The following is a 56,988-nucleotide window of genomic DNA, read 5'->3' as shown; positions in this document are numbered from 1 at the left end:
TTCGATTTTAATGCGTATGACAACTGGCTGGATATGGAAAATATGATTTATGCCGGGGTGCGCTATAGTGTGAGTACCTTTAGCCAGCAGTTAAATTCCTACGACATTTACAATACCAATCCTTATTTTGGAGAAAACACACTGGAACCCAATCAGAAATTCGACGGTTTGACCGCTCATTGGATCGAGTTTGTGGCCGGTGTAAAAGCCGAGATTTTCAGTAATCTGTTTCTTGGTTTTAGTGTTCGCCTGAATTATCTGGTATCGAATCAGAAACCCGAAGGTTTTGACAATTTATATATTCCGGGCTTTAACCGAACCTACGACGGAAGCTTTGGTGCCGGATTTAATTATTCGGTTTCCTATTTTATTCCGTTGTATAAAACGGCTAAAAAAACCGAAACCTCTAAAAAGAAATAATCGAAAAGCAACGGATCTCCGTTGCTTTTTTGTTTATGATCGTTTTTACACTACTTGTATTTTTTATATCTTTCCTTTTCAAAATAATTCAAGTGCGCTATCATGAAACGATATTGTTTGCTACTACTCCTGTTTACGTATTCCTTTTCCGGTTATTCCCAAACCATAACCGCAGAAAACTTTGAAGCCAATTTCGATACCTTACTAGCCAATTTGGATAAAGAAAATTGGGAGGTCACCGAAAAGTTAAGTTCCGATTTGTTACGATATGCTGATCCCAAACCGGATCTCGATCTGGAGGCAAAAGGTCTTCGCTATATGTATATCTATTCTATAGCCGGGTTATTAAATGAGAAAAAGCTATCAAAAGAAAAGGCGCTTGAAAAAATAAAACCTTTAAAAGGGAAAGAGATGATCCTGCGCGTACTTCCTTTTAACAGTAATTGTTATATCAATTGTGTTCATTTGGATAAAGACAGAAAAGACACTTTTTTCTCCGGAGTAAACAACACTGCCGGAACTCAGATTTTTTCTTTTGAATATGTGACGATCAAAAACGGTATTTCCGAAACGGAAGCGGAACTGGAAGGCAAATACATTAGTCTTAGAGGAAAGCTAAACGAAATTTTTGTCGAAGGCATCACATTACCTCGCTTTAAATTATTTTTTACCGAGGGCACCTATGAATTCATGCCCCAATAAGACTTTACCAATATATAAATATTTTTAAAATGAAAAATAGCATTCTACTCCTTCTAATGATCAGTCTGTTCTCCTGTCAACCCAAAAAAGATACAGACACCACCGAAAACAACATTCCCGAAGCCTCAAAAACTACTATTGATTATAAGGTGGCTATACAATTTATATCGGATTATGCCCATTTTCTCGATACGTCCACCGATCCGAAAACCACGCTTTCCTGGATACAACAGAGCAAACTCCTAACATCCGGTTTTAAAGAAAACTATACCCGTATCATGGAAGAAGGATGGAAAGAAGATCCTGAATTAGGTCTTGGGTTTGATCCTGTTTTTGACGGACAGGATTATCCGGACAATAACTATACGATAACGGCAATCGATTCCCTTTCCGGTTTTGTCACCGTATCTTCCGATAGCTGGAAAGATTTTGAAGTGGTTATGCGGGTTATACAAAATGGAAAACAATCTCTGGTCGATGGTTCGGGAATTATTAACATCCCGGAAAACAAAAGAGCACAACGGTAAAACAGCTTCGTATATGGCTCTTCCTACTACATCCTAACGATTCAGGACGGAATTGGATATAAAAAATCCCGGAGAACCGGGATTTTTTACTTTATTTCTTTAATACCTTTTACAAAAATCCATTTCATAAAAAGTCGTTCACCATCGTTGGTTTTTACAGCCTGAAATTTCGGTGCCAGTAACGTCGCTACTACAAAAGCGGTAACCGGAATCCAGAATCCCTGTAAATTAGTATATGTTCCAATCAGGTAGCGGAACAAAATAAACAAGATTGCAAATGCCGTTAACTGATATACAAATGCTTTGGTTTTAGGTGCCATGGCCATATTAGTATCGTTTAATGATTATCGTTATTTTGAAATTTGGTACGTTTACTACCTTCATACATTTCGTACTTTACAAATCGGGTTTCCAGCTTACCGTTAAACAGTTTGATTTTACGCGATGGTTTTAAACCGACAAACTTCAGTGCTTCGATATTCGCCGTAATAAACCAGGCATTCGTACCCGGATAATGTTGTTTTAACGTATCTCCGATTTCGCGGTAAAAACGCTCCATCTCGATATCAAGTCGCTCTCCATACGGCGGATTAAACACCATATGTAACGGTCCGCGGGTTTCTTTTTCGGTTTCAAAAAAGTTAGCCTGCGAAATACTCACATATTCGTCAAGGTTCGCATTGCGGATATTGTCTTTGGCTTTCATTACGGCCGACGGCGCTTTATCGTATCCTTTTATCGTATAATGAAATTCACGGGTCTTTTTCATCAGCGAATTCATGATCTGATCAAACAACTCATTGTCCCAATCGTTCCAACGTTCGAAAGCAAATTCTTTTCGGTTGATGTTCGCCGGAATATTACAGGCTATCATCGCGGCTTCGGCCAGAAGCGTACCACTTCCGCACATCGGATCCAGGAAATCACCCTGACCATCCCATCCGGACAATAACAACATTCCCGCTGCCAATACTTCGTTGATCGGTGCAATATTCGTAGCGGTTTTATAACCACGGTGGTGTAACGAATCTCCGGAACTGTCTAACGATACCGTACACTGATCATTCTGAATATGAACATTGATCCGTAGATCCGGGAAATCTTTATTGATGTTCGGACGTTTTCCGAATCGGTCGCGATACTGATCTACAATCGCATCTTTAGTCTTTAAAGCCGCAAACTGCGAATGACTGAAATAATCGGAGTGTAAGGTTACATCCACAACAAACGACTGATGTACCGATAAGTACTGCGACCAGTCGATAGACTGGATTCCTTTATAAAGACTTAGTTCGTTGACTGCTCTAAAATGGTGGATTGGTTTTAAAATTTTCAGTGCTGTACGAAGGGACAAATTGGCTTTATACATAAATCCTGTGTCTCCTACAAAACTAACCATACGGGTACCCTGCTCTACTTTTTGAGCGCCTAATACCTGCAATTCTTTTGCTAATATTTCTTCGAAGCCAAAAAAAGTTTTGGCTACCATTTTAAAGTCTTTCATTTGATACTAAAATTCCTATAAATATATCATAATTTCCAATCCTTGCAGTGCAATTTTGGAATTACATCCGCAAAAATACATTAAATTTGTTGGCTTAAGTAAAAGTTAACTTACTTTCGTTTATCCGACCCGAATAAATAGTACTTTTAGTCGGGTTTAAATTAATTATTTTGAAATTAAAAGAAATGCAAAAAGATACTACCACCTGGTATGCTTCCTGGTTCGATACGCCTTATTATCATATTTTATATAAAGATCGTGATTATACAGAAGCCCAGTTGTTTATGGATAATTTAACCCAATACCTAAACCTGCCGGACAATGCCAAAATCCTGGATCTGGCCTGCGGAAAAGGGCGCCATTCGGTTTATTTAAACCAGTTGGGCTATGATGTGACCGGTGCCGATTTATCGGAAAACAGTATAAAAACCGCTTCCGAACACGCGAATGACACACTTCACTTTGAAGTTCACGATATGCGAGTTCCGTTTGATCAAAAATTTGACGCCATTTTTAACCTTTTTACCAGCTTTGGTTATTTTGAAAGTGACGAGGATAATCTAACGACCTTAAACGCAATTAAGGAGAGCTTAACAGACTATGGTTTTGCCGTGATTGACTTTATGAACGTAAGCCAGGTAATCGACAATCTGGTTCCGGAAGAAGTGAAAAGTGTAGACGGTATTGATTTCCACATTAAACGTTATGTAAAAGACAATCATATTTTTAAAGAAATTGATTTTGACGATAACGGTGAGCATTTCCACTTTACGGAAAAAGTAAAAGCATTAACCCTACAGGATTTTGAAGCCATGATGGAAGAAGCCGGTATCTTTTTACTGGATGTTTTTGGCGATTATAAACTCCGTAAATTCTTAAAAAACGATTCTGAACGACTGATAATGATCTTTAAATAATATGATGCCTTATCTTATCCCCCTGCTTTCGGTAATCCTCGGTTATGGAGCGGCTACGTTCTTTAGCCCGAAAAACAAAAAGAACCTGAAGCTGCTTCTGGCTTTCAGCGGATCGTTTCTGTTGGCATTAACCGTATCGCATTTATTGCCGGAGGTTTATTTGGCCGATGCGGGTCATAATCACGACGGACACGATCATGCGCATAGCCCGGTTGGCTTGTTTATCATGGTCGGAATTGTGTTTCAGATTATTCTGGAATATTTTTCCAAAGGAGCCGAACACGGTCATGTACACGGTCACGAAACCATGCACCATATTCCCTGGTCGTTGTTTATCAGTTTGTGTTTACATGCCTTACTCGAAGGACTACCGGTGAGTCATCACAACGATATGGCCTGGGGAATTGCCATCCACCACTTCCCGATTGCCATTATTCTGACGACCTTTTTTATCAATTCGCATTTAAATCGTAAGGCCATTTTTGTCTTTATGATGGTATTTGCCTGTATGACGCCACTAGGAACCTTTTTGTCCGAATACCTACCATTTGTCAATCAATATTATACCGAGATCTCAGCCATTGTGATCGGTATCCTATTTCATATTTCCTCTACTATCATTTTTGAAAGTAGCGAAGGCCATAAATTTAACCTGGCGAAGCTTACCGCTATCGTTTTGGGTATCATTCTGGCTTATTTTATGTAACTTTACTCGAATTCATAGTATCTAAAAATCAGGTTACCGATGTCATTTACACGTACCACCGAGCAAGCTTCAAAATACGAACATCTGGAAAAGATGTCGGTTTCGGAACTGTTGACAAATATCAATAACGAAGACAAAACCGTACCGTTGGCGGTCGAAAAGGCACTGCCGCAAATTGAAGCCCTGGTTTCGGAAATCGTTTCCAAAATGAAAATGGGTGGCCGATTGTTTTATATTGGCGCCGGTACTTCCGGAAGACTTGGTATTGTAGACGCCTCGGAATGTCCACCTACTTTTGGTGTTCCATTTGATTTGGTAATCGGTTTGATTGCCGGTGGCGATACAGCCATTCGCAAAGCCGTTGAATTTGCCGAAGACGACCGCGAACAGGCCTGGAAAGACCTTTCGGAATGGGATATCAATTTGAATGATGTGGTCGTGGGCATTGCCGCATCGGGTACGACTCCTTATGTAATTGGCGGCCTCGAAAAATGTAATGCCAACGGTATTGCTACCGGATGTATCACCTGTAATCAGGGAAGTCCGCTGGCCGAAACCGCCCGTTTCCCGATAGAAGTGGTCGTAGGACCGGAATTTGTAACGGGTAGTTCCCGTATGAAAGCCGGAACCGCGCAAAAACTGGTTTTAAATATGCTTTCTACCGCTACCATGATACAATTAGGTAAAGTAAAAGGCAATAAAATGGTCGACATGCAACTGAGTAATCACAAGCTGGTAGACCGCGGTATCCGTATGATCATGAGTGAAATCGATGTTCCGTATGACGTGGCACAACAATTACTCGAAACACATCAAAACGTACGGAAAGCCATCGAAAGCTATCACAATACTAATACAAAATAATCATGGCCAACAAAAAAGTATTAAACAGAGGAATTCGCTATCTGGCAATGGCACTTCCTTTGTTATTTATAGGTCCAGTCATCATCCACAGTTCGTTTAAAAACCAAAACAATCCGATGTTTTATCCGGTTTTAGGTTTTGGAATCGTAGTATGCCTTACCGCAATGTGGTTTATGTTTTTAGGATTACGAACGGTTACCAACAGTATTTTCGACAAATAGCACACTATGGAAGTCAATAATCAATACCTCGAAAGCGTACAGAAGCAATTTCTGTATTACAAAACCATTGCCGATAAAGCGATGGCACAACTCGAACCGGAACAATTGTCCGTTGCACTAAACGACAATACCAATTCGATTGCTACGATTGTAAAACACCTTTCCGGGAATATGCTTTCAAGGTGGACCGATTTCCTGACTACCGACGGTGAAAAAGAAGGGCGTAACCGCGATTCCGAATTCGAAGAAACCATAATAGACAAAGAAACGCTGCTTGAAATTTGGGAAAAAGGATGGAATTGTCTTTTTGAAGCTTTAAAAAGTCTTACGCTCGATCAGCTTTCGAATGTTATTTATATCCGAAATGAAGGTCATACGGTTGTGGAAGCCATCAACCGCCAACTGGCACATTATCCGTATCATGTCGGTCAAATTGTGTTCTACGCAAAACTACTCAAAAAAGGAGAATGGAACAGTTTATCCATTCCTAAAAACAAATCCAACGACTATAACGCCGATAAATTTTCAAAAGATAAAAGCATCCGGAATTTTACCGATGATGAATTAAAACGATTACAATGAAAAAAATTGCTTTAGCCCTATTACCATTCGTGTTGACTTCCTGTTATAATCAGGAACGCAACTGTAACGATTATAAAACCGGGAAATTCGAATTCACACAGGAAATCAATGGAAAACCAATGAAGTCCGTTTTTGAGCGTACCGAAACGATGCAAATCGAGACTTTTAACGGTAAAACCGATACGGCTTCGATCCGCTGGATTAACAATTGTGAATTTGTATTGCAAAAAATACATCCGAAAAATATGCAGGACAAAAAAGCGATCAGCATGAAGATCCTGACAACCAATGCAAAAGGCTATTCCTTCGAATATTCTTTTGTGGGCGACACAAAAAAACAGAAAGGATCTGTAACAAAAATCGATTAGTTTACGTTTAATAGCTGAATTTAAACCAAAAACAATAAATCAAAACTACAAATGGAAGTATTCTTAAACCCTGATGCATGGGTAGCCCTGTTAACCCTAACGTTTCTTGAAATCGTACTGGGGATCGACAACATTATCTTTATCTCTATCGTTACCGGTAAGCTACCGGAAGAAAAACGCAAAAAAGCAACCCGAATCGGTTTGTTTCTGGCCATGTTTATGCGAATCGGATTATTATTCGGTATCACTTTACTAATTGCCATGAAAGAACCTTTGTTTAGTGTGGATTGGGGATGGTTCCAGGGGCATTTTACCGGACAGGCATTAATTTTATTCCTGGGAGGTATGTTCCTGATTTATAAGAGTACGAAAGAAATCCATGAAAAAGTGGACCATAAAGGCGAAGAAGAGCACAATGTAAAAAGTGCTGCTGCCAAATCGTTTGGAAGTGTTATCGTTCAGATCCTGTTAATTGACCTGATTTTCTCAGTAGACAGTATTCTAACGGCTGTCGGAATGACCAATGGTATTACCGGAGCTTTAACGATTATGATCGCTGCTGTAGTAATATCAGTTGGTGTAATGATGTTATTTGCGGTTCCGGTAGGTAACTTTGTAAATGCCAATCCGTCGATACAGATTTTAGGTCTGGCGTTCTTAATCCTGATCGGGTTTATGCTAATGACCGAAAGTATGCACTTGTCTGAAGCGACATTAGCCGGACAACATATCGGTGCCGTTCCAAAAGGCTACCTCTACTTTGCCATTGCGTTCTCACTGGCCGTGGAGTTTATCAATATGAAAATCCGAAAAAGAAAATAATAAAAAAGTCCTCGATCGAGGACTTTTTTATTGTTGTATTTTATCACACCTAATCACACACCTGACAGGTTTTGAAAACCTGTCAGGTGTTGCTAAGTATTTATATTAATCCAGACTTAGCGTAATCTGTCCGTCGTCGTCCAGCTGTACGCTTCCTTCTTCAAGCGAAACATTCTCTTCTTCTTTCACTTCGATTTCCTCCGGAATTTCTTCAACCGGTGGCTCATACGGTAAGGATTCCAATAGGTTCACCTGTTTTAGCTTGTCGGTCGTTAGTTGATTCCCTAAGGCTTTGATTCCTTTTACGGCGATAAATTGTTCCAGATCGATGGTCTGATTCTCTTTTTGTACTCCTTTTACTTTCGCAAACACGATTTCAGCTACCGGTCGGTAGTCGGTCGAAACAATTTCCAATTGCGAATTCGGATGTTCGGAAATAAAAATCTCCTCTTTATTCTCGTTTTCTATCAGGAAACGCTTAATATAATAGCGTTCTTTTTCACCGTCGAAATAAATCGCGGAAATCGGTTTTTTAGGAATCCATTTTTCCAACACAACCATATCTTCTTCAAAATGGGTTGTCAATTCCGGTATAATGGTTTTTAGTTTTCCGGACTGGTTAATGATCAACAATCTGTCGTTTGGTCGGAATTCACCCAGTAATTCCCCTCTTCCATCTACATTTAAACGTTGTACCGTATCATCAAACCAAATACGGCGCGGCTTTAAGGTGGAAATCCCCTTTTCTTTTAACTCGATCTTTTTAATCGGATATTTGGTAACAGTATTTCCTTTACTCGCCCGTCCTTTAATGGCTAACGTAGCAAAATCAAGGTCGAATTTGAGTTTCTTAACACTTCCAACCTGACGCAATAATACGGTTACCACTTCGGCTTCTCCGTTCGGATTGTGCGAAAAATAGAGCACCTGCGAACCTTTGGCTCCATTGGTCAGATCGTATAATTTGTCGCGGGTTACGCCCGAAACATTAAAGCGTTTTATATAAGACGGCCCTGATTTTCCGTCACGGTAAATCATATTGTATATCGTCCGTTTGTCGTTTTTATCAAAAACGGAAATATGGATAATATCTTTCCCTACGAATTTTTTATCGTCGACTTTGGTAATCATCATATTTCCATCGCGAAGGAAAACAATCACATCATCAATATCGGAACAATCGCCAACGTATTCGTCTTTTTTAAGACTGGTACCAATAAATCCTTCTTCGCGGTTTACATATAATTTGGTGTTTCGCAAGACCACTTTAGTGGCTTCGATGGTATCAAAACTACGCAGTTCCGTCTGACGCTCTCTTCCTTTTCCGTATTTTTCTTTTAAACGGGTAAAATAAGCAATCGCAAAATCGATCAGGTGTGCCAAATCGTGTTTTACCTGTTCAATTTCACCTTCCAGTGCGTCAATTTTTTCCTGTGCTTTTTCAATGTCGAATTTTGAAATACGCTTGATTCGAATCTCCGTCAGCCGAACGATATCTTCTTCGGTCACCGCTCGTTTCAGATGGGTTACGTGTGGTGCCAATCCTTTATCGATCGCCTTGATCACTCCTTCCCAGGTTTCTTCTTCCTCGATAAGGCGGTAAATTCTGTTTTCGATAAAGATTCGTTCCAACGACGCAAAATGCCATTGTTCTTCAAGTTCTTCCAACTGAATTTCCAATTCTCTTTTCAGCAAATCGACCGTCCGTGCCGTTGAAACACGCAACATATCGGAAACTCCTGTAAACAACGGTTTATTATCCTGAATCACACATCCTAACGGCGCCAGTGAGGTTTCACAACCGGTAAACGCATATAAGGCATCAATCATTTTATCCGGAGAAACGCCCGGCGGAAGATGAATCAAAATTTCCACTTCGGCAGCGGTATTGTCCTCGATTTTCTTGATTTTGATTTTTCCTTTATCGTTGGCTTTTAGTATACTATCAATCAACGATGTAGTATTCGTCGAAAACGGAATCTGTGTAATCACAAGCGTTTGCTTGTCCAGTTGTGCTATTTTCGCGCGAACACGTACGCGTCCACCGCGCATACCGTCGTTATAGCCCGAAATATCGGCAATACCGGCGGTCGGAAAATCCGGATACAGGGTAAACGGTTTTCCTTTTAATATTTTAACCGATGCATCGATCAGTTCGTTAAAGTTGTGTGGTAATACTTTGGTCGAAAGTCCTACAGCAATTCCTTCTCCTCCCTGCGCCAAAAGCAACGGGAATTTAACCGGAAGGTTGATCGGTTCGTTCCGTCTTCCATCATACGAGGATTGCCAATGGGTAATTTTAGGCGAATAGAGTACTTCCAACGCAAATTTACTCAATCGTGCCTCGATATAACGGGAAGCCGCTGCTCCGTCGCCGGTCAGGATATTACCCCAGTTTCCCTGCGTATCGATTAGCAACTCTTTCTGACCAATCTGTACCATTGCATCGCCGATACTGGCGTCACCATGCGGATGGTACTGCATCGTATGTCCAACTACATTGGCTACTTTGTTATAGCGTCCGTCGTCCAGCTCTTTCATCGAGTGCATGATACGGCGCTGTACGGGTTTGAATCCGTCTTCAATAGCCGGAACCGCACGTTCCAGGATTACATAGGATGCATAATCCAGAAACCAGTCTTTATACATTCCGGTTACCTTGGTAATCGTATCATTACTGTCTGCCGACTCCTGATTTTCGTAAAAATGTTCGCCCTGAAACTGACCTTCTTCTATAGGATCTAAATTTTCTTCGTCCATTTATTTTTTTTCAGCAATTGAAATTTGAAATTCACTTTATTTATCTGCTACCACATCCAATTCCACTTTCAGGTTTTTGATGATAAACTCCTGACGGTCGGGTGTGTTTTTTCCCATATAGAATTCGAGTAAACGCTCGATCGAGGTTGCTTTGTCTAACATTACCGGATCCAAACGGATGTCTTCTCCGATAAAATATTTAAACTCGTCCGGCGAAATCTCCCCTAATCCTTTGAATCGGGTTATTTCGGGTTTTGGTTTTAGTTTTTCTATGGCTGCTACCCGCTCCTCCTCGCTATAACAATAGATCGTCTCTTTTTTGTTTCGCACCCGGAATAACGGTGTTTGCAGTATGTATAAATGTCCTTCTTTGATCAGTTCGGGGAAAAATTGTAAAAAGAATGTGATCAATAACAGGCGGATGTGCATTCCGTCGACATCGGCATCAGTTGCGATTACAATGTTGTTGTAACGCAAATCGCCCATATCTTCTTCAATGTTTAAAGCAGCCTGCAACAGGTTAAACTCTTCGTTTTCGTATACGATCTTTTTCGTCATCCCGTAGGAGTTTAACGGTTTCCCTCGTAAACTGAATACGGCCTGCGTGTTGACATCTCTGGATTTGGTAATCGATCCGGAAGCCGAGTCCCCCTCGGTGATAAACAGCGTACTTTCAAGATAGCGCGCGTTTTTGATATCGGTTAAATGCACCCGGCAATCGCGTAGTTTACGGTTGTGCAAACTGGCTTTTTTAGCTCTTTCTTTGGCCAGTTTTCGGATACCGGACAGTTCTTTCCGCTCGCGTTCGGCCTGTAAAATTTTGCGCAGTAACGCATCGGCAATTTCCGGGTTTTTATGTAGGAAATTATCGAGTTTGTTTTTTACAAAATCGTTTACATAAGTTCGAACCGTTGGCATATCCGGTCCCATATCGGTTGATCCCAGTTTGGTTTTGGTCTGCGATTCGAAAACCGGCTCCTCTACTTTTACGGAAATGGCCGAAACAATGGATTTCCGAACATCGGACGCTTCAAAGTTTTTATTGTAAAATTCTTTTATCGTACGGACAATTGCTTCCCGGAAAGCCCCTAAATGGGTTCCTCCCTGCGTGGTATTTTGTCCGTTGACAAACGAATAGTATTCTTCGGAATATTGTGTTTTGCTATGGGTTATGGCGACTTCGATATCCTCTCCTTTCAGGTGGATGATCGGATAGATCATGTCTTCTTCGGAAATATTTTCCTCCAACAAATCTTTTAATCCATTATCGGAATAAAATTTTTCGCCATTGTATACGATCGTAAGTCCGGTATTCAGATAGCAATAGTTTTTAAGCATTTTTACGATATACTCGTTACGGTATTTGTAATGCTTAAAAATGGTTTCGTCGGCTACAAAGCTAACCTTGGTTCCTTTGCGTTTTGTTGTTTCTACAACATCTTCTTCCAACGTCAGATTACCACCGGAAAATTCGGCGGCTTTTTGTTGGTTGTCCCGAACGGATTCCACACGAAAATAGGTCGACAAAGCATTAACCGCCTTGGTTCCCACCCCGTTTAATCCGACCGATTTTTTAAATGCTTTGGAGTCGTACTTTCCTCCTGTGTTCATTTTGGAAACCACATCGATCACTTTTCCCAACGGGATTCCACGTCCGTAATCGCGAACGGTCACCATTTTGTCTTTTACCGTGACTTCAATGGTTTTTCCGGCGCCCATTACAAACTCGTCGATACAGTTATCCAGGACTTCTTTCAGAAGGATATAAATACCGTCGTCCGGCGAAGATCCGTCTCCAAGTTTCCCGATATACATTCCGGGACGCATACGGATATGTTCTTTCCAATCGAGTGAACGTATGTTGTCTTCGGTGTACTGATTTTGCTCTAGCATAAAGAAATTTCGGATTTTCTGCTAATATAACATTTCTACCGAAAAAATGAAAGTACGCCCGGATAAAGTTATCAAACGATTTCGGTAACTTTTTGATTATCTGATCATCAAAATAGCTGAAGTTTATATACCGTTAGTGACAGTATAAAAATGGCGATACAAAATAAAATCGGTAGTAATGCCAGAATAATCCATAATGCTTTTGGTTTTAATTCTGTTGTCGAAATCATTTCCCGTGTGGTTGACACCGAGGCAAAAACCGACACAAACAACAAGGCCGCCGCCAGGTATTTCATCACGGTATAAATCACTTTTAACTGCGGATCGAACTGAAAGTCCTTTCCGATAAAATAGGCCAGAAAGCTGGCAAAAAAGAGCAAAAGCAGGTAGAGTGTATTTTTCTTTAGTTTCATTATTTTTCTTTTTCGTAATGGTAAAAAATTCCTTTGTCGTAAACCGTCCATAAACAGGCTTTTTGCTGTCCGGCTTTTAAAGCGTTATTCGCCCAGGTATTACAGGTATAAAACAGATTATAAGCGCCTTGTGCTTCGTAAAAAGCATCGTTTTTACCATAACTATGTCCTGTTATCCATTGTAATTTTCCGTTGGAATTTCGCTTAAAACTTCCGACTATATAGGCGGTTAACTGTTGGTATTCCGCTTTCGAAAGCAGCAGTTTCCGACAGTCGTTTCCTTCCTTGACTTTTCTGTAAAAAGTGGTGTGCATCGCCGACGACCCGAGTCCGGAAACAGCCTTAAAAGCCGTGCTTGCTTTTAAATCCGACCATTCGGGCGTATCGAGATAAAATCCTTTATCGCCCCATCCAAAGGCAATATAATTCGCAATACTGTCTTGCGTTTGGGTATGCTCGAAACGAATCTCCCGCGTCCAGTCGACAATGACGTTTTTAACCGGAACAACGATATCCGTATGGACACCATTCGTCATAATATAAATCGGAATTTCGGCTTGATCATGTGTTCTATCCGAATTGACGGAAATCCGCGATAACAGCAGTACCGCCACAACATACACGATTACAAAAGCGAGGATTCCAAGCAGGAATCGGAATACAATCCGAAGGCTTTTTTGAACGATTTTCATACGGTTCGCTATTACGTTTTAAAAACCACTTCAAATTACAGGCCGCTTTTATCAGAATGCGAATTCCTTTACAACATCCTTTACCTGATTGTCATATAACGGATTGGATATCTGATCTTTATCTACATCAAAATTCTCATAAAAACTCGGTAATGAAAAAGTGGCTATGATGTTGGCACCGTATCGCGGCAGGTTGTTTTTTGCAATTTCCAAAACACTGGCACCACCTCGTCCGCCGGGCGATGTCGCCATCAATAATAATGGTTTATCCTGAAAAACATCTTTGTGTTTGCGTGAACACCAGTCGAAAATATTTTTAAACGCAACCGAATAATTCCCGTTGTTTTCGGCCAACGAAACGACCAGAATCTGAGCACTTCCTATTTTTTCCAAAAAATCGACAGCCTGCTTCGGATGTCCGATTTCCTTTTCCAGGTCGACACTGAAAACCGGTAAAGCATAATCGTTTAAATCCAGAACCTCGATATCGGCGTTTTCGAATAAATGCGCGACATAGGTTGCTAATTTCTTATTAATGGAGCTATGGCTGTTACTCCCGCCGAAAGCAATTATTTTCATAGGTTGTCGTTTTTTTGATATAGAAGTTAAAAGTAACAATAATGCCAGAAGTCCACAAAAAAAGGTGCTATAAAAACAGCACCTTATATATTATATCGGAATAAAAACTTATACGTTAAAACGGAAGTGCATTACATCACCGTCTTTTACAATATATTCTTTTCCTTCAACGCGTAATTTTCCGGCTTCTTTTACTTTGGCTTCCGATCCGAAATTTACATAATCGTCATACGCGATTACTTCGGCACGGATAAACCCTTTTTCGAAATCCGTATGGATCACACCAGCTGCTTTTGGCGCCGTATCTCCGATATTGATCGTCCACGCACGTACTTCTTTTACACCCGCCGTAAAATACGTCTGTTGGTTTAATAATTTATAAGCCGCACGGATTAGTACAGACGATCCCGGTTCTTTTAATCCTAAATCTTCCAAAAACATTTTACGCTCTTCATACGTCTCCAACTCGGTAATATCGGCTTCGGTTCCAACCGCCAAAACGATTACCTCAGCGTTTTCGTCTTTTACCAATTCGCGAACCTGATCCACATAGGCATTTCCGGTTGCTGCAGCACCTTCGTCAACATTACAAACATACAATACCGGTTTGGCCGTGATCAATTGAAAACCTTCCATCAAAACCTCTTCGTCGTTTGTTTGCGGTACTACGGTACGCGCTGATTTCGCCGCCAATAAAGCTTCGCGGATGCGGTTTAGCAATCCTTCTTCCACCTGTGCTTCTTTATTTCCTGTTTTAGCCGCTTTTTTTACTTTTTCAAGTCTTTTTTCAACGGTTTCAAGATCTTTTAACTGTAATTCGATATCGATCGTCTCTTTATCGCGGATCGGGTTTACACTTCCGTCTACGTGAACAATGTTATCATTATCAAAACAACGCAATACGTGAATAATCGCATTACACTCGCGGATATTTCCTAAGAACTGGTTCCCCAATCCTTCTCCTTTACTCGCTCCTTTTACCAGACCAGCGATGTCTACGATATCTACAGTGGCCGGCTGTACGCGCTCCGGTTGTACCAGTTCTTCCAGTTTTTCCAATCGCGGATCCGGTACGTTTACCACTCCGATATTAGGTTCGATTGTACAAAACGGAAAGTTAGCACTTTGCGCTTTGGCATTTGACAAACAATTGAACAAGGTTGATTTTCCTACATTTGGTAATCCTACAATTCCGGCTTTCATAATGTGCGTTTTAAAAAGTCTGCAAATATATTGATTATTACCTAAAAGTCAACCTATTTCCTTTTGAACATTTGATCATCTAATTTTTAGATTTTTATAAAAATTTTAATACAATTTGTTTAATTTTTATGTCGCAATAGCTTATATTTGTTAAATAGTAACCTTAAAATAAAAAATAATATGAAAAAATCGATTTTAAGTTTGATATTACTAGCATTCTCTGCGTGCCTATACGCTCAGAATACCAATGTACAATCGGAAGTAAAAACAACGGTTCGTACTGTTAAAGATTCCGACGGAGAGCGCAAAATTGTAAAAACGGAAGAGCTGGATAAAGTTCAGGACGTTGAATTAAAAGATGCCAATTCCAAATCGTTAAACAAAGAAATGAAACTGGGACCAACTCAGGTGATGTCTAAAGTTCAGGTTACTGTAGACGGGGTAACCCGTTATGTAGATGTAGACCGTTCGGCATATTATAACTATAACGGTCAGCGTTATCAGGTTATGCTGGATAAAGTAGGCTATGTTATCATGAATCCCGATACTAAAAAACAATTGGGTATTTTACGCGAAACCTCTTTGACCAACCACTATATCATGAAAGCTAAAAATAAAATTTCATCCGGATATTTTGATGGGAACGGAAACCTGATCATGGAAACCTACGATCCGAAAACAGACACTATGATTATTGAAAAAGCCGAAATCATTCGGAATTAATACTCTCAAAAAAAGCAAAACCCTCTGAATATTCAGAGGGTTTTGTATTTTTATTCGTTATGTAAAAACGACTGTCGCTGTAAAAGCAACTCTTCGCTTTCCACATGATTATCGTCCGGAACACAACAGTCAACCGGGCAAACGGCCGCACATTGTGGTTCTTCGTGAAACCCTTTACATTCGGTACATTTCCCGGGAACGATATAATAAATATCATCTGAAATCGGTGTCTGAGCTGCTTCCGCATCCATTTCCGTTCCGTCCGGAAGTACAATCTTTCCGGTTAGTTTTGTACCGTCTTTATAGCGCCAATCGTCGGCTCCTTCATAGATTGCAGTATTGGGGCATTCCGGTTCGCAAGCCCCGCAATTGATACATTCGTCTGTTATAATGATTGCCATAGCTAATTTTATTATTTTTGCACAAAATTACAATCAAAACCATTCATAAACAAATCAGACATGACACAAAGCGATAAAAAAGCAAGTTTTATTGAATTAGGCACCTTTTTAAGCCAATTCACCGCAAACGGCAACACGCCCAACCCGGCGGTAAAACACAACGATCGTTTTTATGACGCTTTTATCGACTTGATCAATCTGTCGCAATCCCATAACGGATGGTTTACACCTGAACAGGTTTATTTTGCGGTACAATCCTGGGCCGAAGCACTAACCGAAACCAATATGGATCAGTGGTTGTCCCGATATAACTTTCCGGATAACCAACCCAAAACCGTAGGATTAATTCTGGCCGGAAATATTCCGTTGGTTGGCTTTCACGATTTTTTATCGGTAGTACTATCCGGTCATAAAGTATTGGTAAAAATGTCATCCAACGATCAGAAATTATTACCGTTTCTGGCGCAATACCTGATTGCCGTTAATCCGAAACTGGAAGCCTATATCACCTTTACCGAAGGCAAACTGGAGCATTTCGACGCTGTAATCGCTACCGGAAGCAATAATACCGCACGCTATTTCGAATATTATTTTAAAGACAAACCGAATATCATCCGTAAAAACAGAAATTCCGTAGCCGTACTAAACGGAAACGAAACCAAAGAAGACCTGATCAACCTTGGTGAAGATATTTTCCGTTATTTTGGTTTGGGATGTCGTAACGTCTCAAAACTATTTCTGCCAAAAGAATATGATTTTAAATTGTTTTTTGAAGCCATGTTCGAATACGGCGACATCATCCACTACGAAAAATACGCCAATAACTACGATTATAACAAAGCGGTATTCCTGATGAGTCGGTTTGAACTGCTCGACAACGAGTTTCTGACACTGAAGGAAGATAGCAGCTACGCCTCGCCTATTTCATCTGTTTTTTATGAATATTACGATTCGGCCGAAAACCTGAAATCCCGACTGGAAGCGGATAAAGACCAGTTGCAATGTATCGTTTCAAACGGTATCATTTCCGACAGTATTTCTTTCGGTCAGACCCAGAAACCAAAGCTTTGGGACTATGCCGATAACGTAGACACTATCGATTTTCTGATAAAGATCTAACTTTTAGCAATGTTTTTGTGATTAAGAGCATTTTTTTTAGGAAATTTACGCTCCTAAACACACTTCAATGCAACTAGAACACAAAGACAATGTTAGTCCTGTTTTAAAAGACGGGATTAAAAACTACCTCATTGATATCGACGGTACGATTACCGACGATATTCCAAACGAGGAACCGGAACGAATGGCCACTTGCCTTCCTTTTCCCGATGCGCTGGAAACCATCAACAAATGGTATGACGAAGGTCATATAATTTGCTTTTTTACCTCGCGAACCGAAGCACACCGTGAGGTTACCGAACAATGGCTCCAGCAACACGGCTTCCGGTATCACAGTATCCTGATGGGTAAACCGCGTGGCGGCAACTACCACTGGATCGACAATCATTTAGTTAAAGCAACCCGCTACAACGGTAAGTTTACCGATCTTGTGGAAAAAGAGGTTGTAATTCAGGTTTTCAAAGATTAATACTACAAATGAAAAAACACAATTTCAGTGCAGGTCCCTGCATTTTACCACAAGAAGTATTTCAAAAAGCCTCCGAAGCCGTTTTAGATTTTAACGGTACCGGTTTATCCATATTAGAAATTTCACATCGCAGCAAAGAATTTGTCGCCGTAATGGAAGAAGCCCGTGCGTTGGCACTCGATCTTTTAGGACTTAGCGGAAAAGGCTATCACGCCGTATTTTTACAAGGTGGCGCCAGTATGGAATTCCTACGCATTCCGTATAATCTGATGAGAGTAAACGGCAAAGCGGCCTATCTCGACACCGGAACCTGGGCGAGCGGCGCCATTAAAGAAGCTAAGGCTTTTGGCGATACGCTGGTAATCGCTTCCTCCAAACCGGAGAATTATACGCATATTCCGAAAACATTCGAAATTCCGGGCGATGCCGATTATTTTCACTGTACGAGCAACAATACGATATACGGTACGCAAATGAGTCAGTTTCCGGAAACGAATGTCCCACTGGTTTGCGATATGAGTTCCGATATCTTTTCCCGTACGCTGGATTTTTCAAAATTTGATCTGATTTATGCCGGAGCGCAAAAAAACATGGGGCCTGCCGGAACAACCTTAGTCGTGATCAAAGAAGGTTTGCTAAATAAAACCGGGCGAACCATTCCCAATATCCTAAACTACCAGCAACATATCGACAAAGAGAGTATGTACAACACACCGCCTGTTTTTGCGGTTTACACCTCTTTGCTAACGCTAAAATGGTTGCAAAATCTGGGCGGAATTCCGGCTATCGAAAAAGTAAACGAAGCCAAAGCCGCATTGTTATATAACGAAATCGATCGTAATCCGTTGTTTAAAGGAACGGCTGCGACAGAGGATCGTTCGAAAATGAATGCGACTTTTTTACTCGAAAACGAAGCCCATACAGCCCTTTTCGACAATTTATGGAAAAATGCCGGCGTATCCGGACTCAACGGGCACCGTTCCGTGGGTGGTTACCGCGCATCGATGTACAATGCTTTACCATTGGAAAGCGTACAGGTTTTAGTCGACGCCATGAAAGAATTAGAACGAATTGCCTAACGAATTTAATGACACCCAACATATGAAAGTATTAGCGAACGACGGTCTGTCTCAAAGCGGTATCAAAGCTTTGGAAGCAGGCGGTTTTGAAGTAATCACTACCAAAGTAGCCCAGGAACAGGTTGCCAATTATATCAACAAACATCAAATCGACGTAGTATTAGTGCGCAGTGCCACTAAAATACGAAAAGACATCATCGACAGTTGTCCGACCTTAAAAGTGATTGGTCGTGGCGGTGTTGGGATGGATAATATCGACGTGGCCTATGCCCGTGAAAAAGGATTACATGTGATCAATACACCAGCCGCCTCTTCCGAATCGGTGGCCGAACTTGTTTTTGCCCACCTGTTTTCCGGAGCACGGTTTTTACACGATGCCAATCGGAATATGCCTTTGGATGGCGATACGCAGTTTAACAGCCTGAAAAAAGCCTATGCCAACGGAATCGAATTACGCGGTAAAACGATCGGAATTATCGGTTTCGGACGTATTGGACGTGAAGTGGCCCGAATGGCCTTGGGATTGGGAATGAAAGTAATCGCAACCGATACCTATGTGGAAGAAGCGACCATTAAAGTCGATTTCTACAATGGTCAGTTTATCAATGTCGATATCGAAACGGAACCGATGGAAGATGTTTTACGTCATTCGGATTTTATCAGTTTACACGTTCCGGCTCAGGACGGTTACATTATCGGGAAAGCCGAATTTGATCTGATGAAACAGGATGTCGGCATTATCAATTGCGCCCGTGGCGGTGTGATCGACGAAGTGGCACTGATTGATGCTTTGGAAGACGAAAAAGTACTCTTTGCAGGACTTGATGTTTTTGAAGAAGAACCCACACCGGCTATTCAGGTATTGATGAATCCGAAGATTTCACTAACGCCGCATATTGGAGCAGCCACACTGGAAGCACAGGAGCGCATCGGAATCGAACTGGCCGAACAGATTATCAGTTTATTAAAAAATGATGCTTAATACGAGCAATTGTTTTTTTGCGTACATTTGATAAGCAACTCTAAATCAAACGCTATGCTCGAACAATTAACGCAATTAGTGCAGCAATACAGCGGTGATGCCATTGTTAAAAACGAGGCCATCCCGAACGAATTAAACCAGGACGTTATGCAACAAGCCGGAAGTTCCATCTTTACCGGGCTTCAAAAAATAGCTTCTGAAGGAAATATGGAGCAATTGGCCGGGCTGTTTCAGGGTAATAATGCCGTATCGGGTTCCAATCCGGTCGTACAACAATTATCCAAGCAACTCACCGGTGATCTGGGACAAAAATTCGGATTAAGCACGGAAACCGCATCGGGTGTGGCCGGCAGTTTGATTCCAAATGTACTAGGATCGTTGATCAACAAAGCAAAAGACCCGAACCAAAAAGGCTTTGATATTTCCGACATTGTGAGTGCTATTTCCGGTGGAAACGGTAGCTCCGGACTTATGGATGCGATTTCCAAATATGGCGGTCAATTTGGTCTGGATCAGAACAACGACGGAAAAGTAGACATGAGCGATGCCATGGCAGCCGTATCTAAAAAAGGCGGAATTGGCGGGATTTTTGGAAAACTTTTCGGAAGATAAAAACCATATCATTTTATAGAAAGCCGGGTAATCGCCCGGCTTTTTTTGTTAAAAACAGTGGTTATCCTACGCATTTTTAGTATTTTTATAGGAAAACAATCCTATGAAAAAGCTGCTTTACCCCGGAATTTTGTTTTTCCTGATTGTTCTCTGGAGCTGTAATACGCCCAGACCCGTTACTGCAGCCGATCGGGCTGAAATTGATCCGACAGCTACAACAAATGACACCATTCGTATCGCTAATGACGAACTACAATACGAGATTATCATTATCGATCCTGGTTTCAATTCCTGGTTAATCGCCAGAGCTAAACCAAGAGGTTTTTACGATCAGAATTATCTCGAAAGCCGGAATATTCAGTGGGTAACCGGATGGAATACCCACGTTACTGGTTTAAAGCCGGGACAAGAAAATTTATTTACCATGACCATCGATTATAACAGTGGCACCGATTATGGTTATGAAGTGAACTATTTACTCTATAATTATTTAGTCTATTTCCAATTAAAAAACAATATTCGCCTCGGAGGCTTTGCGCCGCGACCATAAAAATTGTATTTTTGAGCCTATTTCAAAAGCAATGGAAAAATTAAAACGACGTTGGGGCGTTTCTTCCAACTTCCAGTTAGTCATCATTTTTACCGTATTTGCCATAACCGGATCAACAGCTTCTTACCTGTCGAAACCGCTAGTGGAATGGCTTGGCATCACCAAAGACAACCTTACGCCGTGGCTCTATTGGCCCTTGCGAATTGTGATCATCCTTCCGGTGTATAAAGTACTTTTGGTGATTATCGGAACCATTTTCGGACAATTTACTTTTTTCTGGAATTTCGTAAAAAAAATGCTTCGCCATATGGGATTGGGATTTCTTTTTAAAAAGAAAGAATAAGCATATCATCTGATAATCGCTACACCTGACAGGTTTTTAAAACCTGTCAGGTGTAATAGATAGACAATAAAAAAAGAGGCTTATCACAGCCTCTTTTCTCTATGTTCTTTTTCGCTATTCCTGCTTTCTGATGACATACGTATAAATCCAAGTCAGGGTAAACGTTGGAATAAAATCCAGTCCCGGCATTAACTCTTCCACAAAGGCAAAAATACCACCTACCGTACCGATCGTACCTTTATACATCCGCGCCAGAATAAAACCGGCTATCGGAGCCCAGGCAATGTCCAGAAACTCCCCTAAAAACGGAAGCAAGTAGGTCATACACCCGATCAGGTCGAAGAGTATGCTCAACATCAATTTCCGCTGTTTGTCTGCCGCGGCTGCTTTTACCTGAATTTCAGTCATTTTACTACTTTTTTAAGACTATATAACGCAAAATCAGTGCCAAAATTATTTGAGCATCGACTTATAGTTTTTACGCAGCTTGTCTAGTTTTGGATTGATCACCGCCATACAATACGGTTGTGATTTATTCTGATTGTAATAATCCTGATGGTAATCTTCGGCCGGATAAAAAGTTACCGCCTGGCTTACTTTTGTCACCACATTTTTACCATAAATATTTTGATCATTTAGAAGTTTGATAAAATTTTCAGCTGCTTTTTTCTGCGCTTCATCATGATAAAAGATTTCGCTGCGATATTGTGTTCCCACATCGGCACCCTGACGGTTTAAAGTCGTCGGGTCGTGTGTCGCAAAAAAGACTTCTAAAATATCCTCATAGGAAATCTGCCCCGGATCAAACGTGATCTCAATTGCTTCCGCATGACCGGTCGTTCCGGTACACACCTCTTTATACGTTGGATTTTTAACCGTTCCGCCCGTATAACCGGATACTACTTTTTTAACACCTTTTAATTCCAAAAACAGGGCTTCCGTACACCAAAAGCAACCTCCGGCCACAGTGGCCACTTGCAATCCTTTTTGTTCGTTCATTGTATTTATCGCTTTGTTTTTTTCAGCACTTATTTTTTTATCACTGGACTGACACGATAGCGCGCCAAGTGAAATGAGTAATACAAAAATACTTTTCATAGCTTTAGTTTTTATCAAAATTAATCAAATCCGAAAGGAGATATTTTGTTGTTAACGAAACTTTATATCTATACGGAATTATATCGGCTACGGATTTCATTTTACTCAAAATCTTCGTTTCTTTGTAGAAATTCACTAAAATGATACAGGCTAAGAATATTCATAAATTTTACGACAAACTTCATGTGTTGAAAGGAGTTGATCTGCATATCCAAAAGGGCGAAATCGTTTCGATTGTGGGTGCCTCCGGAGCCGGAAAAACGACGCTATTGCAAATTCTGGGTACGCTGGATAAACCAACAGTGGAAAATGGCACTTCATTGCTCATCAACAATGAGGACATCCTAAAAATGAATGATAAAGCGTTGTCCAAATTCCGAAACCAGCAACTGGGTTTTATTTTCCAGTTCCACCAGCTTTTACCGGAGTTTACGGCACTTGAAAATGTTTGTATTCCCGCTTTTATCGCCGGTAAGGAGAAAAAGGAAGTCGAAGACGAAGCCATCAAATTATTGAATTATCTGGGTTTATATCATCGTATGCATCACAAACCGGGTGAACTTTCCGGTGGTGAACAACAACGTGTAGCCGTAGCCCGTTCACTGATCAACAAACCTGCTGTGATTTTTGCCGATGAACCGTCCGGGAATCTGGATACGCATTCGGCTGAAAACCTGCACCAGTTGTTTTTTAAATTACGGGACGAATTCGGACAAACATTTGTCATCGTAACCCATAACGAAGAATTGGCCAATATGGCCGATCGTAAGTTGGTTATGGTCGACGGACAAATTAGTAGACAATCCATATAATGAAAACCACACATCCGGAACTGGCACTCGACGAATTGCAATCGTTTTTAAACGAAAAGGTTGAATTATACAACCATCCCGATTTTATCGAATCCGATCCAATACAGATCCCACATTTGTATTCGCAAAAAGAAGATATTGAAATTGCCGGTTTTCTAAGTGCGACGATTGCATGGGGAAACCGTAAGATGATTATCAAAAACGCACAGCGGATGATGGAGCTTATGGGCAATTCGCCTTACGATTTTGTAATGTCGCATACCGACGATCAGTTGGAACGGATGGAAAGTTTTGTACACCGGACGTTTAATGGTACCGATATGGTATTTTTTATCAAAAGCCTGCAAAACATCTACCACAATCATAACGGACTCGAAGCCGTGTTCGCACAACATCAGCAACCGGATTCGATGCAAGCCGGTATTACGGAATTTAAACGTGTCTTTTTTGAAATTGAACACCAAAATCGAACGCAAAAACATGTTTCCGATCCGGCAAATGGTTCGGCTGCCAAGCGGATCAATATGTTTCTGCGTTGGATGGCCCGAAAGGATAACAAAGGCGTGGATTTGGGAATCTGGAAATCGATTTCACCAGCCGCCTTATCCTGTCCACTGGATGTACATTCCGGAAATGTCGCCCGCAAACTCGGACTTTTAACCCGTAAACAAAACGACGGAAAAGCACTGGCCGAATTAGATAAAAAGCTACGCCTTATGGATCCGAATGATCCTGTAAAATACGACTTTGCGCTGTTTGGATTAGGTGTTTTTGAAGGGTTTAAGTAGGATTTTAAATACCTCTTCATACCTCCGTTTTAAAAACCTGTCAGGTGTAGTAGATTCAAATTTTTAAGTACGTTTTTGAAATCCGTATTTTTAGAAATTCCGGAATAGTTTTTGAATCGAAAAAGCTATTCAAAGCATAATCCAAATCGCAATTATGGAAGACATTCACCACTATACCAACGCAAACGGAACCAAAATAACGATCGAGAAAACGAAATCCGATTACCTTCCGGACTATCTTTTTGAAACCTATTCCGAAAACAACACTATTATCCACAAAAAAACCTATATCAATGACGAATTGTCAAACATTGCCTTTTATGCCTATTCAGAAGCGGACATCGATCGTCTTGTAAACGAACAAAACGGAACGGCATCCATTACTTTTATTTATACACAAAACGCCTATCAGGTCACTGAAGATTTAACATATACCGACCATATCCTAACCGACAAAAGGATTACGGTTACAGATGCGAATGCCAATATCATTTGTTATAAAAAATACGAACCGAAAGAGGGCGTATTAACCTGTGTCCTTACCGATAAAAGTTACTACAAAGACAACGTCAATATTTATGATTTTGAGTATTATCCCGATGGTAGTTGTTTTATGATCACAAGCGTACAAACCTATCAGGAAGATATTTTTGCCTGGGATATCGGAACCGATGCTACCGATTTTACATGGGATGGTTTCAAATATTATCAATATGCAGAACCTTTGGTTCCTGAGAAATAAAACAGTTATTACACCTGACAGGTTTTGAAAACCTGTCAGGTGTAGCAAGTAGCAAGACAACAAACCCCATCTCTAGGTCATTCGCTCCGATAATTCTAATACGTCATTATTTGGGTGTATCTTTAATTCACGCTCTAAACTCTAAACTTATATGCCATGACTACTACGACAAAAGACAAAGAGAATAAAATTCATCAGGGACGTAATCTCAAACGCTTTCGTGAAATGCTTGAAATAAAGCAAGAAGTCTTGGCATTTGAAATGGGCGAGGATTGGAATCAGCAAAAAATATCACTTTTGGAACAAAAAGAAACCATAGAGAAAGAAATACTACAAAGGCTTTCCGAAATTTTAAAGATTCCGATTAACGCTCTCGAAAGTTTTGACGAAGAATCGGCCATCACTATTATTTCCAATACCGTAAACAATAGTGATACAGCTACTGGTAATTCACTGTACAATAATTATCCAACGTTTAATATCAATCCTGTTGAAAAATGGTTAGAAGCGCTCGATGAAAACAAAAAGCTTTATGAACGTTTATTGGAAACTGAAAAGCAATTGGTCACCTCCGAAAAAGAAAAAGTGGCTTTACTCGAAAAGCTACTTGATAAATTAAATAGTTTGGAGAACTATATACCTGACGGGTTTTAAAAACCTGTCAGGTGTAGAAAGATGGCGTTTAAAGCAGCTTTAGCTAAAAAACGAAACTTATTATATCATTTTCAGAAATTTCTGACCAGATAAAAAAAGTCATAACACTACTAAAAATCAGCAACTTAAATCACATTTCGCCTTGGTTTTAGAAAAATTTAACGTCAAGACCTCGTAAAATTTACTACCTTTGCCGCTCATCCTAAATCATTCGTTTGGAAGTATTTAAGTACTATTTAATTAACTTTATCGTACCTTTTTTGGTTATTTTCCTTATCGTGGTCATTCTTGTCACAATAAGCGATCGTATCGTGTATGAATACAGCAAACAATACCGTTTGACGGTACGCCAGAAAATTACCGCCTTCCTTACCGAATTACTTTTTACCGATGCCGAAGATTACCAAAATCGTATCCGTGATTTTAAAAAACAGATTCCGTATGGCAGTATGTGGTGTAAGAGTATGGTTACCAGCTGTATTATCGAGCTAAAACAAAACATTAAAGGAGAAGTTACTGCGCCTATCCTGGATATCTACAAGAGTTTCGGACTACCTAATTTTAGCGAAAAGTTGATCAACAGTCGTCGTTGGTATATTAAATGCAAAGGGATTTACCATTTCCAGGTACTCGAATACGAAGAAGGCGAAAGTCTGGTCAAAAAATACATGAATCATAAAAACAGGATTCTGCGTTCCAATGCTTTTATCGCGTTTATATCGTTAACCTCGAAAAAACTGGATTTTTTAAGTGATTATCCGTATGAGATTTCACTTATCGACGAATTAAAAGTAATGGACTTACTGTACCATAAAAAATTTCCGATTCCAAAAAACATCAAGGATTGGATCACCGCGCAAAACCCGTCGATCGTAAAACTTGGAATCCGCTTTATGGTGTATTACAATTATACGGTCGAAAAAGACACTTTATTATCGCTGTTACAATCGGATAATAAAATGATTCGAAAAGAGGTGATCATTGCCTTACAGGATCTCTTTCTTTTTGAAGCCGAACCGTTGTTAATCGATATGTTCGCGTCTGAGGAAATTGAAAATAAAATCGCTATTTTGCAAACACTGGCCGTTATCGGAAATCAGCAATCCATTGTCTTTATCGACGATTATTTACACCGATCCGTTAATCCGGCGACCAAACTCGAAGCGGTACGAACGCTCGACACCCTCGATTCTTCCTATCTGAAATCCAATTTCAAAGAAGATTTCGAAATTATTAAAATTAAAAAACACGTTAAAAATCCTTACTTATGATTTCGAGATACTATTTGGAGGCTTTCGAAAGGTTCTACGAGACATTTGTAGCGATTTTCTCTTCCAGTTATATTTTATTCTATCTGTTTCTCGCCGTGCTTTCGTATCTGGCGATCAAAAAACACCTGAATGCCAAGTATTTTATCCACGATGATTTATTGGTAAAGTCTAATAATATGATCGGGGTTTCGGTAATCGCTCCGGCTTATAACGAGGGGGCGACTATTGTTTCCAACGTAAAATCCCTGCTTTCGCTTACGTATCCGAATTTTGAAGTGATCATCGTAAATGACGGTAGTGTGGACGATACGCTCGAAAAACTAATCCGGGAATTCCAGCTGGTTCAGGTGGATTTCTATTACAAAGAAAAGATCAAAACGCGAAAAGTACGCGGACATTATAAATCAACCAACCCTATTTATGCCAAATTATTGGTGGTTGATAAAGAAAATGGGAAGAGTAAGGCCGATGCTTCCAATGCCGGAATCAATTCTGCCAAGCATCCGCTGTTCCTTTGTACGGATGTGGATTGCATTTTAAAGAAAGATACGATTATCAAGCTGGCCAAGCCGTTTATGGAAAGCAAGCGGAAGGTAATTGCCACCGGAGCCGGAATCCGGATATCCAATTCCTGTGAGGTAAAGGATGGTTTTCTCGTAAAAGTCCACTTTCCAACCAATTGGTATGCGCGTTTTCAGGAACTGGAATATGTACGGGCGTTTCTTTTCGGACGAATGGCCTGGAGTCAGATTAACGGACTGTTACTGGTTTCCGGCGGATTGGGAATGTTCGATAAGGAAGTCGCCATTGCAGCCGGCGGTTACTGGCACAAATCGCTAGGCGAAGACATGGAGCTAATTACCCGGATGCGGAAGCATATGTACGACACCAAGCAGAAATTTTTGATCAAATATATTCCGGAATCGCTATGCTGGACCGAAGTTCCGGCCAATGCGCAAGTTTTAATCCGACAACGAAGCCGTTGGGCCAGAGGACTCGTACAGACCTTATATATCCACCGAACGATGTTTTTTAATCCGAAATACGGAAAGACCGCCTTTTTGATCCTGCCCTATTTCTTTTCGTTCGAATTTATGGTTCCGATTCTCGAATTACTAGGTGTTTTCTCATTACTGATCGGTTTTTATATACTGGATATTGATTATGTTTTTCTATTTTACGTTTCTTTATTCGTATATTTATTCTACCTGATCTTAACGTTGGTTTCGATATTTCTGGACGAGATTTTGTATCGCAATTATGCCAATCTGAAAGAAATACTGATCCTGACCGGAATGGCGTTTATTGAGCCATTTGCGTACCATCCGGTGAATATATATGCCTCTCTAAAAGGATACTGGCAATTTTTCAGACAGAAAGAACAAAAATGGGGAGACATGCCCCGATTGGGTTTTAACAGCCAAAATAAAAAAGAAAATGAAACAGCATAATTATACCAAAATATTCCTTTTTGCTATAGTAGTATTGGCCTCAAACGGTATGCTAGGTCAAAAAATCAATACCGACAGTCTTCTAACCGAGGTGATCAAAGACATTAATGTTCGGAAAAATTATCCGGAAGCGATCAAAAAAGCGCATGTCGGAATAAAAGCCGCTCCGGATTATCTCGATTTTCAATTGTTTTTAGGTCGCGCTTACCAACTTTCGGAAAGTATCGACAGCGCGCGCTATTATTATAAAAGAGTGGTTGAAAAGAATCCGAAATACGAGGATGCCTATACCTATTGGTCGCAATTGGAAGTTAATGCTAAAAATTATCCGGAAGCGACCAATGTAACCGATCAGGCGCTTGCTTTGTATCCGGAAAACAAGGCTTTTCATTTTAGAAAACTTGCGATTTACGAATTGCAAAAGGAAGACGATAAAGCCTACGATTATCTAAAAACAATGGACAAACAGTTCCCGAATGATACCGATATCAAACAGCGTTTGTTCCTGTTGGACAAAAAAAACAACAACGACCGCGTGGGTCTCAACTACAGTATTACGTTTTTCGACAGGAATGGTGTAGGCCCGTGGAATCTGGGAAGCGCACAATATATTCGCGAACGCAAATGGGGTTCGTTGATCGCACGTGTGAATTATGCCAACCGTTTGTCTTTTAAAACATCGATTGCCAGCGGACTTCAGTATGAAGCCGAATCCTATTTCTTTACCGGAAAAAAAGCCTATTCGTATGTCGGAGCGGCTTATAGCGACGACTTGGTTTTCCCGAAATGGCGTGTGGGTTATTCCTTTTATTACAATTTTAACGACGGTTGGGAAGCTGATTTAGGTGGGCGTTATACCAAAACCGTAGACGAAAACCTTACGGCTGTTGTGGCCGGTGTCGGAAAATATATTGGTTCCTACTGGCTTAACCTACGTACGTTCCTGCAAAATCAGAATAGTAAGGTATATCCTGCTTTTACGCTAACGTCCCGTTATTATTTCGATTCCCGTTTTGATTATGCAACTGTGATAATGGGTTATGGAACTTCGCCGGACGAACGATCGGTATTAGGTCAGTTGGAACAGCGAATCGCGATGAATTCCTACCGTATTGGTGCCGGTTACTACCGCGTATTGTGGAAAAATTATCTGGCCGGTATTCAGGTTAATTATAACAATCAGGAATACCTACCGGGTTTAAAACAGAACGAAACCGAACTTAACTTTAGCTTACATTATCGATTTTAGCCCTGTTTTACTATGTTAATTAACACCAGTAATACAGTATTCACACGAATTAACCTTATTTTTGTAAAAAGTAAACAAAAAATTATTTTTAACCGATTACCATGAGCGACGGAAAGAAAATTCTTATTGTTGAAGACGATAACCTTACCATGAACATTCTTGAATTTATTTTAAAAAAAGAAGGGTACGCGTTAACGATCGCCAGAGATGGTTCCGAAGCCATTGAAAAAATTCCGGAAGTGAATCCGGATTTGGTTATTACGGATGTCATGCTGCCTTTTAAATCCGGTTTGGAGATCACCAATTTCGTAAAAGAAAACTATAAAAATACGCCGGTGATTATTCTTTCGGCTTTGGGTGAAGAAGAAAATACGGTGACCAATGGTTTTAAATTGGGAGCCGATGACTTTATTGCCAAGCCTTTTAATCCGAAAGAACTGATCTTACGCGTGAAAAGATTGATCGAAAAATAGCCTTTTTCAGGTTTACGGCTTATTTTTGCAGCAAATTCCCCTTCCATGAATATCAAACTTCTGGCCATCGGTAAAACCGACAACAAGGCTTTGCAGACTTTAATCGACGATTATACCAAACGTTTGTCGTTTTATATCAAATTTGATCTGGAAATCATTCCGGACATCAAAAACGTCAAAAACCTGTCCGAAAGTCAGCAGAAAGAAAAAGAAGGCGAACTCATCCTGTCCAAACTATCAGCAACCGACCAATTGATTTTATTGGACGAAAACGGAAAATCCTTTTCCAGTGTTGGTTTTTCAGAAGAATTACAGAAAAAGATGAATTCCGGTGTTAAAACGCTGGTATTTGTTATTGGCGGACCCTATGGTTTTTCGGAAGCCGTATACAAAAAAGCACAGGGAAAAATTTCGTTATCCCTGATGACCTTTTCCCATCAAATGGTGCGTTTGTTTTTTATTGAGCAGTTATACCGCGGTTTTACGATTCTGAGAAACGAACCGTATCACCATCAATAAATATATTCCTTGTTCGAAATGGTTACATTGGGTTGTTTCCACCACGACAACAATATCTTATCCGCAATATAATTATCATACGACAGCTCTTTGTCGAAATGCAAAAATAAAACGGTTGGTTTGGTATACATTTTTTCTACGGTACGATGAAATTCTTCCGGTTTTACAGCAATACCGTTAACCGTAAGTTGGTTCTGCTTATCAAACTTTAAAACCAACGATGCTTTTCCGTCCTCGGCAAAATCTTTTTGCGTTCCTAACGTATATACCACATCCGTAAACGGAATAAAAGCCATGTTTTTACCGATACTATCCGCATAGGAATAATAATTCTCAACCTGTGCTTCCCCTTTATGACTTCCCTTGCGGTTTTGAAGTTTGATCACTTCAGGCATAATCTTTTTTAACGGAAATCGTTTGTCGATATTAAAAACCCAATTGGTCGTGGAAATAATCGTTTGCTTATCCACTTCAAGCAGCGTATCGTTTCCGTTAACCTGAAACAACATATAAATCGGCGAAATATCGGCTACCTCTTTTACAATGGTCCTACCCGATTTCGGCAATAAAATCTGCTTGTCTTTTCCACAACCGAACAGCAAAAAAGCTGCTAAAATAATACTGTATCTGATCATAATCCTTGTGTTTTTTGTACGAGACGAATGCATTCCATCGCTTCCTTTACGTCGTGTACCCGAAGCAATCGGGCGCCTTTTAACAACGAAATCGTATTCAATACGGTTGTTCCGTTTAAGGCTTCACCGGCGGTGTTTTCCAATACTTTATAAATCATCGATTTCCGGGAAACAGCCGATAATAAAGGTACTTCTAAATTTTGGAATAATTCCAGTTTTTGCAACACTTCGTAGTTTTGTGCTGTAGTTTTCGCAAAACCAAAGCCCGGATCGACTATAATATCATGAATTCCATAACGTCGTGCTTCCCGGATACGCTCCGAAAAATAAAAAAGCATTTCTTTTACAATATCCGTATAATCGGTAAGCGTATTCATGGTTTGCGGCGTGCCCCGCATGTGCATCATAATATAAGGTACTCGCAAGGCGCCAACTGTCGGAAGCATTTCCGGGTCGAGTAATCCGGCAGCGATATCGTTAATCAGTGCCGCTCCGGCGCCTATCGCTTCGGCCGCTACTTTTGCACGAAAGGTATCCACCGACAAAAATGCTTCGGGAAACCGATCGGCGATAAGACGAATCACCGGAACAATACGACTTACTTCCTCTTCTTCCGTTACAAATGCCGCATTCGGTCGGGACGAATAGGCTCCGATGTCGATAAAAGTTGCGCCTTCGGTCAGCATTTTTTCGGTTTGCTGTAGAAAAGCCGTGTCGCTTTTATATTTTCCGCCATCGTAAAACGAATCCGGGGTTACATTTAAAATCCCCATACATTGTGGCGTATCCAAACTAACCAGTCGGCCTTTGCAATTGATTGTCATCTGATTCACTTTTGAAATCCGGAAGAAATCCCGGGGTAGACTGGTCTTTCTCTTTTTATCCGGAAAAATCCTTACTTTTGAAAAAATTATCACACAAAGATACATAGAAAATGAGCAATACCTCACAGGAATTTGACAAGGTTATTTCTATTTGCCGCAACCTCTATAGCAATAAAATGAAAGACTACGGAAGTGCCTGGCGCATTTTGCGTTTGCCGTCGCTAACCGACCAAATTTTTATCAAAGCACAACGCATTCGCAGCCTACAGGAAAATGAGGTCCGTAAAATCGACGAAGATGAAACCGGTGAATTTATTGGTATCATTAATTATTCCATTATGGCACTGATTCAGTTGGATCTTGGTGTTGCCGATCAGCCCGATCTTGATGTGGAGAAAGCTGTGGCTTTATACGACGAAAAAGTAAAAGTCTGCAAAGACCTGATGGAAGCCAAAAATCACGACTACGGAGAAGCCTGGCGCGACTTGCGCGTAAGCTCCCTAACCGATCTGATTTTACAGAAATTATTACGCGTAAAGCAAATCGAAGACAACAAAGGAAAAACCCTGGTATCCGAAGGAATCGACGCCAATTATCAGGATATGCTCAACTATGCCGTTTTTGCCCTGATACATTTGGGAAAAGCCGTATAGCCTGTTAATTAGGAAATATTAACAACCAATTCCTTGGGTTCTTACTTATATTTACAAAAACGAAAAAAGAAATTACCGTTATGAAGAAATTTTTAGTTCACTTTTCACGTCTGTTTGTTGGCGTACTGTTCATTATATCTGGTTTGATCAAATTGAATGACCCGATGGGTTTTTCGTTTAAACTGGAAGAATATTTCGCCGAAAATGTTTTAAACCTTCCCTTTTTGATTCCCTACGCGCTGATTATTGCCGTTTTTGTAGTGGTATTCGAAGTGGTTTTGGGAGTCGCACTCCTGATTGGGTTTAAACCAAAATTCACCATGTGGAGTTTACTACTAATGATCGTTTTCTTTACGTTCCTTACCTTCTATTCGGCTTATTTCAACAAAGTAACCGATTGTGGTTGTTTTGGTGACGCGCTAAAACTCACACCGTGGGAATCCTTCACGAAAGACGTCGTATTATTGTTTTTTATCCTGATTTTATTCTTTAATCAAAAACTGATTCAGCCGTTATTTAACAGTACTGTAAACGCACTTACCGTTTTCGTAAGTTATTCGCTATGTCTTTTTATGGGCTATTATGTATTGAATCATTTACCGTTAAAAGATTTCAGAGCTTATAAAGTCGGAACCAACATTCAGAAGGGAATGGAAATTCCCGATGGCGCACCGCGTTCGGTATATGAAATGAATTTTGTGTATAAAGTAAACGGACAAGAACAGAATTTCAACGAAAAACAATTGATGAACCTACCGGAAGGTGCTGAGTTTGTTCGTCGTGACGATAAATTAATTTCAAAAGGATACGAACCGCCTATCCACGATTTTTCCATCGAAAAAGACGGGGAAAGTTATACGGAAGCCATGCTTAACGAACCAAAATTAATCATACTGGTTTCATACGATCTGAATAAAGCGAACACCAAAGGCTTACAAAAAGCCGAGGAATTCTATAAAAAAGCAACCGCCAAAGGCTATAAAGTAATTGGAATGACGGCTTCTAACGAAGAAGTAATTCAAAAAGTAAAAGCGGATAACAAACTGACTTTCGATTATTATTTCTGTGACGGAACAACTTTAAAAACCATCGAAAGAGCCAATCCTAGTATCGTAGTATTAGAAAAAGGAACGATTGTTCAGAAAGCACACTGGAACGATATCGACGATGTTGTATTAAAATAAGTCCCTATATCGGATGTTTCGTTACCTGCTTCATAAAACCGGATATGCACTGTTAACACTTTTCGGAGTGATAACAGTGATTTTCTTTTTATTTAATGTCCTTCCCGGCGATCCGGCGCGAATGATGCTCGATCAGAATGAAAATTCGGAACAGTTGGCGTTGGTTAAAAAGAAATACGGTTTCGACAAGCCTATAGCAACGCAGTATTTGTATTACCTGAATGATCTTTCTCCGATTTCCTTCCACAGCAAAAACAGCGATGATTATACCTTTCTTTCTGAAGGAAAATACAACGCCTTACCGTTATTTTCGGTTGGAAATTCCGAAGTCGTATTAAAAACGCCCTATTTACGGGAAAGCTTTCAGAAAAGCGGAAAAAAAGTCACTCAGGTTATTGGCGACACCTTACCGAATACGGTCATTTTGGCCTTTTTTGCCATTGTAATCGCCATCATGATCGGAATCGTACTCGGAATTGTTTCGGCGGTTTATAAAGACAGCTGGCTCGACCGGTTAATCGCTTTGGTGAGTACGCTTGGAATGAGTGTACCTTCGTTTTTTAGCGCGATCCTGTTTGCCTGGTTTTTCGGATTCCTGTTACACCGTTATACGCATCTGAATATGACCGGTAGCCTATATGAAGTGGACGATTTTGGAAACGGAACCTATATTCAATGGAAAAATATTATTCTTCCGGCTGTCGTACTCGGAATCCGACCGTTAGGGGTTGTTATTCAATTAATGCGAAATTCATTACTGGAAGTGATGAGTCAGGATTATATCCGAACCGCCAGAGCCAAAGGTTTAAGCGAATTACAGGTGATTAAACGTCACGCCCTGAAAAACGCCTTAAATCCGGTTGTAACGGCCGTTTCCGGTTGGTTTGCCTCGATGTTGGCCGGTGCTGTTTTTGTGGAATATATTTTTGGCTGGAACGGACTCGGTAAAGAAATCGTAGATGCCTTAAATACCCTTGATCTTCCGGTAATTATGGGCGCTGTTTTGGTGATCGCGACTACTTTTGTAGTGATCAATATATTGGTGGATCTGATTTATGCGTATCTGGATCCGAAAATCAAATTACAATAACATTTTCTTCACAGAAGATTTTATATTTTTATATCCGTAATAAACTAAAAAAACTTTTTATGAAAAACATAGTGGCTATGGCATTGATGTTGGTTTTATCGATCGCCTGTACAAATGCACAAACCCCAAAAGAATTCTCAAAAGAGAGTCTGGACTATAAAATGGTAAGCCTGGAAGGTCAGGAAATTACATTTAAAGACGTGCTAAAAAAATACAAAGGCAAAACCGTTGTGATCGATGTTTGGGCATCCTGGTGTCCGGATTGTATCAAAGGAATGCCAAAAGTGGTCAACCTGCAAAAAGAGTTTACCAATGTCGTATATTTGTTTATTTCGGCCGATAAAACACCGGAAGCCTGGAAAAAAGGAATTGAAAAATACAATGTAAACGGCGAGCATTACCTATTGACCGACGGTATGAAAGGTGCTTTCGGAAAATCGATTAAACTGGACTGGATTCCACGTTATATGGTAGTGGACAAAAAAGGAAAAATTGCGTTGTTCAAAGCTATTGAAGCCGACGACGAAAACCTGATTACGACTTTAAAAACTTTAAAATAATGAGACACAGTATTGTTGCAGGAAACTGGAAAATGCATAAAAATGCACATGAAACCGAGGATTTATTAAACGATCTGATCGAAAAATTGCCTTCCGATAAAGAGGTGGAAATTATCGTAGCGCCTACGTTTGTAAATCTGTCTTCTGCGGTACAACATTTGGAATTTACCAATATCGGTGTGGCGGCACAAAACATGCACCAGGCTGAAAGCGGTGCCTTCACCGGCGAGATTTCGGCTGATATGTTAAAAAATATCGGTGTGGATATCGTAATTCTGGGACATTCCGAAAGACGTTCTTATTTTCATGAAACGGATGCTTTACTGGCTAATAAAGTTGATACGGCTTTAAAACACGAACTACGCGTGATTTTCTGTTTTGGTGAGGAGTTAAAAGACCGTCAGAATCAACAACATTTTAACATCGTGGAAAATCAGTTAAAAGACGGATTATTCCATTTGAATGCGCAGGCCTGGGAAAACATCGTATTGGCTTACGAACCTGTTTGGGCGATCGGAACCGGCGAAACCGCCACTCCGGATCAGGCGCAGGAAATGCACCAATTTATTCGTCAGACGGTAGAAGACAAATACGGTCGCGAAGTAGCCGAAAACGTTTCCATTTTATATGGTGGCAGCGTAAAACCGGATAATGCCAAAGAAATCTTTTCGAAACCCGATGTAGACGGTGGACTAATTGGCGGTGCGGCTTTAAAAGCGGATGATTTTGCTGCTATTGTCAATGCGGTATAAACGTATTTTATCTTTTATATAAAGAGCCTGTTATGTATAACAGGCTCTTTTTTTTATCATAACATGCAAAACACAATATATTACATTATTTATAGTATATTTAACGACCAACCAACAAAATAACATATAATTAAAAATTTGCATGAAAAAAATTACACTTATTCTCCTATTACTTCCATTTCTTTCATTCTCCCAAAAGATCACAACCAAAAAAGATCGGGTATTGATAGACGAAAAAGAAGTAGCGATCTTTAAAGAACCGGTTCGCGATCAATATCAACTATTTGACCTGTCCGGAAACAAACAGTTTACCGTAGAATACAAAGGCATGTCCGAAGGTAAAACCATATTGAATCAATGGTTATTACTAACCTCGGCCGACGAAGCCAAAAAAACGGAAATCCCGTATGAAGTATTGATCAACTCATTAAGTCCAACGCGGATTATGCTACATCTTATATCTGCCAAATACGGATTGTTTGATAAAAACGGATTTAATGCCGCTAAAATCGAAACCTTTTTCAATACCGAACGGGAAAGTATTGGCGACAAAACCTTAAAAACCAAAATGGAGGTTGTCGCTTCCAAAAAAGACAAGGAAGAAAAAATAGCCCGCTACCGTCCTTTTGTCAAAATGGACGGAACGATTATGTTTGGCGGAACGGCCGGAACGAATATCGTAGGAAAGGCCATGTCGTCCAATTATACTGCTTTTGGCAATAATAACACCGTTAGCATTTACGATCTGGACAATATTCAGGTCGCTACAGCACGCGCTACGGGCAATATGAATAACGAGGTGGAAGTAACGCTGTTTAACGACAGTAAGTTTAGCTACAATGCCGAAAAACGTTTTGCCGGACCGGATAACAGTTCGTTTGTAAAAGAGTTAGTCGGCGAACTGGTTTACCGCGATATTACGCTGGGACGCCAGGCTAAAAGTTATAACCAGAATTTATTAAAAGAAAAGATCAAATTAGCCAAAGAACGCAGCCGTAATATTTATAATGTAAACGGATATGCCTTTGACGAAAAAGGCGTGCGTTATGACGGAATTATCACGGCGCAATTTGAGAAACTGGATATTAATCAGACCGGAGATACTCAGGTTGTGGACGCGATCGATAATTACGGTAAAAATGTTTCGATCAAATACAAAAACGAAAAAGGAAGAGAACGCACGATAACGTTACAGGCAAAAGACAATATCAAATTCTACGTTAAAAACAGCGACGGAACCGAAACGGCTTTCGAGGGTATGAAAGTAAAAGGCGATGCGATGAAAAAACTATCCAATGCGATGTCGCTGGGCTTTAACAATGCCTATTTTTATCGGGTTATCTATACCAGCAAAGACAATTCGGTTTTGGTTGATCCGGTAGAAGACGATCGCTTTGTGATCAAATTAAAATCGAAATCGGAAGGACAGATGGTCGACAAAAGAAACAACGACAAACTGTCGATTCAACTGGCAGAATACCTATCCGGATGTAAAAATTTAGCATCTGAGATAAAAAAAGGAGCGTTTGATTTGAAAAACTCAGAAAATCTCATTAATATTGTTAACGAATATAATGATTGCAAATAAAAATTAACATCCCCATTAAAAAAGCCCGTTGTACTACAACGGGCTTTTTTTATTCTGAAAACAGGAAAAACGGCTGTTCATAAGGCTTCCCGGTGAATCCTTCCGGTACTTTCACTTTCTTTTGCTTATACAGAATGACATTTTTTAGCTGTGCCGAACCATTTATGGCAAAACCAAACTTCCCGTTGCTTTTGATCATTTCGGCTGGTTCCGTAAATTTTAGAATCTCTTCGTTATTGATCCAGACAAAATAAGTAGTCCCGGTTTTCTGAATCTTCCAGTCCAACCATTGTTTCGACATCGGGATTTTTACTTTTGGCAATTTTCCGATATGTCCGGTTGTTCGGATATAACCACGCTCCTTTTCCGGATTGACAAAAAACGAACGATCTTCTATTGCTACTCTTCCTTCCAACTGGTTGTATAAAATTCCGAGGTATTTTTCTTTTTGCAGATTTAGCATCACTTCAAACAAATAAGCCGATGGTTCAACCAGAGTCGAAAAGGTCAATACATAATTATCCGGCATTTCTTTCTTTGCTGTCAGAATCGCCCAATCACTATTTTTACTGCCTTTTACAAGCTTTTCTTTGCTATCGACTTCCCAATTGCCATTAACCTGATTCCATTGCTTTAAACGGGCATTGGTAAACGCTTCTTCAAAAACTATTTTAAAATCTGCTTTAGGTCCTGATACACCTCCCAAAAGCAGCATCCATAACACAAATTGCTTCATAAAGTATTGATCGGTAAAGGCATAAAAAAAGTGACTCTCGCCACTTTCTTTACTTTTTATATTAACTCTTCGCGGTTGCGATTACAAATTTCAGTTTATTTCGAACACCAATCTGCAATAGATCGACCAAATCCTGTACCTGAAGGTTATACGGGATTCGCACTACTATGGTTTGTTCTTTTTGTGTACCCAGTTTTTCCAGCAATTTGGTTTCCAGTTCGTCAAAAGGCACTTCCTGTTTGTCAACAAAATAGTGTTTATCTTCCGTAACGGAAAGGCTGATAAATTGCTTGTTGGTGGTTTCCTTAGCCTCGGCCTTTGGCAACATCAGATTGATCACATTCGGATTCGCCAACGTGGAAATAATCAGGAAAAACAACAATAAAAAGAACATAATATCACTCAAAGCAGAGGTTGCTACTTCGGCGTGAAAACGTCTATTTCTTTTGATTCTCATTGTGCTTATTTCGTATTTGGCTGTTGAATAACATTGATAAATTCTAATCCCTGACGCTGCATATTTAGTGCAAAATGATCAATCATCATATTAAAAAAGTGATAGGCTGCATAGGCAATTACCCCTACAATTAACCCCAAACCACTACTGATCATTTTTTCATATAAACCACCGGATATATTTCCGATACTGATATTTTCGGTGATCGAAATCGTATAGAAAATCTTGATTACCCCGGAAATGGTTCCGATAAATCCTAAGATTGGCGCAATACCGGCAACGATTCCCAAATACCCCAATTTCTTTTCCATTAATCCCATTTCGATATTGGCGCTTTTTTCCAAAGCCAGGTCAATCTCGTTAATTGGTCGGCCAATAGTGTTTACCCCATTGCGCAATACCGTTCCATAAGCTGTATTTGATTTGTCGCAAATCATTGCCGCCGACTGGATATTTCCGGAATTTAACTGGTATTTTAATTCGTTGATCAACGAGTTATCCAATTTTGTTTGTTTTTTGATATACAGGTACCGTTCCACAATGATATAAACCGTAAGGAAAAACAGGATAAAGATTGGGATTACCATAACCCCACCTTTCATGATCAACTGAAAAAAATTAACGGATTCGATCGCTGTATTGGCCACTACTGGTTCATTTACAACTGGTTCTGCCGGAACCGGGTTCGCTTGCAACAAAAAATTAAAAATCATGTTTTACAAATTCGTTTTTATAGGGGTTAAATATAAGTATTTGCTTTTTAAAATAGCAACTACCATACCATAAATAACGAAATTTCGGCGGAAAGCGTATTTTAAATATAAAAAAATTACCGCATAAAAAAAGGTCCGCTACTAGCGGACCTTTTCTGTATTTTGAAAAAATGTTATTCTTCTGTCTTGTTGTGACGCACTTCAATTTCTTCTCTTTCTTTTCTTGTAACCGTATCACAAAGAACCGGTGTAGCGATAAATAAAGAAGAGTAAGTTCCCACTGTAATACCAACCAACATCGCGAAGATAAATCCACGGATTGACTCACCACCGAAGATAAACATGATTAACAATACCAATAGTAAAGTTAACGATGTATTGATTGTTCTTGATAAGGTTGTATTAATCGATTTGTTTACGATATCGTTAAAGTGTCCTTTTGTATTACCGGCAAGGTATTCACGTACCCTGTCGAATACAATTACGGTATCATTCATCGAGTAACCGATAACCGTTAGGATCGCTGCGATAAAGTGCTGGTCCATTTCCATGTGGAATGGCATGAATTTGTAACATAATGAGTAAATACCCAATACGAAGATAACGTCGTGTGCTACCGCTGCAATCGCTCCTAATGAATACTGCCATTTACGGAATGAGATCATTAAGTACACGAATACAATTGCCATAGATCCCAATACCGCCCAATAGGAGTTGGTTTTGATATCGTCTGATACCGCTGCACTTACTTTTGAAGCCTGTAATACCCCGATTTTCTTACCGTCGAATGTATTTACAAACTTGTCATACGAAATATCATTAGAGTAATAATGTTTTAAAGCATTATATAACTTCTCGTTTACTTCTTTATCTACTTCAGAACTTGTCTCCTGAACTTTGTATTTCGTTGTAATTTTTAACTGATTTGCATCACCAAATACTTTTGCTTCAGCACTTCCGAATACGTCTTCTTTTGATAAAGCGTCAGCAATTTCAGATGGCTCGATAGCTTTTTCGAATTTCACCTGGAAGGTTCTACCTCCAACGAAATCCACACCTTCGTCCAATCCGTTAATTGCAAAAGAGATACAGCTCACTACTACTACTAATCCGGAGAATAAATACGTCCATTTTTTAATTTTCAAGAAATCGAAATGGAAGTTTGTAAACCAGTTTTTCGTAACAGATGTTGAGAATTGTAATTTAGCTCCTCTGCTTACACCCCAGTCTAATAACATTCTGGTAATGAAAATTGATGTAAACAATGAAGTAAAGATACCGATCAATAATGTTGTTGCGAAACCTTTGATTGGTCCTGTTCCGAAGATCAATAGTACCAAACCGGTTAATACGTGTGTTACGTTGGCATCGGTAATCGACGACATTGCACCTCTCCATGTAAATGAGAAACGTACTGCTTCGTCTAACGACTTCCCTAATCGCAATTCTTCTTTTGCTCTTTCATAGATAATGATGTTCGCATCCACCGCAGTACCCATAGTTAATACGATACCCGCGATACCCGGTAAGGTTAATACCGCACCTAAGCTTGCTAAGATTCCGAAAAGGAATAATAAGTTCACTGCTAAAGCGATGTTGGCATACCAACCTGCTTTACCATAATAGAATACCATCCATAGGGATACTAATAATAAACCTACTAATGATGATGTAATACCGTTATCGATAGCTTGTTGTCCTAATGACGGACCTACAACTTCTGATTGTACGATTTCTGCCGATGCCGGTAATTTACCTGCTCTTAAGATGTTCGCTAAGTCTTTTGTTTCCGCTACGTCGAACACTCCTGAAATTTCAGAACGTCCTCCTGCAATTGGTCCTGAAGATACTCCCGGTGCAGAATATACGATGTTATCCAATACGATAGCGATGTTACTTTGTTGCGTATACGCTTTCCCGGTTAACTCTTCCCATTTCTTCGCTCCTGTTGCGTTCATCTGCATGGTTACAGACGGACGTCCCATTTGGTCAAATGATTCTCTTGCATCGGTAATCACCCCTCCACTCATTGGCGGAATGCCTTCTCTATTTGCTTTTAACGCATATAATTCAACTACGTTTGGTGCTTTCGGATTTAATTTACCCCATGCAAAACGTACATAACGCTGTTCTGCCGGTAATAAAGAACGGATATCGTCTCTTTTTAAATACGAATTAACTTTTGCAGTATCTTTTGGATTAAAATAAGCCAATACCGGACTTCCTTGTTGTCCGCCACCTACTACTAAATCCAATAACGGATTGTTTCCTTTTTTTGCTGCAGCCGAATCGGTTGCTTTGTTCGTTAACAATGAGTCAATATCTGTCTTTTTAGCAGCTTCTTTTGTCTCAACTGTTGCTTTTTCTGTTTTCTTTAACGTCTCGTTAGCCGCCAAAAGGAAGTTTCCGATTTCGTCTGTTTTATACGTTTCCCAGAATTCTAACTGCGCTGTACTTTGTAATAATTTTGTAATACGGTCTACATCCTTAGCACCTGGAAGCTCAACTAAGATTCTTCCTGATTCTCCTAATTTCTGGATGTTTGGTTGTGTAACCCCGAATTTGTCGATACGCTCTCTTAATACACGGAAAGCACTTTCTACAGACTCTTCCACTTTTTTTCGTAGCACAGCTTTCACTTGTGCATCGGACATATCGAATTTGATTACATCACTTAAATTTCTGTTTCCATAGATTTCAGGTGATGCCAATTTCGTTGTTCCGTTTGATTCTTTGTCAAAAGCGATAAAGAAAGCGTCCAAATAACTTTGGTTACCTTCTCTGTTTTTGGTTGCTTCTGCAAGCGCTTTATTGAAAACTGGATTTTTAGAATTATTCGCTAGTCCTTTCAACACGTCTTTAACCGAAATCTGAAGAATCACGTTGATTCCTCCTTCTAAGTCAAGACCTTTATTAATTTGTTTAGCGCGTACTTCGTTAAAAGTATGACCTAAAAAAACTTTTTCTTTACCAATAGAGTCCAGATAGAACAACTCTTTTTTAGAGTCTCCGTTCGCAAAGGTTTTCGCCTTTTTCTCGATATTATTGGTAACAAATGTGAAGGATAGCTGGTAAATACTTACCAGTGCAAAAAGTATTGCAAAAAATTTAATGAGTCCTTTATTCTGCATTATTACTAAATATTAATTATTCATTTTTTTCAAAAACGAGCAAATATATAATTTACCAAAAGATTAACCAATTAATTTGCCAATATTATCAAAAAAAAAGACTGCCCTACGCAGCCTTTCTTTATTTCTTCCGTAATGACTATGCCAAAACAGATTTAAGATCGCCATTCATAGCTCTAACCGCATCGGCACTCTTCGCAAAAAGGGCTTTTTCGGCATCGTTTAAGGCGATATCTACAATTTCTTCAATTCCGTTTTTACCGATAATACATGGTACACCGATACAAATATCATTTTGACCGTATTCGCCTTCCAAATAAACCGAACATGGAATCATACGTTTTTGGTCGTTTAAAATACTATCTACAAGGAAAGCAACGGATGCTCCCGGTGCATACCAGGCCGATGTTCCCAACAATCCGGTTAATGTCGCTCCTCCAACCATCGTATCGGCCGCTACTTTATCCAGTACGTCCTGCGCTAAAAAGTTTGAAACCGGGCTTCCGTTATAAGATGCCAATCGCGTTAACGGAATCATAGTGGTATCACCATGCCCTCCAATTACCATCCCCTGAACATCGTTAGACGGTTTATCCAATGCTTTTGACAAATAATATTTAAAACGGGAACTATCCAAAGCACCACCCATACCGATAATTCTGTTTTTCGGCAATCCGGTTGCTTTTAAGGTTAAGTACGTCATTGTGTCCATAGGATTCGACACTACTACTATAATGGTATCCGGAGAATATTTTAATACGTTTTCCGCTACCGATTTTACAATTCCGGCATTGATTCCGATTAATTCCTCACGGGTCATGCCCGGTTTTCTCGGAATACCCGAGGTGATCACCACCACATCGCTTCCGGCTGTTTTGGAATAATCGTTCGTACTTCCTGAAACTCTTGTATTAAATCCTGTTGTTGTTGCGCACTGCATAATGTCCATCGCCTTACCTTCTGCAAATCCTTCTTTGATATCCAACAATACCACTTCGCTTGCAATTCCTCTATAAGAGATAACATCTGCACAAGTTGCTCCTACATTTCCTGCGCCAACTATTGTTACTTTCATAATATTCGTAAAATAAGTATTAAATTAATTTTTGATTTATTGAGTTACCCAATATACAAATTTTATGTACGCAAAATACACGGTTAAAAAAAATCACACTTTTTTAAACTTCCGTCAAATAAAAAAGGATGCCGTTTTCTGACATCCTTTTTCTATTTGTAATTTATGCATCAATTTTAGCGTATGCTGCGTTTTTCTCGATAAACTCTCTACGCGGCGGTACCTCATCCCCCATTAACATGGAAAAAATACGGTCGGCCTCGGCCAGACTATCAATAGAAACCTGGCGTAACGTTCGGAATTCCGGATTCATGGTCGTTTCCCACAACTGTTCCGCGTTCATCTCTCCAAGACCTTTATAACGCTGAATACCGGTTCCGCCACCCATTCTTTCCGAGATCTGATCCCGCTGTGCATCGGTCCACGCATATTCTTTTTTATTTCCTTTTTTCACCATATATAAGGGTGGTGTTGCAATATACACGTATCCGTTTTCGATCAGTTCTTTCATATATCTGAAGAAGAACGTCAGGATAAGCGTTGAAATGTGGCTACCATCCACGTCGGCATCACACATGATCACCACTTTATGATAACGAAGTTTTTCAAGGTTTAAGGCTTTACTATCTTCTGCAGTTCCGATCGTAACACCCAATGCGGTAAAAATATTTCGAATCTCTTCGTTTTCGAATACTTTATGATGCATGGCTTTTTCTACGTTCAGGATTTTACCTCGCAACGGAAGAATCGCCTGAAAGGCACGGTCACGACCTTGTTTGGCCGTTCCACCCGCGGAATCCCCCTCGACAAGGAATACCTCACATTTTGCCGGATCCTGCTCGGAACAATCGGATAATTTTCCTGGTAATCCACCGCCACCCATAACGGTTTTACGCTGTACCATTTCACGGGCTTTTTTAGCCGCATGACGCGCCTGCGCTGCCAAAATTACTTTCTGAACAATTATCTTGGCATCGTTCGGGTTTTCTTCCAGGTAGTTTTCCAACATTTCGGCTACCGCCTGACTTACCGGTGACACTACCTCACGGTTTCCTAACTTTGTTTTGGTTTGTCCCTCGAATTGTGGTTCGGATACTTTTACCGACACAATCGCTGTTAATCCTTCACGGAAGTCATCTCCTGAAATTTCAAACTTCAGTTTTTCCAACAATCCGGAAGCATCCGCATATTTTTTAAGCGTACGGGTCAATCCACTACGGAATCCCTGTAAGTGCGTTCCCCCTTCGTGGGTATTGATATTATTCACATAGGAAAAGATATTTTCGGAATAGCTGCTGTTATAAATTAACGCCACCTCAACCGGCACTTCTCCTTTGTCGCTTTCCATACTGATCACGTGTCCGATAATTGGCTCACGATTTCCATCCAGGAATTTAACAAACTCTTTTAATCCTTCTTTCGAATGGAAGACTTCACCCACAAAGTTTCCTTCTTTATCCGTTTCTCTGCGATCAGTAAGCGTAATTGTAATTCCCTTATTAAGGAATGACAATTCGCGCATACGTGCTGCTAAGGTATCATACGAATATTCCGTTGTTTGTGTAAAGATTGTATTATCCGGTTTAAAGGTTACAATCGTACCTCTTTTTTCGGTTTCACCAATCTGTTTTACCGGGTAAATCGCTTTACCTCTTTCGTATTCCTGTTCGTATACTTTTCCTTCTCTGTGAACCGTTGCACGCAAATGGTCGGATAGTGCATTAACACACGATACCCCAACCCCGTGTAAACCTCCGGATACTTTATAGGAATCTTTATCAAATTTACCTCCCGCACCAATTTTGGTCATTACAACCTCCAATGCGGAAACGCCTTCTTTTTTATGAATATCTACCGGAATACCACGACCGTTATCTTCAACCGTAATGGAATTATCCTCATTAATCGTTACAGATATGGTATCACAATGTCCGGCCAAAGCTTCATCGATCGAGTTATCCACAACCTCATAAACCAAATGGTGAAGTCCACGTGTTCCTACATCTCCAATATACATGGAAGGACGCATTCTAACGTGCTCCATTCCCTCAAGCGCCTGAATACTGTCTGCCGAATAATTGTTTTTCTTAACTTCTTCGCTCATAATTTATATTCTAAAAAATGTATTTTTTCGTCTAACAGGCAAATATATGAAAACACAAAGGATAATACACTAAAAATAACCCGTAATAGGCGTAAGTTATCAACAAAATCTTTTAATTAGTTCGTAATTTTCTTACTTTTTAACATTTCTCATTCCCTATAAAAAAACAAAAAAAGCACCGGTAAATTCCCGGTGCTTTTCAAACAAACAAACTAATCACATATGAAAGATCATAATGTCGCTTTCAGGGTGGCGATACTCGTATCGGCCTTAAGGTGAGCCTTATTGGCTCTTCCGCTTGGATCCTGGTTTTCCTGCCATTTCGGAATCCACTTGCGTACGGTTTTGGCCGCACTGGCTTGTGGGAAATGTTTATGAAAAATGGTTCGGTAGTAATACGCTTCTTTTGTGGTGGGCGTATTGTGCGGAAACACGTCGGCTGCTTTGGCCAACTGTTCATCCGTAACCTGTGCGGTTCCATATTCGATTAACGCATCGATCCAGTTGTAACCAACACCGTCCGAAAATTGCTCTTTTTGGCGCCATAAAACGCTATCCGGCAGATACGGTTTTTCCGGGGTATCAAATGCTTTTCTAAGGATATATTTTTCAACACCGCCATAGGTTGCCGGTTGTTTTTCTTCCGGTCTGATTTTAATCGCCAGGTTTAAAAAGGCTTTGTCCAAAAACGGAACCCGCGCTTCCAATCCGTGTGCCATTGTCGACTTATCCGCACGTAGTAAATCGGCAGTCGCTAATTTCTGTACGCGTTCGATAGTTTCTTTTTGAAAATCGGCTACAGATGGCGCATTTCTAAAATACAGATAGCCTCCAAAAATCTCATCGGCTCCTTCTCCGGACAATACTACTTTTATTCCTTTTTCGGTGATGGCTTTCGACAGGAAATACATCGGCGTACTGGCGCGAATCGAAGTAACATCGTAGGTTTCCAGATGCCAGATCAGCTTATCCAAAATAGCTATTCCTTGCTCGACCGAAAAGTAAATTTCGTGGTGTTCCGTCCCCAGATATTCGGCTACGGCACGAGCCGCAACCACATCGGGTGCCTTACTGTCCAATCCGATCGAAAACGAATGCAGTTTCGGACTTCCGGCTTCTGTCATTAATCGGGACGCAATAGCCGATGTTAACGACGAATCCAATCCGCCGGATAGCAAAACACCAATGGGCACATCGCTCATCAATCGTTTGCGTACCGCTTCGGTAAGCGTTTCACGGATTGCTTTTAAATCGAGCGGTTCTACGGCTTTTGCGGCATCTTCCCATTGCGGTTGGTAGTATTTTACAAATCCTGTTTTGGGTGAGTAATAGTGTCCCGGCGGAAAGGCGGCAAACGACTTACACTGGTCGGCTATGGCTTTCATTTCGGAGGCAAAATAAATCGCTCCATGACCATCAATTCCGTAATACAGTGGTTTTACACCCAACGGATCTCTACCTGCAATAAAATCATCGCCATCAATCACAACAAAGGCAAAGATCCCGTCGAGCATATCACAAAATTCATAGCCGTATTCTTCATATAAATGCACGATTACTTCCGAATCGGATGTCGTGCGAAACGTATGGTTTTTTAGTACGGTATCACGTAGTTTTTTATGGTTATATATTTCGCCATTGTGTACCATCCAGGCCGAATTGGTACCCTGAATTGGTTGTTTTCCGGTTTGTAAATCGACGATCGACAAACGTTCATGGCTTAAAAAATGTCCTTTTTCCGTGATATGCAAATCACTTTCATCCGGACCGCGATGCGACATTCTTTTGGACAATTGTTGTACCAATTCCGCATCGACTCCTTTTCCTATAACTGCTACTATCCCGCACATACTATTTTTGCTTTAAATGGTTATTATTACGTCACAAAATTGCCTATATCAGTTTTAATTAAAAAGCAAAAACTTTATTTTGGTTTAAAATTAAAATCAAAATAAGCAATTCAAAAACAAAATATAACCTAAAGCATCCGATTTGTAGCGTTTGGGTTAAAATCTATAAGTTCCGACCTTATATCAAGGCATTTAAAACAAAAAACCGGACAAGTGCCCGGTTTTATTTAGTTTTTAGAATAGTCGTCCAACAGTTGCTTTTCCCTACTGTTTAGCGACTGTACGCCGTTTTTATTTATTTTTTCCAGTATACGGTCGATCTCCTTTTGTTTTTCGATTTTGGCCGCGTTATACTTTTCATCAAGCGTATAATTTTGTTCTTTAGTATGTGTCGACTTCGGACTCGTGATACGAATCACAGCATATATAAGTCCAGCGACAAAAAGCACTATTGCAACTAACATCATCATGGTTTCTTATTTTACCTGTTTCCCTTTTACAAATGTATTTACCGGTACGACATACGGCACACCGTCGATATCCATCGTCATAATATCCGCATCGAAAATAACAAAATCCGCCCATTTACCCACTTCCAAACTTCCTTTTTCGTTTTCTTCAAAATTAGAATACGCTGCCCAGATGGTCATTCCCTTTAGAGTTTCCTCACGGGTTAATGCATTTTCCGACTGGAATCCGTTTTCCGGATAATTTTTAAGATCTTTTCGTGCTACAGCTGCATAAAACGTATACATCGGGTTTACTTCCTCAATCGGAAAGTCGGTTCCCAACGCGATTAATCCAGCCTTTTGTAACATGGTTTTATAGGCATACGAATACTGTAGTCGTTTTTTACCCAATCGGTCTTCGGCCCAATACATATCCGATGTCGCATGCGTAGGTTGTACCGATGGTATGATTCCCAGCTTAAAGTAATCGAAGTCTTGTTCGCGCATAATCTGAGCGTGTTCGATCTTCCATCTACGATCCGGTTTTCCATCCAAGACCTCTTTGTAAATTTTTAATAATACGGTATTCGTCGAATCGCCTATCGCATGGGAATTCATCTGATACTCGGATTCGGCGATCTGTTTAGCAATTTCCCGAATCGTTGGAATTGGCGACAACAAGGCTCCGAATTGTTTTGGCTTATCGGAATACACCTGATGCAAACAGGCACCACGCGACCCCAAAGCACCGTCACCCATAAATTTAAAAGAGCGGACGTTTAATTTGTCGGTTTTATAAATTCCCAATTGCGTATAATGATCCACATTTTCGCGGGTAGCCATAACCATCGCATAAATGTTGATATCCAGTTTATTTTCCTGTTGCAGACTATCGATAAGATCAATAACATCGCGTTCCAAACCGGCTTCGTTGATCGTCGTCAGTCCGTAGTGAAACATTTCTTTTTGCGCCTCCTGTAAGGCCGCAATTTGCGTCTGACGCGTCGGTTTTGGAATAATAGCCGATACCAATTCCATTGGATTATCGACCAAAATACCGGTTAACTTTCCATCTTTGACTTCAATCTGTCCGCCTGATGTTTTGGTTTTGGTTGTAATTCCAGCCAGTTCCAAGGCTTTTGTGTTGACCAACATCGCATGTCCATCGATACGGGTTAGCACCACCGGAATAGTTGGAAAGTACTGATCCAACAGCTCTTTTGTTGGAAATTCTTTTTCCTTCCAATCGTTCTGATCCCATCCGCGGCCTACGATAAACGTATGATTTTTGACTTTTTGGAACGCCTGAATTCTTTCGATCACTTCCTGAAAACTCTTGGTACCTCTAAGATTTACCGCCTGCATATTCATGCCCAGTCCGTAAAAATGGGCGTGTGCATCGTAGAATCCGGGATATATATATTTACCCTTGGCGATCAGCGTTTTTTTAGCGGAAAACTTTTTCAGCATGTCCGCTTTACTTCCAATCCCGATAATTTTTCCGTCTTTAACCGCTAAGGCTTCCGCGGTTTGAAACGTTTTATTAACCGTATAGATTTTCGCATCGGAAACAATCAAATCGGCTTCCTGTTTTTTCTGAGCATTTATCAAGGCCGAAATAAGACAACATGCGGCCAGAAGTATATTTTTTACTTTCATTTTTGGTAGGTCTAATCGATAGTTTCGATCATATATTTTGAACTGTTGATTTCGAAGGTTTCCCCTATTCCGCCACCCATTAATTTTACTCCTAAGGGCGATTGAGGCGAAAGTGCGATTACATTGACACCGTCGATAGCGATTTTAGGCAAAGCGGCACTCATAAACAAATACATCCCATTGGTTTTGATCACGCTTCCTACGGCAATTTTTGAGGTTGTTGCTGCGGCATCGATCTTTTCCAATATGGCTTTCATCTGAAGCGCTTCCTGTAACTTGGCACTTAATTTTTCCTGTTCCAAATGCATCATCGACAGCGCGGTTTCATGCTTATCGCCAGCCGATCCTTTTGCATCGTTTTGCGCATCTTCTGCCAATCCGGAAATCATATCTCTGAAAACATCAATTTTGTCTTGTAATAAAACGAGATGATGTTGTACAATTTTTTGCTTAAATGTCATTTCTCTTCCTGTAATGATTTACAAAGAAACAAAATAAAAGCCTGCAAAAACAGTTGCTTTGCAGGCTTTCCCTTTTTATTTGAACACTTTAATTAAAAGTCGAATTTATAACTGGCTCCAATCAGGAACTGGAATCCCTGTACCGGATAATTCAGCCAGCGTTGGTAGTTCTGACTTGCCAGGTTGTTGGCTTTCAGATAGGCTGTAAGGCGTTCGTTGTGTTTGTAACCCACATGCGCATTCAGATCAAAATAACTGTCTAAGGTTACGGTTTTAAACAACGGTTCGGTTAACGAAACATCGGTATACATAAACTGATCTTTACGATCGCCTACAAAGAAGATATTTGTTCCGGCATACCATTTTTCGGTGATGTTAAAGTCGAAATCGGCGCCAATTTTTACCGTTGGCATATTCCAGGCCTGTTCCAGATCGGTTGTAAAGCTATTAAACGTACCGTTAATTCCGAAGCTTACATTTTTAGAGAAGTCCATTTTTAATTCTCCAAAAAAGCTGATCGTTTTTAACTTGTCGTACACCACACCAAACGAGTTTCCGTAAACATAACCTTCGGTATTAGTATTGGCCGTATCGTATATATTGCTTTTAAAGAACGCTTTATCGTCGTCACTTTTGTACGATCCTCTAACGTTATAGGCTACGTTATTCGCCAGCTTTCCTTTTAATCCTACATAGATATCGTATTGTTCACTGGTTGGTGCGATCACTAAATTAGGTGCTACAAACTGGTTTTCGCCAACAAAATCGGCATAGGTATTTTGTTTTAATCCACCTTCGGCACCGGCATAAGCAATCATCACATCGCCCACCACTTTATAGGATGCTTTTACATTTGGATATACGTAGAATTTCCCCTCACTTTCGTTATTCAATTTCCCCATGTTGTAAAAAAGTCCCGCTCCAAGCTGAACCGAAAGATCCCCTTCTTTTAATAAAACACTCGGTTGCACTCCAAAATTCAGGTAACTGTATTTCATTTCGCTATCCGGCAGATTGTAGTAATCTTTTTCAAAATTCCCACCCAGATAATCGACTACGAAATCGGTTTTAAATTTATTGTCTTTGAATTCGAAATCGATCGAAGGCTTGATAAAGAAACGGTTTTCAGCACTTCCTTTCGCATCCCAAAAACGTTTGAATTGTAATGTGGCTTCGTTAAAATAACTGTCTTTCATTCCCAATCGCCCGCCTAATTTTAAGGTCTGATAGGTTTGCTGCGGATTGATCGCCGCCAACATATTCGGATCGTCAAAGGTCAGGTAATCGGTTGGTAATCCGTACCAATTGTACAATTGATGTTGGTATCCTAAATCGACATTCCAGTCGAAATCACGTTGTTTACTTCCATAGGTCAGGTCTACCGAAGTGTTATAATATTTATCGTCCAATAACACGTCTTTTATACCACCCTGCGATGACATATGGCGGAACATTCCGGCTACATATTCGTTATTGCTTAGGTTTTTGGTTACAAACAATTCGCCGTTTATCGCGGCATAATTTCCAAATCCCAAGGTAGCATAATTGTTATACAATTTTTCCTTTTGGGCTTTGTCTACTCCGGCGGCTTTTCCTTTGGATGGCGTGAAAGTCGACGCTACCGGAAAGGAGAAAATATTGTATTGTATTTCTTTTTTCTGCGTATTGTCTTCGTCGTCTATCGTTGGCGTTTCTTTTACTTTAAAAGCATCGGAAATGGTTGGCGTATACGGTTTTACTACGTTTACTACTTCTGTTCCCAGATTTTCGTCTTTCTTTTGTGCAAAAAGCGTCTGACTTCCTGCTAAAAGTAGTACGAATGCGATTTTATATTGAATGGTCTTTGTCATATGTTGTATTTATTAGTAAGAAAAAGTACGCTCCTTTTAATTGGTTATTGAGGAATTGCGTTTGGCTTCTTCCGATTTAATAAAGTCTAATTCTTTTTTGGCTTCTTCTACCACATCCTGATACGTACTAAAGTTTTTGATTACGCTTTCCAGAATATAGGTCGCCTGGAAACTGTCTTTTAAGCCGTAAAAGTTTTTCGCCATGATCACCAAACCTTTGGCTCCGAAATACTTGTATCCGGAATAATCTTTAGCCAGTTTCTGAACGGCGGTATTCGATGCTTCAAATTTACCATCCTTGTTTTTAAAGTACGCATCGTAGTATAACGCCTCAGCCGCCAGCTCTCCTTTGGCTATGGTGAGTAGTTTTGCGTAGGCCGTTTTGGCTTTTACCTCATCATTCGATTTAATAGCCGAACGCGCTACAATAATCTGTGCATCACTTTTAATACGGTCTTCAATTTTAGTATTTGCCAGTACTTTATCGGCATAAACCACCGCATTCGGATAATCTTTCTGTTCGTAATACGATTTCATCAGATTGGATTGCGCGAAGGTTACGTTTTGCGGGAAATCGGCTTCTGTTTCCAATCGTTTTAAAACCGGAATCGCTTTGGCATAATCGTTTTTCTTCAGATGAATTTCCGATAAACGCGCCAATGACTGTTCGGTAAATTCATTTCGGGATTTTCCGATCACGAATTCGTAATTCGGAATGGCATTATTTCCAAGACCTTCGGCAAAATAGGCCTGCGCCAGATAGAAATTGGCTTTTAAAGCCGAAATTCCATTCGGGAAGTTCGCCAAGTAGCCTGTAAATCCGGAAATCGCCGGTTTTAAATTGTTTTGCAGGTATTGTTTTTCGGCAGCTTCGTAGGTAGTTTTGTCCAGATCGGCATCCGTAACTTCTACAAAATCCAGGGTTCTTACCCAACTTGCGTATTCGTCTACTTTTCCGAGATCGACATAAATCAGACGTGCCGTCGAAACCGCTTCCATCGCCTCCTGACTTCTCGGATAATCGGCGACTACTTTTTTCAGTTTAGTTAACGCCTGTTGGTCTTTTTCCGCATTATAGTAAATCAACCCTTGTCTTAAAATGGCTTTTGCCGCATACGAACTGTCTTTATAATCCGTAATCAGTCGGTCGTAGGCCTGTAAAGCTTTTTCGGTATTGTTTAACGTCACATAGGTATTCCCCATTTCATATAAAGCATCATCCGCATATTTTGATTTCGGATAGGCTTTTAGGAATCCGTTTAACTCCTCTACTTTTTTATCGTTTCGGGATACAAATCCATAGGAAATCGCTTTTTGGAAGTAGGCGTAATCCGCATCGACACTTTTTAGCTCGATCGCTTTATTATAAGCTTCCATCGCCGGCCAGTATTTGGTAGTCACGAAATAACTGTCGGCCATTCGCAAATAGGCATCGTTAAGACGTACTTTGTCGTCTTTTGCACTATTGATATACTCCTGAAAATATTTTGCCGCCTGTTCGTATTCTTTTTGTTTAAAATAGGTATACGCCAGGTCGTAATTGGCATTTTTATATTCGGGCGTGTTTTTCGCTTCCGCGCTACCCAAAAATTGTTTAAAGCTGATCAATGCATCATTGAATTGCCCTAACACATACTCGGTTTCGGCTTTCCAGAACGTAGCACGCGTGGTAAACTTCGCATCGCGCTGTTCGGCAATCGATTTTTTAAACAAAGCCAATGCCTCGTTATAATTCCCGTCGGTATACAATTCCAGTCCGCGGTAAAACGTAACCTTTTGATAGGCCAGTTTGTTTTCCGGTGTTTTGCTTTTTTCCAGCAATACCAAGGCTTCTTTGTAATTTTTTGACGTGATATACGAGTTGATCAACAATGATTCAATCTCGGCTTTATAAGCGGTGTTCGGATATTTGTTCAGATAGCCCATCAAAACTTCCGGTACACTTTGGTATGGGTTTCCGATTTCGTAGCTCAGTTTGGCATAATTCAGGTAAGCATCTTCCTGGATTTTGGCGTCAAAATCCATTTCAGAGGCATTTTTGAATGCATTTAAAGCCTGCTGTTTTTTATCGGTTTTCAGATAACTTTCCGCCAAATGATAATAGGCATTCTGCGCTACCGCATCCTGTCCGTTGATAATTTTATTGAACTGAGCGATTGCATTTTCATAATCGCCGGCTTTATAATAGGCATAACCCAACTGGTAAAAATCGGTGTTGTTCCATTTGCCTTTTTTGCCTTTGTATTCCAATAAATACGGTAAGGCTTTGTCGTATTGTTTCAGGTTAAAATAGCTTTCCCCGATAATTTTGGACAATTCGGATTTTTCGTTGGCATCGGATTTGGACAATTGCGGAACTCCCACGTCGATTGCTTTTTGGAAGCTCCCCAGTTTAAAGTTCATATCCGCCTGGAAATAGGACATTTTTTCTTTGTATTTGTCCTTATCCGCTACCTGATCAAAAAACTGCGTAGCGTCTTTGTAGTTATCGGTTTCATAGGCCATATAACCCAGATAGTATTTGGCCTGCGAGCCGTATTCTTTGGAATTAACGACTTTATTAAAATATTTTTCGGCTTCTTTTTTATTTTTTGCGGTAAAGTAACAATAGCCTTTTTGGAAATTATAGCGTTCCTTATCGCTTAAGGTCATGGCATTTTCATCGACTTTATCGAACCATTTCAGCGCCTGAACGTAGTTTCCCTGTTCAAAGTAATAATGCGCCACTTCGATATAGGCCTGATTTTGCTTCGTACTGGTCGGGTAATTTTCGACAAAATTTTCCATCATCTGATCGGCTCCCGATTGCTCCAGGCGAATCGCACAATTGGCACTGTAATAGGCACAATCGGCTTTTACTTCCGAACTGTTGTTGGCGCTTTTCACCTTATCAAAAAGGATTTGAGCCGCCTGGTATTGTTTGTCTTTGTAAAGCGACAACGCTTTTTGGTAGTCCACTAAATCGTGCGTATAGATGTTCGATTGTTGTGCCGCGAGGTTCATCGCACCCAGCGTTAGGGAAATAAATAATAGCCTATCTAATTTTCGCATTGTTCCTTTTTTTAAAAACCAAATATATCAAAATATACTGGTATTAACGTTTGTCCGGTTTTGTTTATTGCAGGAGCTCCCTCAAAAACCAAACCAAATAATTTCTTACGGAAATAATTTGTCGTAAATTTCGTTTTTAATTTTGTAGGACTCCCTTAACTTCTTATTTTTACCAAAATAAAACATACAGACTTATGTCACAAACTATTCTCTCCCTTACCGATGTAACCATTTACCAGGAAAATAATGCTGTTTTAACCCATGTGAACCTTGAGGTTAAAAACGGTGATTTTATCTATATTATTGGAAAAACGGGTTCCGGAAAAAGTAGTTTTATGAAGACATTGTATGCCGATTTACCGCTAACGGAAGGCGAAGGTACCATAGTCGATTATGATTTAAAGGCGCTTAAAGAAAAGGAAATCCCGTATCTGAGACGTAAACTGGGTATTGTTTTCCAGGATTTTAAATTGCTTCCGGATCGCAATGTTCACGACAATCTGGAGTTTGTTTTAAAAGCAACCGGATGGGCCGAAAAAGAAGAAATGCAGGTACAGATTGAGGAAGTACTGGACAAAGTGGGCATGCGTAATTTTGTAAATAAAATGCCGCATCAGCTTTCGGGCGGTGAACAACAGCGTATCGCGATTGCACGGGCTTTATTAAACGATCCGGAGTTGATCTTAGCCGATGAACCAACCGGAAATCTGGATCCGCAAACCAGTGTGGAAGTTATGGAGGTTTTGAAAAAAATCAATCAAAACGGAAAAACCATTTTAATGGCTACGCATGATTATGCGCTGTTAATGAAATATCCATCCAAAACACTAAAATGTGAAGATAAAACGTTGTTTGAAGTAGTACAACGAACAGTATAAACACCAACAATTGCAAAATATAAGATCAGTGCCCTTTTTATCAAAAGGGCATTTTTTTTGCATAAAATCGCAAACAACCAGGACAATACGAGCCACTACTATCTCATTTTATTCAAATTGTATTCCAAAAATAAAAAAACACTTCAACTTTAGATCGCGGTTTAACCATTAATCCGTTTTTATCGCTTCCCCTCTTTAATTCCGTGCAAAATGACTATCAATAATGAGGGCTATTTCTTAAAATGCATTAAAAGCAAACCGGTACTTTTATTAGTATTATCGGGTGTATTAATTCGTCTTGTCATCTTCTATCTGTACCGGCATGTTACGCTATTTCCGGATTCTGAAGGTTACATTGCCTTAGGGAATCAACTCGCCACTTTTGATTTGTCCGGATACAATGGCCAACGAAGCCCCGGTTATCCGTTGTTATTATTGCTATCCGGAAATAATTTATCGGTAACCCTTTTACTGCAATTTACACTTGGTATCTGTACAACTGTTCTGATTTACAAGAGTATGTTACTATTGCGATTTACTACTGTGGTCGCTTTTTTTACCGCGCTAATTTTAAACAATTGGCTGCATGTTATTTTTTACGAAACAGCCATACTTACCGAATCGCTGACGCTTTTTATGATCTCACTTATTATCACGCTGTATCTGAAATGCTTTTTTTATGGTAATTATTCCTTTAAAAAAATGTTTATACTTAGCTTGGCGTTTGGTTTTTTAGTCTTGATCAAACCTTTTTATTTTTTCCTTCCTTTTATTTTTTAT

General features: G+C 40.1%; 60 protein-coding genes (1 of these 60 only partly in view). 35 read left to right on the top strand and 25 right to left on the bottom strand.

The window, feature by feature from the left end:
• The 3 genes from Q1R07_RS06225 to Q1R07_RS06215 form a co-directional block, all read left to right on the top strand.
• Positions 1-420, top strand: partial view of a DUF6048 family protein gene (locus Q1R07_RS06225; protein ID WP_300487354.1) — the 3' portion only. Its footprint begins 300 nt before the window's first position; 420 of the gene's 720 nt are visible here — the last part of the coding sequence; its start codon lies off the left edge, out of view; it ends in the stop codon at positions 418-420.
• Positions 421-522: 102 nt separating this feature from the next.
• Complete coding sequence (locus Q1R07_RS06220) at positions 523-1,122, top strand: hypothetical protein (RefSeq protein WP_300487352.1); 600 nt, start codon at positions 523-525, stop codon at positions 1,120-1,122.
• Between the two features lie 29 nt (positions 1,123-1,151).
• Positions 1,152-1,649, top strand: coding sequence for a hypothetical protein (locus Q1R07_RS06215; RefSeq protein ID WP_300487349.1), 498 nt, complete (start codon positions 1,152-1,154; stop codon positions 1,647-1,649).
• 86 nt (positions 1,650-1,735) lie between these two features.
• Here the strand turns inward: Q1R07_RS06215 and Q1R07_RS06210 are convergent, their stop codons facing one another.
• Together Q1R07_RS06210 and Q1R07_RS06205 are read right to left on the bottom strand one after the other, a co-directional pair.
• A complete protein-coding gene (locus Q1R07_RS06210) occupies positions 1,736-1,969 on the bottom strand; it encodes a hypothetical protein (RefSeq protein ID WP_300487415.1) in 234 nt (77 codons plus the stop codon).
• A 17-nt stretch (positions 1,970-1,986) separates the two neighbouring features.
• The gene (locus Q1R07_RS06205) at positions 1,987-3,153 is read right to left on the bottom strand and encodes a THUMP domain-containing protein (protein ID WP_136402497.1); all 1,167 of its coding nucleotides are present in this window, start codon (positions 3,151-3,153) and stop codon (positions 1,987-1,989) included.
• A gap of 185 nt (positions 3,154-3,338) precedes the next feature.
• Here Q1R07_RS06205 and Q1R07_RS06200 point away from each other — a divergent pair, with 185 nt between their 5' ends.
• From Q1R07_RS06200 to Q1R07_RS06170, 7 genes are read left to right on the top strand one after another with little or no spacing between them, the layout of a single operon-like run.
• Entirely contained in the window at positions 3,339-4,070 is a 732-nt protein-coding gene (locus Q1R07_RS06200; protein WP_300487345.1) for a class I SAM-dependent methyltransferase, read from the top strand.
• Between the two features lie 4 nt (positions 4,071-4,074).
• Positions 4,075-4,776, top strand: a complete 702-nt coding sequence (locus Q1R07_RS06195; RefSeq protein ID WP_300487413.1) for a ZIP family metal transporter — start codon at positions 4,075-4,077, stop codon at positions 4,774-4,776.
• 39 nt (positions 4,777-4,815) lie between these two features.
• Positions 4,816-5,640: an N-acetylmuramic acid 6-phosphate etherase gene (gene murQ, locus Q1R07_RS06190; protein WP_300487342.1), complete on the top strand. Its 825-nt coding sequence runs from the start codon at positions 4,816-4,818 to the stop codon at positions 5,638-5,640.
• 2 nt (positions 5,641-5,642) lie between these two features.
• The gene (locus tag Q1R07_RS06185) at positions 5,643-5,861 is read left to right on the top strand and encodes a DUF6095 family protein (protein ID WP_136402494.1); all 219 of its coding nucleotides are present in this window, start codon (positions 5,643-5,645) and stop codon (positions 5,859-5,861) included.
• Positions 5,862-5,867: 6 nt separating this feature from the next.
• Entirely contained in the window at positions 5,868-6,443 is a 576-nt protein-coding gene (locus tag Q1R07_RS06180; protein ID WP_300487339.1) for a DUF1572 family protein, read from the top strand.
• The gene (locus Q1R07_RS06175) at positions 6,440-6,811 is read left to right on the top strand and encodes a DNA topoisomerase IV (protein ID WP_300487336.1); all 372 of its coding nucleotides are present in this window, start codon (positions 6,440-6,442) and stop codon (positions 6,809-6,811) included. The genes Q1R07_RS06180 and Q1R07_RS06175 overlap by 4 nt, the downstream gene beginning before the upstream one ends.
• 51 nt (positions 6,812-6,862) lie before the next feature.
• Positions 6,863-7,633 (top strand): TerC family protein, encoded by a 771-nt coding sequence (locus tag Q1R07_RS06170; protein WP_136402491.1) that lies wholly within the window; start codon positions 6,863-6,865, stop codon positions 7,631-7,633.
• A 105-nt stretch (positions 7,634-7,738) separates the two neighbouring features.
• On the opposite strand, the gene Q1R07_RS06165 is transcribed toward Q1R07_RS06170, so the two are convergent.
• From Q1R07_RS06165 to ychF, 6 genes are all read right to left on the bottom strand, one after another.
• Positions 7,739-10,393 (bottom strand): DNA gyrase/topoisomerase IV subunit A, encoded by a 2,655-nt coding sequence (locus Q1R07_RS06165; RefSeq protein WP_300487332.1) that lies wholly within the window; start codon positions 10,391-10,393, stop codon positions 7,739-7,741.
• 36 nt (positions 10,394-10,429) lie between these two features.
• Positions 10,430-12,286: a DNA topoisomerase IV subunit B gene (locus Q1R07_RS06160; RefSeq protein WP_300487329.1), complete on the bottom strand. Its 1,857-nt coding sequence runs from the start codon at positions 12,284-12,286 to the stop codon at positions 10,430-10,432.
• Positions 12,287-12,393: 107 nt separating this feature from the next.
• Positions 12,394-12,699 carry a hypothetical protein gene (locus tag Q1R07_RS06155; protein WP_300487327.1) on the bottom strand — a complete coding sequence of 102 codons (306 nt, stop codon included), beginning with the start codon at positions 12,697-12,699 and terminating at the stop codon, positions 12,394-12,396.
• Complete coding sequence (locus Q1R07_RS06150; protein WP_300487324.1) at positions 12,699-13,391, bottom strand: TIGR02117 family protein; 693 nt, start codon at positions 13,389-13,391, stop codon at positions 12,699-12,701. The genes Q1R07_RS06155 and Q1R07_RS06150 overlap by 1 nt, the downstream gene beginning before the upstream one ends.
• 51 nt (positions 13,392-13,442) lie before the next feature.
• Positions 13,443-13,970, bottom strand: coding sequence for an NAD(P)H-dependent oxidoreductase (locus Q1R07_RS06145; RefSeq protein ID WP_300487321.1), 528 nt, complete (start codon positions 13,968-13,970; stop codon positions 13,443-13,445).
• Between the two features lie 108 nt (positions 13,971-14,078).
• Positions 14,079-15,173 (bottom strand): redox-regulated ATPase YchF, encoded by a 1,095-nt coding sequence (gene ychF / locus Q1R07_RS06140; protein WP_136402485.1) that lies wholly within the window; start codon positions 15,171-15,173, stop codon positions 14,079-14,081.
• Positions 15,174-15,353: 180 nt separating this feature from the next.
• Here ychF and Q1R07_RS06135 point away from each other — a divergent pair, with 180 nt between their 5' ends.
• Positions 15,354-15,896, top strand: a complete 543-nt coding sequence (locus tag Q1R07_RS06135) for a hypothetical protein (protein ID WP_300487317.1) — start codon at positions 15,354-15,356, stop codon at positions 15,894-15,896.
• A 50-nt stretch (positions 15,897-15,946) separates the two neighbouring features.
• Here Q1R07_RS06135 and Q1R07_RS06130 read toward each other — a convergent pair whose 3' ends face one another.
• A complete protein-coding gene (locus tag Q1R07_RS06130; protein WP_300487314.1) occupies positions 15,947-16,297 on the bottom strand; it encodes a 4Fe-4S dicluster domain-containing protein in 351 nt (116 codons plus the stop codon).
• Positions 16,298-16,357: 60 nt separating this feature from the next.
• On the opposite strand from Q1R07_RS06130, the gene Q1R07_RS06125 reads away from it, so the two are divergent.
• The 7 genes from Q1R07_RS06125 (at position 16,358) to Q1R07_RS06095 (ending at position 21,451) form a co-directional block, all read left to right on the top strand.
• Positions 16,358-17,416, top strand: a complete 1,059-nt coding sequence (locus Q1R07_RS06125) for an acyl-CoA reductase (RefSeq protein WP_300487311.1) — start codon at positions 16,358-16,360, stop codon at positions 17,414-17,416.
• Between the two features lie 67 nt (positions 17,417-17,483).
• Positions 17,484-17,885 carry a phosphoheptose isomerase gene (locus tag Q1R07_RS06120; RefSeq protein WP_300487308.1) on the top strand — a complete coding sequence of 134 codons (402 nt, stop codon included), beginning with the start codon at positions 17,484-17,486 and terminating at the stop codon, positions 17,883-17,885.
• 8 nt (positions 17,886-17,893) lie between these two features.
• Positions 17,894-18,964 (top strand): 3-phosphoserine/phosphohydroxythreonine transaminase, encoded by a 1,071-nt coding sequence (serC, locus tag Q1R07_RS06115; protein WP_300487305.1) that lies wholly within the window; start codon positions 17,894-17,896, stop codon positions 18,962-18,964.
• Positions 18,965-18,986: 22 nt separating this feature from the next.
• Positions 18,987-19,946 carry a D-2-hydroxyacid dehydrogenase gene (locus tag Q1R07_RS06110; protein WP_300487302.1) on the top strand — a complete coding sequence of 320 codons (960 nt, stop codon included), beginning with the start codon at positions 18,987-18,989 and terminating at the stop codon, positions 19,944-19,946.
• A gap of 54 nt (positions 19,947-20,000) precedes the next feature.
• On the top strand, positions 20,001-20,558 hold the full coding sequence (locus tag Q1R07_RS06105; RefSeq protein ID WP_300487299.1) for a DUF937 domain-containing protein: 558 nt from the start codon (positions 20,001-20,003) through the stop codon (positions 20,556-20,558).
• Between the two features lie 103 nt (positions 20,559-20,661).
• The gene (locus Q1R07_RS06100; RefSeq protein ID WP_300487296.1) at positions 20,662-21,108 is read left to right on the top strand and encodes a DUF6146 family protein; all 447 of its coding nucleotides are present in this window, start codon (positions 20,662-20,664) and stop codon (positions 21,106-21,108) included.
• Between the two features lie 31 nt (positions 21,109-21,139).
• Complete coding sequence (locus Q1R07_RS06095) at positions 21,140-21,451, top strand: DUF6787 family protein (RefSeq protein ID WP_136402476.1); 312 nt, start codon at positions 21,140-21,142, stop codon at positions 21,449-21,451.
• A 114-nt stretch (positions 21,452-21,565) separates the two neighbouring features.
• Here Q1R07_RS06095 and Q1R07_RS06090 read toward each other — a convergent pair whose 3' ends face one another.
• Both Q1R07_RS06090 and msrA read right to left on the bottom strand, forming a co-directional pair.
• Entirely contained in the window at positions 21,566-21,859 is a 294-nt protein-coding gene (locus tag Q1R07_RS06090) for a hypothetical protein (protein ID WP_300487289.1), read from the bottom strand.
• A 45-nt stretch (positions 21,860-21,904) separates the two neighbouring features.
• Positions 21,905-22,549 (bottom strand): peptide-methionine (S)-S-oxide reductase MsrA, encoded by a 645-nt coding sequence (gene msrA / locus Q1R07_RS06085; RefSeq protein ID WP_300487286.1) that lies wholly within the window; start codon positions 22,547-22,549, stop codon positions 21,905-21,907.
• 140 nt (positions 22,550-22,689) lie between these two features.
• On the opposite strand from msrA, the gene Q1R07_RS06080 reads away from it, so the two are divergent.
• The 9 genes from Q1R07_RS06080 to rlmH all read left to right on the top strand — a co-directional run bounded on the left by Q1R07_RS06080 (position 22,690) and on the right by rlmH (position 30,508).
• The gene (locus Q1R07_RS06080; protein ID WP_300487283.1) at positions 22,690-23,361 is read left to right on the top strand and encodes an ABC transporter ATP-binding protein; all 672 of its coding nucleotides are present in this window, start codon (positions 22,690-22,692) and stop codon (positions 23,359-23,361) included.
• A gap of 20 nt (positions 23,362-23,381) precedes the next feature.
• Positions 23,382-24,149: a TIGR02757 family protein gene (locus tag Q1R07_RS06075; RefSeq protein ID WP_300487411.1), complete on the top strand. Its 768-nt coding sequence runs from the start codon at positions 23,382-23,384 to the stop codon at positions 24,147-24,149.
• Positions 24,150-24,303: 154 nt separating this feature from the next.
• On the top strand, positions 24,304-24,891 hold the full coding sequence (locus Q1R07_RS06070) for a hypothetical protein (RefSeq protein WP_300487280.1): 588 nt from the start codon (positions 24,304-24,306) through the stop codon (positions 24,889-24,891).
• A 156-nt stretch (positions 24,892-25,047) separates the two neighbouring features.
• Positions 25,048-25,545 (top strand): helix-turn-helix transcriptional regulator, encoded by a 498-nt coding sequence (locus tag Q1R07_RS06065; RefSeq protein ID WP_300487277.1) that lies wholly within the window; start codon positions 25,048-25,050, stop codon positions 25,543-25,545.
• Positions 25,546-25,760: 215 nt separating this feature from the next.
• Positions 25,761-26,816 carry a HEAT repeat domain-containing protein gene (locus tag Q1R07_RS06060; RefSeq protein ID WP_300487274.1) on the top strand — a complete coding sequence of 352 codons (1,056 nt, stop codon included), beginning with the start codon at positions 25,761-25,763 and terminating at the stop codon, positions 26,814-26,816.
• On the top strand, positions 26,813-28,267 hold the full coding sequence (locus Q1R07_RS06055; protein ID WP_300487271.1) for a glycosyltransferase: 1,455 nt from the start codon (positions 26,813-26,815) through the stop codon (positions 28,265-28,267). The genes Q1R07_RS06060 and Q1R07_RS06055 overlap by 4 nt, the downstream gene beginning before the upstream one ends.
• Positions 28,254-29,516: a YaiO family outer membrane beta-barrel protein gene (locus Q1R07_RS06050; protein WP_300487268.1), complete on the top strand. Its 1,263-nt coding sequence runs from the start codon at positions 28,254-28,256 to the stop codon at positions 29,514-29,516. The genes Q1R07_RS06055 and Q1R07_RS06050 overlap by 14 nt, the downstream gene beginning before the upstream one ends.
• A gap of 101 nt (positions 29,517-29,617) precedes the next feature.
• Positions 29,618-29,989 carry a response regulator gene (locus Q1R07_RS06045; protein WP_300487265.1) on the top strand — a complete coding sequence of 124 codons (372 nt, stop codon included), beginning with the start codon at positions 29,618-29,620 and terminating at the stop codon, positions 29,987-29,989.
• A 45-nt stretch (positions 29,990-30,034) separates the two neighbouring features.
• A complete protein-coding gene (gene rlmH / locus Q1R07_RS06040; RefSeq protein ID WP_300487261.1) occupies positions 30,035-30,508 on the top strand; it encodes a 23S rRNA (pseudouridine(1915)-N(3))-methyltransferase RlmH in 474 nt (157 codons plus the stop codon).
• Here rlmH and Q1R07_RS06035 read toward each other — a convergent pair.
• Positions 30,502-31,143 (bottom strand): hypothetical protein, encoded by a 642-nt coding sequence (locus tag Q1R07_RS06035; RefSeq protein ID WP_300487259.1) that lies wholly within the window; start codon positions 31,141-31,143, stop codon positions 30,502-30,504. The two genes, rlmH and Q1R07_RS06035, sit on opposite strands and share 7 nt — an antisense overlap.
• The gene (gene folP / locus Q1R07_RS06030) at positions 31,140-31,967 is read right to left on the bottom strand and encodes a dihydropteroate synthase (protein WP_300487257.1); all 828 of its coding nucleotides are present in this window, start codon (positions 31,965-31,967) and stop codon (positions 31,140-31,142) included. Before folP ends, Q1R07_RS06035 begins: the two co-directional genes overlap by 4 nt.
• 110 nt (positions 31,968-32,077) lie before the next feature.
• Here folP and Q1R07_RS06025 point away from each other — a divergent pair, with 110 nt between their 5' ends.
• The 6 genes from Q1R07_RS06025 to Q1R07_RS06000 all read left to right on the top strand — a co-directional run bounded on the left by Q1R07_RS06025 (position 32,078) and on the right by Q1R07_RS06000 (position 37,794).
• The gene (locus Q1R07_RS06025; protein ID WP_300487255.1) at positions 32,078-32,620 is read left to right on the top strand and encodes a DUF1599 domain-containing protein; all 543 of its coding nucleotides are present in this window, start codon (positions 32,078-32,080) and stop codon (positions 32,618-32,620) included.
• An 80-nt stretch (positions 32,621-32,700) separates the two neighbouring features.
• Entirely contained in the window at positions 32,701-33,804 is a 1,104-nt protein-coding gene (locus Q1R07_RS06020; protein ID WP_300487252.1) for a BT_3928 family protein, read from the top strand.
• A gap of 13 nt (positions 33,805-33,817) precedes the next feature.
• On the top strand, positions 33,818-34,894 hold the full coding sequence (locus tag Q1R07_RS06015; protein WP_300487249.1) for an ABC transporter permease: 1,077 nt from the start codon (positions 33,818-33,820) through the stop codon (positions 34,892-34,894).
• 59 nt (positions 34,895-34,953) lie between these two features.
• Entirely contained in the window at positions 34,954-35,454 is a 501-nt protein-coding gene (locus Q1R07_RS06010) for a TlpA disulfide reductase family protein (protein WP_300487246.1), read from the top strand.
• A complete protein-coding gene (gene tpiA / locus Q1R07_RS06005; RefSeq protein WP_300487242.1) occupies positions 35,454-36,206 on the top strand; it encodes a triose-phosphate isomerase in 753 nt (250 codons plus the stop codon). The genes Q1R07_RS06010 and tpiA overlap by 1 nt, the downstream gene beginning before the upstream one ends.
• A 142-nt stretch (positions 36,207-36,348) precedes the next feature.
• Positions 36,349-37,794 (top strand): hypothetical protein, encoded by a 1,446-nt coding sequence (locus Q1R07_RS06000; protein WP_300487239.1) that lies wholly within the window; start codon positions 36,349-36,351, stop codon positions 37,792-37,794.
• Between the two features lie 49 nt (positions 37,795-37,843).
• Here Q1R07_RS06000 and Q1R07_RS05995 read toward each other — a convergent pair whose 3' ends face one another.
• The 12 genes from Q1R07_RS05995 to Q1R07_RS05940 form a co-directional block, all read right to left on the bottom strand.
• The gene (locus Q1R07_RS05995; RefSeq protein WP_300487236.1) at positions 37,844-38,530 is read right to left on the bottom strand and encodes a hypothetical protein; all 687 of its coding nucleotides are present in this window, start codon (positions 38,528-38,530) and stop codon (positions 37,844-37,846) included.
• Positions 38,531-38,591: 61 nt separating this feature from the next.
• Entirely contained in the window at positions 38,592-38,987 is a 396-nt protein-coding gene (locus Q1R07_RS05990; RefSeq protein WP_300487233.1) for a biopolymer transporter ExbD, read from the bottom strand.
• Positions 38,988-38,992: 5 nt separating this feature from the next.
• On the bottom strand, positions 38,993-39,700 hold the full coding sequence (locus Q1R07_RS05985) for a MotA/TolQ/ExbB proton channel family protein (RefSeq protein ID WP_347759364.1): 708 nt from the start codon (positions 39,698-39,700) through the stop codon (positions 38,993-38,995).
• 173 nt (positions 39,701-39,873) lie between these two features.
• On the bottom strand, positions 39,874-42,831 hold the full coding sequence (gene secDF / locus Q1R07_RS05980) for a protein translocase subunit SecDF (protein WP_300487230.1): 2,958 nt from the start codon (positions 42,829-42,831) through the stop codon (positions 39,874-39,876).
• Positions 42,832-42,970: 139 nt separating this feature from the next.
• Positions 42,971-43,906 carry a malate dehydrogenase gene (mdh, locus tag Q1R07_RS05975; protein ID WP_300487227.1) on the bottom strand — a complete coding sequence of 312 codons (936 nt, stop codon included), beginning with the start codon at positions 43,904-43,906 and terminating at the stop codon, positions 42,971-42,973.
• A gap of 163 nt (positions 43,907-44,069) precedes the next feature.
• Positions 44,070-46,010: a DNA topoisomerase (ATP-hydrolyzing) subunit B gene (gyrB, locus tag Q1R07_RS05970; RefSeq protein WP_300487224.1), complete on the bottom strand. Its 1,941-nt coding sequence runs from the start codon at positions 46,008-46,010 to the stop codon at positions 44,070-44,072.
• Positions 46,011-46,240: 230 nt separating this feature from the next.
• The gene (gene asnB, locus Q1R07_RS05965) at positions 46,241-47,860 is read right to left on the bottom strand and encodes an asparagine synthase B (protein ID WP_300487221.1); all 1,620 of its coding nucleotides are present in this window, start codon (positions 47,858-47,860) and stop codon (positions 46,241-46,243) included.
• Positions 47,861-48,087: 227 nt separating this feature from the next.
• The gene (locus Q1R07_RS05960) at positions 48,088-48,330 is read right to left on the bottom strand and encodes a DUF6576 domain-containing protein (RefSeq protein ID WP_300487217.1); all 243 of its coding nucleotides are present in this window, start codon (positions 48,328-48,330) and stop codon (positions 48,088-48,090) included.
• A gap of 6 nt (positions 48,331-48,336) precedes the next feature.
• Positions 48,337-49,968 (bottom strand): amidohydrolase, encoded by a 1,632-nt coding sequence (locus Q1R07_RS05955; protein WP_300487214.1) that lies wholly within the window; start codon positions 49,966-49,968, stop codon positions 48,337-48,339.
• An 11-nt stretch (positions 49,969-49,979) separates the two neighbouring features.
• Positions 49,980-50,429 carry a hypothetical protein gene (locus Q1R07_RS05950; RefSeq protein WP_300487211.1) on the bottom strand — a complete coding sequence of 150 codons (450 nt, stop codon included), beginning with the start codon at positions 50,427-50,429 and terminating at the stop codon, positions 49,980-49,982.
• A gap of 92 nt (positions 50,430-50,521) precedes the next feature.
• Positions 50,522-52,279 (bottom strand): TonB-dependent receptor, encoded by a 1,758-nt coding sequence (locus Q1R07_RS05945; protein ID WP_300487208.1) that lies wholly within the window; start codon positions 52,277-52,279, stop codon positions 50,522-50,524.
• A gap of 36 nt (positions 52,280-52,315) precedes the next feature.
• Entirely contained in the window at positions 52,316-55,330 is a 3,015-nt protein-coding gene (locus Q1R07_RS05940; RefSeq protein WP_300487205.1) for a tetratricopeptide repeat protein, read from the bottom strand.
• Positions 55,331-55,524: 194 nt separating this feature from the next.
• Here Q1R07_RS05940 and Q1R07_RS05935 point away from each other — a divergent pair, with 194 nt between their 5' ends.
• Together Q1R07_RS05935 and Q1R07_RS05930 are read left to right on the top strand one after the other, a co-directional pair.
• Positions 55,525-56,208: an ATP-binding cassette domain-containing protein gene (locus Q1R07_RS05935; RefSeq protein ID WP_300487202.1), complete on the top strand. Its 684-nt coding sequence runs from the start codon at positions 55,525-55,527 to the stop codon at positions 56,206-56,208.
• Positions 56,209-56,418: 210 nt separating this feature from the next.
• On the top strand, positions 56,419-56,988 hold a 570-nt coding region (locus Q1R07_RS05930), incomplete at its 3' end, for a hypothetical protein (protein WP_300487199.1).

The organism is Flavobacterium sp., from assembly GCF_030146175.1.
Classification (GTDB): Bacteria; Bacteroidota; Bacteroidia; order Flavobacteriales; family Flavobacteriaceae; genus Flavobacterium.
The sequence above is the reverse complement of the archived record's forward strand: the minus strand, read 5'-3'. Positions and strand labels throughout refer to the sequence as shown.

What these genes read in the sequence shown, in the direction of transcription:
- Q1R07_RS06205 (WP_136402497.1), bottom strand. Translation starts at nt 3,153, where the DNA reads ATGAAAGACTTTAAAATGGTAGCCAAAACTTTTTTTGGCTTCGAAGAA.
- Q1R07_RS06015 (WP_300487249.1), top strand. Translation starts at nt 33,818, where the DNA reads ATGTTTCGTTACCTGCTTCATAAAACCGGATATGCACTGTTAACACTT.
- Q1R07_RS06200 (WP_300487345.1), top strand. Translation starts at nt 3,339, where the DNA reads ATGCAAAAAGATACTACCACCTGGTATGCTTCCTGGTTCGATACGCCT.
- asnB (WP_300487221.1), bottom strand. Translation starts at nt 47,860, where the DNA reads ATGTGCGGGATAGTAGCAGTTATAGGAAAAGGAGTCGATGCGGAATTG.
- Q1R07_RS06165 (WP_300487332.1), bottom strand. Translation starts at nt 10,393, where the DNA reads ATGGACGAAGAAAATTTAGATCCTATAGAAGAAGGTCAGTTTCAGGGC.
- Q1R07_RS06150 (WP_300487324.1), bottom strand. Translation starts at nt 13,391, where the DNA reads ATGAAAATCGTTCAAAAAAGCCTTCGGATTGTATTCCGATTCCTGCTT.
- Q1R07_RS06195 (WP_300487413.1), top strand. Translation starts at nt 4,075, where the DNA reads ATGCCTTATCTTATCCCCCTGCTTTCGGTAATCCTCGGTTATGGAGCG.
- Q1R07_RS06090 (WP_300487289.1), bottom strand. Translation starts at nt 21,859, where the DNA reads ATGACTGAAATTCAGGTAAAAGCAGCCGCGGCAGACAAACAGCGGAAA.
- tpiA (WP_300487242.1), top strand. Translation starts at nt 35,454, where the DNA reads ATGAGACACAGTATTGTTGCAGGAAACTGGAAAATGCATAAAAATGCA.
- Q1R07_RS06070 (WP_300487280.1), top strand. Translation starts at nt 24,304, where the DNA reads ATGGAAGACATTCACCACTATACCAACGCAAACGGAACCAAAATAACG.
- Q1R07_RS05985 (WP_347759364.1), bottom strand. Translation starts at nt 39,700, where the DNA reads ATGATTTTTAATTTTTTGTTGCAAGCGAACCCGGTTCCGGCAGAACCA.
- Q1R07_RS06065 (WP_300487277.1), top strand. Translation starts at nt 25,048, where the DNA reads ATGACTACTACGACAAAAGACAAAGAGAATAAAATTCATCAGGGACGT.
- Q1R07_RS06185 (WP_136402494.1), top strand. Translation starts at nt 5,643, where the DNA reads ATGGCCAACAAAAAAGTATTAAACAGAGGAATTCGCTATCTGGCAATG.
- Q1R07_RS06110 (WP_300487302.1), top strand. Translation starts at nt 18,987, where the DNA reads ATGAAAGTATTAGCGAACGACGGTCTGTCTCAAAGCGGTATCAAAGCT.
- Q1R07_RS05955 (WP_300487214.1), bottom strand. Translation starts at nt 49,968, where the DNA reads ATGAAAGTAAAAAATATACTTCTGGCCGCATGTTGTCTTATTTCGGCC.
- msrA (WP_300487286.1), bottom strand. Translation starts at nt 22,549, where the DNA reads ATGAAAAGTATTTTTGTATTACTCATTTCACTTGGCGCGCTATCGTGT.
- Q1R07_RS06025 (WP_300487255.1), top strand. Translation starts at nt 32,078, where the DNA reads ATGAGCAATACCTCACAGGAATTTGACAAGGTTATTTCTATTTGCCGC.
- Q1R07_RS05960 (WP_300487217.1), bottom strand. Translation starts at nt 48,330, where the DNA reads ATGATGATGTTAGTTGCAATAGTGCTTTTTGTCGCTGGACTTATATAT.
- Q1R07_RS06180 (WP_300487339.1), top strand. Translation starts at nt 5,868, where the DNA reads ATGGAAGTCAATAATCAATACCTCGAAAGCGTACAGAAGCAATTTCTG.
- Q1R07_RS06130 (WP_300487314.1), bottom strand. Translation starts at nt 16,297, where the DNA reads ATGGCAATCATTATAACAGACGAATGTATCAATTGCGGGGCTTGCGAA.
- Q1R07_RS06095 (WP_136402476.1), top strand. Translation starts at nt 21,140, where the DNA reads ATGGAAAAATTAAAACGACGTTGGGGCGTTTCTTCCAACTTCCAGTTA.
- Q1R07_RS06120 (WP_300487308.1), top strand. Translation starts at nt 17,484, where the DNA reads ATGCAACTAGAACACAAAGACAATGTTAGTCCTGTTTTAAAAGACGGG.
- Q1R07_RS06050 (WP_300487268.1), top strand. Translation starts at nt 28,254, where the DNA reads ATGAAACAGCATAATTATACCAAAATATTCCTTTTTGCTATAGTAGTA.
- Q1R07_RS06010 (WP_300487246.1), top strand. Translation starts at nt 34,954, where the DNA reads ATGAAAAACATAGTGGCTATGGCATTGATGTTGGTTTTATCGATCGCC.
- secDF (WP_300487230.1), bottom strand. Translation starts at nt 42,831, where the DNA reads ATGCAGAATAAAGGACTCATTAAATTTTTTGCAATACTTTTTGCACTG.
- folP (WP_300487257.1), bottom strand. Translation starts at nt 31,967, where the DNA reads ATGACAATCAATTGCAAAGGCCGACTGGTTAGTTTGGATACGCCACAA.
- Q1R07_RS06135 (WP_300487317.1), top strand. Translation starts at nt 15,354, where the DNA reads ATGAAAAAATCGATTTTAAGTTTGATATTACTAGCATTCTCTGCGTGC.
- Q1R07_RS06020 (WP_300487252.1), top strand. Translation starts at nt 32,701, where the DNA reads ATGAAGAAATTTTTAGTTCACTTTTCACGTCTGTTTGTTGGCGTACTG.
- Q1R07_RS05935 (WP_300487202.1), top strand. Translation starts at nt 55,525, where the DNA reads ATGTCACAAACTATTCTCTCCCTTACCGATGTAACCATTTACCAGGAA.
- ychF (WP_136402485.1), bottom strand. Translation starts at nt 15,173, where the DNA reads ATGAAAGCCGGAATTGTAGGATTACCAAATGTAGGAAAATCAACCTTG.
- Q1R07_RS06170 (WP_136402491.1), top strand. Translation starts at nt 6,863, where the DNA reads ATGGAAGTATTCTTAAACCCTGATGCATGGGTAGCCCTGTTAACCCTA.
- mdh (WP_300487227.1), bottom strand. Translation starts at nt 43,906, where the DNA reads ATGAAAGTAACAATAGTTGGCGCAGGAAATGTAGGAGCAACTTGTGCA.
- Q1R07_RS06175 (WP_300487336.1), top strand. Translation starts at nt 6,440, where the DNA reads ATGAAAAAAATTGCTTTAGCCCTATTACCATTCGTGTTGACTTCCTGT.
- Q1R07_RS06105 (WP_300487299.1), top strand. Translation starts at nt 20,001, where the DNA reads ATGCTCGAACAATTAACGCAATTAGTGCAGCAATACAGCGGTGATGCC.
- Q1R07_RS05995 (WP_300487236.1), bottom strand. Translation starts at nt 38,530, where the DNA reads ATGAAGCAATTTGTGTTATGGATGCTGCTTTTGGGAGGTGTATCAGGA.
- Q1R07_RS06100 (WP_300487296.1), top strand. Translation starts at nt 20,662, where the DNA reads ATGAAAAAGCTGCTTTACCCCGGAATTTTGTTTTTCCTGATTGTTCTC.
- Q1R07_RS05945 (WP_300487208.1), bottom strand. Translation starts at nt 52,279, where the DNA reads ATGACAAAGACCATTCAATATAAAATCGCATTCGTACTACTTTTAGCA.
- serC (WP_300487305.1), top strand. Translation starts at nt 17,894, where the DNA reads ATGAAAAAACACAATTTCAGTGCAGGTCCCTGCATTTTACCACAAGAA.
- Q1R07_RS05940 (WP_300487205.1), bottom strand. Translation starts at nt 55,330, where the DNA reads ATGCGAAAATTAGATAGGCTATTATTTATTTCCCTAACGCTGGGTGCG.
- Q1R07_RS06080 (WP_300487283.1), top strand. Translation starts at nt 22,690, where the DNA reads ATGATACAGGCTAAGAATATTCATAAATTTTACGACAAACTTCATGTG.
- Q1R07_RS06045 (WP_300487265.1), top strand. Translation starts at nt 29,618, where the DNA reads ATGAGCGACGGAAAGAAAATTCTTATTGTTGAAGACGATAACCTTACC.
- rlmH (WP_300487261.1), top strand. Translation starts at nt 30,035, where the DNA reads ATGAATATCAAACTTCTGGCCATCGGTAAAACCGACAACAAGGCTTTG.
- Q1R07_RS06160 (WP_300487329.1), bottom strand. Translation starts at nt 12,286, where the DNA reads ATGCTAGAGCAAAATCAGTACACCGAAGACAACATACGTTCACTCGAT.
- Q1R07_RS06055 (WP_300487271.1), top strand. Translation starts at nt 26,813, where the DNA reads ATGATTTCGAGATACTATTTGGAGGCTTTCGAAAGGTTCTACGAGACA.
- Q1R07_RS06220 (WP_300487352.1), top strand. Translation starts at nt 523, where the DNA reads ATGAAACGATATTGTTTGCTACTACTCCTGTTTACGTATTCCTTTTCC.
- Q1R07_RS06155 (WP_300487327.1), bottom strand. Translation starts at nt 12,699, where the DNA reads ATGAAACTAAAGAAAAATACACTCTACCTGCTTTTGCTCTTTTTTGCC.
- Q1R07_RS06000 (WP_300487239.1), top strand. Translation starts at nt 36,349, where the DNA reads ATGAAAAAAATTACACTTATTCTCCTATTACTTCCATTTCTTTCATTC.
- Q1R07_RS06145 (WP_300487321.1), bottom strand. Translation starts at nt 13,970, where the DNA reads ATGAAAATAATTGCTTTCGGCGGGAGTAACAGCCATAGCTCCATTAAT.
- Q1R07_RS06035 (WP_300487259.1), bottom strand. Translation starts at nt 31,143, where the DNA reads ATGATCAGATACAGTATTATTTTAGCAGCTTTTTTGCTGTTCGGTTGT.
- Q1R07_RS05950 (WP_300487211.1), bottom strand. Translation starts at nt 50,429, where the DNA reads ATGACATTTAAGCAAAAAATTGTACAACATCATCTCGTTTTATTACAA.
- murQ (WP_300487342.1), top strand. Translation starts at nt 4,816, where the DNA reads ATGTCATTTACACGTACCACCGAGCAAGCTTCAAAATACGAACATCTG.
- Q1R07_RS06210 (WP_300487415.1), bottom strand. Translation starts at nt 1,969, where the DNA reads ATGGCACCTAAAACCAAAGCATTTGTATATCAGTTAACGGCATTTGCA.
- gyrB (WP_300487224.1), bottom strand. Translation starts at nt 46,010, where the DNA reads ATGAGCGAAGAAGTTAAGAAAAACAATTATTCGGCAGACAGTATTCAG.
- Q1R07_RS06215 (WP_300487349.1), top strand. Translation starts at nt 1,152, where the DNA reads ATGAAAAATAGCATTCTACTCCTTCTAATGATCAGTCTGTTCTCCTGT.
- Q1R07_RS06125 (WP_300487311.1), top strand. Translation starts at nt 16,358, where the DNA reads ATGACACAAAGCGATAAAAAAGCAAGTTTTATTGAATTAGGCACCTTT.
- Q1R07_RS05990 (WP_300487233.1), bottom strand. Translation starts at nt 38,987, where the DNA reads ATGAGAATCAAAAGAAATAGACGTTTTCACGCCGAAGTAGCAACCTCT.